Origin of the sequence: Chryseobacterium jejuense (genome assembly GCF_017877355.1) — a bacterium.
GTDB lineage: Bacteria > Bacteroidota > Bacteroidia > Flavobacteriales > Weeksellaceae > Chryseobacterium > Chryseobacterium jejuense_A.
Window position 1 is genome coordinate 634,388 of sequence record NZ_JAGIPR010000001.1, and the last position, 57,671, is coordinate 692,058.

Annotated in this window: 55 protein-coding genes and 1 other RNA gene (1 of these 56 cut by a window edge); 42 read left to right on the forward strand and 14 right to left on the reverse strand. The window is 35.2% G+C overall.

Annotation, left to right across the window (positions count from 1 at the left end; translation table 11 throughout):
* Positions 1-22 precede the first annotated feature (22 nt).
* Positions 23-157, forward strand: a complete 135-nt coding sequence (locus J2772_RS02900) for a bacteriocin-like protein (protein WP_084220996.1) — start codon at positions 23-25, stop codon at positions 155-157.
* A 30-nt stretch (positions 158-187) separates the two neighbouring features.
* Here the strand turns inward: J2772_RS02900 and J2772_RS02905 are convergent, their stop codons facing one another.
* On the reverse strand, positions 188-730 hold the full coding sequence (locus J2772_RS02905) for a DUF3828 domain-containing protein (RefSeq protein WP_209913114.1): 543 nt from the start codon (positions 728-730) through the stop codon (positions 188-190).
* Positions 731-900: 170 nt separating this feature from the next.
* On the opposite strand from J2772_RS02905, the gene J2772_RS02910 reads away from it, so the two are divergent.
* The 7 genes from J2772_RS02910 to J2772_RS02940 are packed head-to-tail and all read left to right on the forward strand — an operon-like array spanning position 901 to position 10,630.
* Complete coding sequence (locus J2772_RS02910; RefSeq protein ID WP_209913116.1) at positions 901-2,853, forward strand: type VI secretion system Vgr family protein; 1,953 nt, start codon at positions 901-903, stop codon at positions 2,851-2,853.
* Between the two features lie 10 nt (positions 2,854-2,863).
* Positions 2,864-4,765 carry a phospholipase effector Tle1 domain-containing protein gene (locus J2772_RS02915; RefSeq protein ID WP_209913118.1) on the forward strand — a complete coding sequence of 634 codons (1,902 nt, stop codon included), beginning with the start codon at positions 2,864-2,866 and terminating at the stop codon, positions 4,763-4,765.
* 10 nt (positions 4,766-4,775) lie between these two features.
* Positions 4,776-5,939, forward strand: a complete 1,164-nt coding sequence (locus J2772_RS02920; protein ID WP_209913120.1) for a DUF2931 family protein — start codon at positions 4,776-4,778, stop codon at positions 5,937-5,939.
* 11 nt (positions 5,940-5,950) lie between these two features.
* Positions 5,951-7,117, forward strand: coding sequence for a DUF2931 family protein (locus J2772_RS02925; RefSeq protein ID WP_209913122.1), 1,167 nt, complete (start codon positions 5,951-5,953; stop codon positions 7,115-7,117).
* A 10-nt stretch (positions 7,118-7,127) separates the two neighbouring features.
* Entirely contained in the window at positions 7,128-8,282 is a 1,155-nt protein-coding gene (locus J2772_RS02930) for a DUF2931 family protein (protein ID WP_209913124.1), read from the forward strand.
* 10 nt (positions 8,283-8,292) lie between these two features.
* Complete coding sequence (locus J2772_RS02935) at positions 8,293-9,450, forward strand: DUF2931 family protein (protein ID WP_209913126.1); 1,158 nt, start codon at positions 8,293-8,295, stop codon at positions 9,448-9,450.
* Between the two features lie 10 nt (positions 9,451-9,460).
* Positions 9,461-10,630 (forward strand): DUF2931 family protein, encoded by a 1,170-nt coding sequence (locus J2772_RS02940; RefSeq protein ID WP_209913128.1) that lies wholly within the window; start codon positions 9,461-9,463, stop codon positions 10,628-10,630.
* Between the two features lie 171 nt (positions 10,631-10,801).
* Here J2772_RS02940 and J2772_RS02945 read toward each other — a convergent pair whose 3' ends face one another.
* Positions 10,802-11,155: a winged helix-turn-helix transcriptional regulator gene (locus J2772_RS02945; protein ID WP_245365076.1), complete on the reverse strand. Its 354-nt coding sequence runs from the start codon at positions 11,153-11,155 to the stop codon at positions 10,802-10,804.
* A 179-nt stretch (positions 11,156-11,334) separates the two neighbouring features.
* On the opposite strand from J2772_RS02945, the gene J2772_RS02950 reads away from it, so the two are divergent.
* The 5 genes from J2772_RS02950 (at position 11,335) to J2772_RS02970 (ending at position 13,491) form a co-directional block, all read left to right on the forward strand.
* Positions 11,335-11,754: a DUF6640 family protein gene (locus tag J2772_RS02950; RefSeq protein ID WP_209913130.1), complete on the forward strand. Its 420-nt coding sequence runs from the start codon at positions 11,335-11,337 to the stop codon at positions 11,752-11,754.
* A gap of 116 nt (positions 11,755-11,870) precedes the next feature.
* The gene (locus tag J2772_RS02955; RefSeq protein WP_209913132.1) at positions 11,871-12,383 is read left to right on the forward strand and encodes a DUF421 domain-containing protein; all 513 of its coding nucleotides are present in this window, start codon (positions 11,871-11,873) and stop codon (positions 12,381-12,383) included.
* 4 nt (positions 12,384-12,387) lie between these two features.
* On the forward strand, positions 12,388-12,879 hold the full coding sequence (locus J2772_RS02960; protein ID WP_209913134.1) for a GNAT family N-acetyltransferase: 492 nt from the start codon (positions 12,388-12,390) through the stop codon (positions 12,877-12,879).
* Positions 12,880-13,012: 133 nt separating this feature from the next.
* A complete protein-coding gene (locus J2772_RS02965; protein ID WP_209913136.1) occupies positions 13,013-13,192 on the forward strand; it encodes a quinol oxidase subunit 4 in 180 nt (59 codons plus the stop codon).
* Between the two features lie 83 nt (positions 13,193-13,275).
* Positions 13,276-13,491 (forward strand): hypothetical protein, encoded by a 216-nt coding sequence (locus tag J2772_RS02970; protein ID WP_209913138.1) that lies wholly within the window; start codon positions 13,276-13,278, stop codon positions 13,489-13,491.
* Positions 13,492-13,535: 44 nt separating this feature from the next.
* On the opposite strand, the gene J2772_RS02975 is transcribed toward J2772_RS02970, so the two are convergent.
* A complete protein-coding gene (locus J2772_RS02975; protein ID WP_068943475.1) occupies positions 13,536-13,850 on the reverse strand; it encodes a DUF4286 family protein in 315 nt (104 codons plus the stop codon).
* Between the two features lie 148 nt (positions 13,851-13,998).
* Between J2772_RS02975 and gyrA the strand changes: the two genes are divergently transcribed.
* The 7 genes from gyrA (at position 13,999) to J2772_RS03010 (ending at position 22,273) form a co-directional block, all read left to right on the forward strand.
* The gene (gyrA, locus tag J2772_RS02980) at positions 13,999-16,599 is read left to right on the forward strand and encodes a DNA gyrase subunit A (protein ID WP_209913139.1); all 2,601 of its coding nucleotides are present in this window, start codon (positions 13,999-14,001) and stop codon (positions 16,597-16,599) included.
* Between the two features lie 27 nt (positions 16,600-16,626).
* Positions 16,627-17,658 (forward strand): hypothetical protein, encoded by a 1,032-nt coding sequence (locus J2772_RS02985; RefSeq protein ID WP_209913141.1) that lies wholly within the window; start codon positions 16,627-16,629, stop codon positions 17,656-17,658.
* Between the two features lie 175 nt (positions 17,659-17,833).
* Entirely contained in the window at positions 17,834-18,670 is an 837-nt protein-coding gene (locus tag J2772_RS02990) for a 1,4-dihydroxy-2-naphthoyl-CoA synthase (protein WP_209913142.1), read from the forward strand.
* A 26-nt stretch (positions 18,671-18,696) separates the two neighbouring features.
* Complete coding sequence (locus J2772_RS02995) at positions 18,697-20,055, forward strand: WG repeat-containing protein (protein ID WP_209913144.1); 1,359 nt, start codon at positions 18,697-18,699, stop codon at positions 20,053-20,055.
* The gene (gene menA / locus J2772_RS03000; RefSeq protein WP_209913146.1) at positions 20,052-20,981 is read left to right on the forward strand and encodes a 1,4-dihydroxy-2-naphthoate octaprenyltransferase; all 930 of its coding nucleotides are present in this window, start codon (positions 20,052-20,054) and stop codon (positions 20,979-20,981) included. Before J2772_RS02995 ends, menA begins: the two co-directional genes overlap by 4 nt.
* Before the next feature lie 17 nt (positions 20,982-20,998).
* Positions 20,999-21,445, forward strand: coding sequence for an SRPBCC family protein (locus tag J2772_RS03005; RefSeq protein ID WP_209913148.1), 447 nt, complete (start codon positions 20,999-21,001; stop codon positions 21,443-21,445).
* A gap of 141 nt (positions 21,446-21,586) precedes the next feature.
* Positions 21,587-22,273, forward strand: coding sequence for a metal-dependent hydrolase (locus J2772_RS03010; RefSeq protein WP_209913150.1), 687 nt, complete (start codon positions 21,587-21,589; stop codon positions 22,271-22,273).
* 116 nt (positions 22,274-22,389) lie between these two features.
* Here J2772_RS03010 and ffs read toward each other — a convergent pair.
* Positions 22,390-22,487, reverse strand: an RNA gene (ffs, locus tag J2772_RS03015) — signal recognition particle sRNA small type.
* Positions 22,488-22,618: 131 nt separating this feature from the next.
* Here ffs and J2772_RS03020 point away from each other — a divergent pair.
* The 12 genes from J2772_RS03020 (at position 22,619) to J2772_RS03075 (ending at position 34,618) form a co-directional block, all read left to right on the forward strand.
* Complete coding sequence (locus J2772_RS03020) at positions 22,619-23,221, forward strand: DUF4199 domain-containing protein (RefSeq protein WP_209913152.1); 603 nt, start codon at positions 22,619-22,621, stop codon at positions 23,219-23,221.
* Positions 23,222-23,237: 16 nt separating this feature from the next.
* Complete coding sequence (locus tag J2772_RS03025) at positions 23,238-24,188, forward strand: glycosyltransferase family 2 protein (protein ID WP_209913154.1); 951 nt, start codon at positions 23,238-23,240, stop codon at positions 24,186-24,188.
* A gap of 400 nt (positions 24,189-24,588) precedes the next feature.
* Complete coding sequence (locus J2772_RS03030; RefSeq protein ID WP_209913155.1) at positions 24,589-25,290, forward strand: GIN domain-containing protein; 702 nt, start codon at positions 24,589-24,591, stop codon at positions 25,288-25,290.
* A gap of 247 nt (positions 25,291-25,537) precedes the next feature.
* The gene (locus J2772_RS03035) at positions 25,538-27,253 is read left to right on the forward strand and encodes a phospho-sugar mutase (RefSeq protein ID WP_209913158.1); all 1,716 of its coding nucleotides are present in this window, start codon (positions 25,538-25,540) and stop codon (positions 27,251-27,253) included.
* Positions 27,254-27,271: 18 nt separating this feature from the next.
* Positions 27,272-28,168, forward strand: a complete 897-nt coding sequence (locus tag J2772_RS03040; RefSeq protein ID WP_209913159.1) for a hypothetical protein — start codon at positions 27,272-27,274, stop codon at positions 28,166-28,168.
* Between the two features lie 27 nt (positions 28,169-28,195).
* The gene (locus J2772_RS03045) at positions 28,196-29,449 is read left to right on the forward strand and encodes a pyridoxal phosphate-dependent aminotransferase (protein ID WP_209913161.1); all 1,254 of its coding nucleotides are present in this window, start codon (positions 28,196-28,198) and stop codon (positions 29,447-29,449) included.
* Positions 29,450-29,800: 351 nt separating this feature from the next.
* Positions 29,801-30,193: a hypothetical protein gene (locus tag J2772_RS03050; RefSeq protein ID WP_209913163.1), complete on the forward strand. Its 393-nt coding sequence runs from the start codon at positions 29,801-29,803 to the stop codon at positions 30,191-30,193.
* A gap of 134 nt (positions 30,194-30,327) precedes the next feature.
* Complete coding sequence (locus J2772_RS03055; protein WP_209913165.1) at positions 30,328-31,317, forward strand: phosphatase PAP2 family protein; 990 nt, start codon at positions 30,328-30,330, stop codon at positions 31,315-31,317.
* Between the two features lie 361 nt (positions 31,318-31,678).
* The gene (kdsB, locus tag J2772_RS03060) at positions 31,679-32,401 is read left to right on the forward strand and encodes a 3-deoxy-manno-octulosonate cytidylyltransferase (RefSeq protein WP_209913167.1); all 723 of its coding nucleotides are present in this window, start codon (positions 31,679-31,681) and stop codon (positions 32,399-32,401) included.
* Positions 32,402-32,750: 349 nt separating this feature from the next.
* Positions 32,751-33,416 carry a histidine kinase gene (locus J2772_RS03065; protein WP_209913169.1) on the forward strand — a complete coding sequence of 222 codons (666 nt, stop codon included), beginning with the start codon at positions 32,751-32,753 and terminating at the stop codon, positions 33,414-33,416.
* 37 nt (positions 33,417-33,453) lie between these two features.
* Entirely contained in the window at positions 33,454-34,029 is a 576-nt protein-coding gene (locus J2772_RS03070) for a glutathione peroxidase (protein ID WP_209913171.1), read from the forward strand.
* Between the two features lie 73 nt (positions 34,030-34,102).
* Entirely contained in the window at positions 34,103-34,618 is a 516-nt protein-coding gene (locus J2772_RS03075) for a VOC family protein (RefSeq protein ID WP_317194477.1), read from the forward strand.
* 31 nt (positions 34,619-34,649) lie between these two features.
* Here the strand turns inward: J2772_RS03075 and J2772_RS03080 are convergent, their stop codons facing one another.
* Positions 34,650-35,306, reverse strand: coding sequence for an NAD(P)H-binding protein (locus tag J2772_RS03080; protein ID WP_209913173.1), 657 nt, complete (start codon positions 35,304-35,306; stop codon positions 34,650-34,652).
* Between the two features lie 184 nt (positions 35,307-35,490).
* Here J2772_RS03080 and J2772_RS03085 point away from each other — a divergent pair, with 184 nt between their 5' ends.
* Positions 35,491-35,844 (forward strand): MmcQ/YjbR family DNA-binding protein, encoded by a 354-nt coding sequence (locus J2772_RS03085; protein WP_209913175.1) that lies wholly within the window; start codon positions 35,491-35,493, stop codon positions 35,842-35,844.
* Between the two features lie 99 nt (positions 35,845-35,943).
* On the forward strand, positions 35,944-36,432 hold the full coding sequence (locus tag J2772_RS03090) for a hypothetical protein (RefSeq protein ID WP_245365078.1): 489 nt from the start codon (positions 35,944-35,946) through the stop codon (positions 36,430-36,432).
* A 153-nt stretch (positions 36,433-36,585) separates the two neighbouring features.
* Here the strand turns inward: J2772_RS03090 and J2772_RS03095 are convergent, their stop codons facing one another.
* Positions 36,586-37,506 carry a bifunctional riboflavin kinase/FAD synthetase gene (locus tag J2772_RS03095; RefSeq protein WP_209913176.1) on the reverse strand — a complete coding sequence of 307 codons (921 nt, stop codon included), beginning with the start codon at positions 37,504-37,506 and terminating at the stop codon, positions 36,586-36,588.
* A 207-nt stretch (positions 37,507-37,713) separates the two neighbouring features.
* Here J2772_RS03095 and atpD point away from each other — a divergent pair, with 207 nt between their 5' ends.
* The 3 genes from atpD (at position 37,714) to J2772_RS03110 (ending at position 40,499) form a co-directional block, all read left to right on the forward strand.
* Entirely contained in the window at positions 37,714-39,222 is a 1,509-nt protein-coding gene (gene atpD / locus J2772_RS03100) for a F0F1 ATP synthase subunit beta (protein ID WP_045497098.1), read from the forward strand.
* Between the two features lie 86 nt (positions 39,223-39,308).
* Positions 39,309-39,590, forward strand: a complete 282-nt coding sequence (locus tag J2772_RS03105; protein ID WP_068943447.1) for a FoF1 ATP synthase subunit delta/epsilon — start codon at positions 39,309-39,311, stop codon at positions 39,588-39,590.
* Between the two features lie 90 nt (positions 39,591-39,680).
* Complete coding sequence (locus tag J2772_RS03110) at positions 39,681-40,499, forward strand: hypothetical protein (protein WP_209913178.1); 819 nt, start codon at positions 39,681-39,683, stop codon at positions 40,497-40,499.
* Positions 40,500-40,778: 279 nt separating this feature from the next.
* Here J2772_RS03110 and J2772_RS03115 read toward each other — a convergent pair whose 3' ends face one another.
* The 5 genes from J2772_RS03115 to J2772_RS03135 all read right to left on the reverse strand — a co-directional run bounded on the left by J2772_RS03115 (position 40,779) and on the right by J2772_RS03135 (position 48,558).
* Positions 40,779-42,974, reverse strand: a complete 2,196-nt coding sequence (locus J2772_RS03115) for a B12-binding domain-containing radical SAM protein (RefSeq protein WP_209913180.1) — start codon at positions 42,972-42,974, stop codon at positions 40,779-40,781.
* 1,633 nt (positions 42,975-44,607) lie between these two features.
* On the reverse strand, positions 44,608-45,348 hold the full coding sequence (locus J2772_RS03120; RefSeq protein WP_209913182.1) for a hypothetical protein: 741 nt from the start codon (positions 45,346-45,348) through the stop codon (positions 44,608-44,610).
* A gap of 72 nt (positions 45,349-45,420) precedes the next feature.
* The gene (locus J2772_RS03125; RefSeq protein ID WP_245365080.1) at positions 45,421-45,795 is read right to left on the reverse strand and encodes a DUF4870 domain-containing protein; all 375 of its coding nucleotides are present in this window, start codon (positions 45,793-45,795) and stop codon (positions 45,421-45,423) included.
* Between the two features lie 75 nt (positions 45,796-45,870).
* The gene (locus J2772_RS03130; RefSeq protein WP_209913184.1) at positions 45,871-46,608 is read right to left on the reverse strand and encodes a LytR/AlgR family response regulator transcription factor; all 738 of its coding nucleotides are present in this window, start codon (positions 46,606-46,608) and stop codon (positions 45,871-45,873) included.
* 3 nt (positions 46,609-46,611) lie between these two features.
* Positions 46,612-48,558 carry a sensor histidine kinase gene (locus J2772_RS03135; RefSeq protein ID WP_245365082.1) on the reverse strand — a complete coding sequence of 649 codons (1,947 nt, stop codon included), beginning with the start codon at positions 48,556-48,558 and terminating at the stop codon, positions 46,612-46,614.
* Between the two features lie 279 nt (positions 48,559-48,837).
* Here J2772_RS03135 and J2772_RS03140 point away from each other — a divergent pair, with 279 nt between their 5' ends.
* The 5 genes from J2772_RS03140 to J2772_RS03160 all read left to right on the forward strand — a co-directional run bounded on the left by J2772_RS03140 (position 48,838) and on the right by J2772_RS03160 (position 54,152).
* Positions 48,838-49,293 (forward strand): hypothetical protein, encoded by a 456-nt coding sequence (locus J2772_RS03140; protein WP_209913187.1) that lies wholly within the window; start codon positions 48,838-48,840, stop codon positions 49,291-49,293.
* Between the two features lie 58 nt (positions 49,294-49,351).
* Entirely contained in the window at positions 49,352-50,905 is a 1,554-nt protein-coding gene (locus tag J2772_RS03145) for a hypothetical protein (RefSeq protein ID WP_209913189.1), read from the forward strand.
* Positions 50,874-52,610, forward strand: a complete 1,737-nt coding sequence (locus J2772_RS03150) for a tetratricopeptide repeat protein (protein ID WP_209913191.1) — start codon at positions 50,874-50,876, stop codon at positions 52,608-52,610. Before J2772_RS03145 ends, J2772_RS03150 begins: the two co-directional genes overlap by 32 nt.
* A gap of 165 nt (positions 52,611-52,775) precedes the next feature.
* Positions 52,776-53,363 (forward strand): Crp/Fnr family transcriptional regulator, encoded by a 588-nt coding sequence (locus tag J2772_RS03155; RefSeq protein ID WP_209913193.1) that lies wholly within the window; start codon positions 52,776-52,778, stop codon positions 53,361-53,363.
* A gap of 138 nt (positions 53,364-53,501) precedes the next feature.
* Positions 53,502-54,152 (forward strand): NADPH-dependent F420 reductase, encoded by a 651-nt coding sequence (locus J2772_RS03160; protein WP_209913194.1) that lies wholly within the window; start codon positions 53,502-53,504, stop codon positions 54,150-54,152.
* A 192-nt stretch (positions 54,153-54,344) separates the two neighbouring features.
* Here the strand turns inward: J2772_RS03160 and J2772_RS03165 are convergent, their stop codons facing one another.
* The 3 genes from J2772_RS03165 to J2772_RS03175 all read right to left on the reverse strand — a co-directional run.
* A complete protein-coding gene (locus J2772_RS03165; protein ID WP_209913196.1) occupies positions 54,345-55,223 on the reverse strand; it encodes a DMT family transporter in 879 nt (292 codons plus the stop codon).
* A 75-nt stretch (positions 55,224-55,298) separates the two neighbouring features.
* Positions 55,299-56,570, reverse strand: a complete 1,272-nt coding sequence (locus J2772_RS03170) for an aminotransferase class I/II-fold pyridoxal phosphate-dependent enzyme (RefSeq protein WP_209913474.1) — start codon at positions 56,568-56,570, stop codon at positions 55,299-55,301.
* A gap of 84 nt (positions 56,571-56,654) precedes the next feature.
* Positions 56,655-57,671, reverse strand: the 3' portion of a protein-coding gene (locus tag J2772_RS03175; protein WP_209913199.1) for a PLP-dependent cysteine synthase family protein. The gene runs 21 nt beyond the window's last position; the window shows 1,017 of its 1,038 coding nt (coding positions 22-1,038); its start codon lies beyond the right edge, outside the window; the stop codon is at positions 56,655-56,657.

Sequence of the window (57,671 nt, forward strand, 5' to 3'; positions counted from 1 at the left end):
AAAACCATAAAATTAAAGCTATATGAAAAATTTAAAGAAACTGACTAAAGTAGATTTGAAGTCAGTGTACGGAGGACAGCCAAAACAATATTGTACGTATTGCGAATGGGCAAACAAAGTATTTTGCAGCGAAATTCCAATCGTTCAGTGTCCATAAAAAATCAAGCCGCTTTTTTAAGCGGCTTTTTCATTGTTTTGTATATTGGATAAAGTCTGTCATACTCTTTTTAAGATCTTTGGAGTTTCCTGTAGAATCAAAAACAATATTATCAATTTTCCATCCTTTATCAGAATCAATAAGTTGTATTCTATCAGTCCATGATACCTTTGGGGTAGTCATATTGTATTCAAATTGTACAAGAGCTTCTGCAGTTTTGTCTCGAACATTGATACGTTTGATAGTGTAACTGGTATATCCTTCATATAAACTTGAAAAGATTGCCCCCTCAAAGATCAAAGGTTTCTCATCCGGATGATCGCTGTTTTTCACTTTCTCAATATCAGCTTTTGAAGCATTGATTGCGGATTCCAATGTTGTTTTCAGTTCCGGAGAAAATAAATCATCCGAAATAGGTTGATTATACACCGCTTCATTCGATTTTCCGTATTGATTATAAAGCTGATTTACTTTTTCTGTAATCAGTTTTTTTTCTGTGGATGGAGGTGTTGTTTTACTGCAGGCAATAAAGCAGAAGATGAAGCTTACATATAGAAAAAGTGGTCGTATCATATTATAGAATATTATTTTTCTGAAAATTCAAAAGATGTACCAAGTCATTAGTTGTTAGGCTATTTTTGAAGCATCCTAATAAAACAATTGTATATCCCTTGGTTTGGATTTAATTTTATTTTTTTTTTATATTTGTAATAATTATATCCTGAATAACACAAATATAAGGCATGAAAAAAAATACGACTTCAGAACGCGTATCCTTTACTGATGGATACCGTGCTCCTGATAATGCTCAGGCAGTAAAAGAAAATAATACAGCAGGAATCAACCGCATTGTCAAACTGTCTGCAGTAATCAGCGGAGAAATCATTTCAAGTTTTAAACATTTTAAGTTAAAACAAAGTGCTGTAACCCATCATGAATTTGAATTAACACTGGCTCACGATGCCTTACCTGAAAAACAGGGACATCAGCTGGAACAGGCTAACGCGTTTTTAGGAAAGCGACTGACCATTAAAATTGCTTACAAAGATTTCGAAACAAAAAATAGCCCTGAGAGAGTTTTTGTAGGGATCATTACCAAAGTAGGTTTCAGTCAGGAAGCTCACAGTTTGGGAAATATTGTTTTAAAAGGCTTCAGTCCTACCATTCTTTTGGATGGCGCTCCCCATACCCAGAGCTTTGGGGGATCCCAGCCTGTGAATACAGGAATTATAGCGGATGAGGTAATCAAACAGGGGATAGATCGGTTCTGGTATGACTTTAGGGTGAATGCCAAAGCCTCGTCGCAAATTGTCTACAGCTCCCAGTACAATGAAACGCATTATAATTATTTATGCAGATTGGCAGAAGCCTATGGAGAACAGTTTTTCTATGACGGAGAAGTCCTGCATTTCGGAAATATGCCGGCTCCGGCAGCTCCCCTTGAATTGATAAGTGGAAGTAATGCTTCAAATATTCATACCGAGCTTAGAGCACTTCATACCCGGCCCGGTTATTATGGATATAACAGCAGTAAAAATGTTATGCTGACTTCAGGAGAAACTCCTTTAAAACATATGGGAAATCTTGCCCAGACCGCTTATACCAATAATGAAAATATTTTCAAGACCCCTTCACTTCAGTCGGCTCCCATTAAAGCAGCTACTGATATGGATGTGGTGAATTCTCAGACAGGGGTATGGGGAAGTAAAGGGGTAGATGTATTTGTAGTATCCGGTGATACCACAATGCCGTTTCTATATCCCGGATGTACAGCAGATCTTTATCTGAGAAAACCCGATTCCAGCAAAACAGGGTATTTCACAAAATTAATGATGACAAAAGTTATCCATGAGATTGATACTTTAGGTCATTACAAAGGAAGCTTTGAAGCCATTGCTTCTGATACGGGATTCATCCCGAAACCTGAATTTACAACTCCTTTTGCAGAAACACAGCCGGCAGTAGTGATCTCCAACGAAGATCCTTTGGGACAAGGACGTGTACAAGTAAAATTTCTGTGGCAGCTTAATGAAACTACAGATTTTATCAGAGTAATGAGTCCGGACGCAGGGGGAACAGATCAGATCACCCAAAACAGAGGCTATGTGGCCATTCCTGAAGTGGGAGACCAGGTCATGGTAGGATTTGTACATAACCATCCGGATCGTCCTTTCGTGATGGGCGGAATGTTTCATGGAGGGGTAGCCCTTGGCGGTGGCGTGAATAATCACTTAAAATCTATTCAGACCAGAAGTGGTATCCGTATTCTGATGAATGATGCTGAAGGCAGTGTAAATATTGTAGATCCAAGTGGTAACAATTATTTCATGGATGGAAAAGGAAACATCACGGTATCCGCACCTAATGACATCAACTTCAATGCAGGTGGAAACCTCAATATCAATGTGGGGCAAAATATGTCTACCAGCGTTGGAATGAATAAAACAGATACCGTAACAATGAATCATAGTGAAAGTGTGGGCATGATAAAAACCTCTTCCGTGATAGGAGATTCCCAGGTTTTCATCACTGGAAAGCTCACAGAGTTGATAGAAGGAGATGTGCACAGCGAAGTAAAACAGGAACGTAATGAAATTTCAAGAAAAGAAATGAATTTCAGTACAGAAGAAAATTTTACAAGCCATACGAAAAGTTCAATCTTTATGAATAGCGGCGAAAAAGGTCATAATCATTAATATTTTTCCTATGAGCAGAACAAGAATTGTCAACGGGAAATATACCAAGGTCACCGAAAAAGGGTATAACCTGTACTCTGAAGGAAATACCAATATTAATGCATCAGGTTTGAATAATCTGAATGCAGATAAAGATATTCATCATGGATCCGCGGTAGAAAAAGCGGCAGCATATCAGCCTAAAGATTCTGTAAATGTTTTTATCGGGATGTTTTTTGATGGCACCGGAAATAACAGGTATAATTCTGATAAAACCTATTACAGTAAGATCAACTCCGGGGAAACCTATTATAAAAATGATACCGTTCCTCAGGAATATTATGAAACCATAAAAGATCCCAAAACCGGAAAACAAAAAAAGATTAAAATCTCAGACCGCGACAGTTACTGGAATCCATATTCCAACGTTGCAAAACTGTTTGATCTTTATAAGAAAAAATTGAATACTAAAAATGATAAGGAGTATCCGGAATATGGGGAGTATGCTATTTTAAAACAATATGTAGAAGGCATAGGAACAAAACAGGATAAAGAAGATGATATTGCAGGTTCCTGTGCAGGAAGAGGAGATTGGGGGGTAATTGGTAGAGTAGAGGAAGGAATTAAAAGCGTTATAGAAAATGAATTTAGTAATATTCCTAAAGATAAGAAGATCAATAAGATTGTATTTGATGTTTTCGGATTCAGCAGGGGAGCTGCAGCGGCAAGGCATTTTTGCAATGAAGTCAAGAAATCGGTAAAATATGATACTGTAATGCGGGATGAAATGGATATTAAAATGGGACGTCCCAAGATCTCTTATGTTTCAGAACATGCAGGTGGCTTCTTTGGAAAAAGACTGCGCAAAGCAGGATATCAACCGGTGGGAGATACCTTTACCATAGAAATCCGTTTTCTGGGTGTATTTGATACGGTAATTTCCGATATGGTGGTGAAAGAAAATATTGGGTATAAAGTTGCGGGCGCTCTCATTACAAATCCTTTAACTGTTCCTTACAGTATTGCGGCATTTCTGGGACAGGCTTCGCTTCAGGACATCAAAACGAAAGTATCCGGATTGGGGATTAAAAAGATTTTTCATATTACCGCCCATAATGAATGGCGGAAAAATTTTGCATTAACTCCCACAGAAGAAGGTTATACTATATCGATGCTGGGCGCCCATTCGGATATAGGAGGCGGCTATGCCCATCTGGATAAATATACCGCTGTTTTGGATTATTTTGATGTGAAAGTGGGAGATGATAAAACGCTTAAGGAAAAAGAAAAAATAAGACAGTTTTATATCAACCAACGCATTTCTACAGAAAAAGAAATTGCATTTAGAAATACTTACGATCATGTAAAAGAAACAACGGTGACCAGTGCAGGAGTGGGGACGCGGGAGATCAAAGCGGAACCGGATTTCCCGGAGAAAGAAAAAACAGTATCCACAAGTCCTTATTTTCAGATATTCCAAACCAAAGAATCAGACCACTATATTCTGGAAGATTCCCGGTATATTTCTAATAAATACAGTTTAGTAGCGATGTATATGATGTTGCAAAAAGCTATTGATAATAAGGTGCCTTTTTATGACGATTATAATAAATCACCAGATGTAAAGAAAAAATTTGAATATGAAATTCCAGATACGGATAAATATAAAGTATTGAAACAGTATATGGATCTGATGTTGGATGAAAGTAAAAAAGAAGGGGTTGGAAATTATACAATATCTTCAGAAATATATCAGCATATCTGTAACCATTATATCCATCTTTCTGCTAACTTTGGAGGACTCGCTGCAATAGGGGTTAAAACCGGGGATCATCATCTTCTGGAAAGTGTAGGTTTTGTCAACCAGCCAATAGCCCCTAAAGTAGATAAAGATGGTAATATTTATTATGAAAGAGAAAAATGGTACCCTTAGATAAGAATGTATGATAAAAATAAATAAAATTAAAAGTATAGTATTATTGTTACCAGCTTTATTGTTAATAATAAGTTGTGAGCCAAAGGATAAATTTGAATGGAATGCGGGAATTTCTGCGCCAAAAAATTATATATCAGGAGGTCCATTTGTAGAATATTTTTATCAAGGAAATGGGGTGGCAGGAACATCTGCTAATGTAGGGATAAATCCTGGTTGGGGAATGACAAGTGGTGGCTATACAGGAGGTGAAATATTTAAACCTGTTCCTGATAGTATTTCTGTTAGCTGGCGCTGTGGCCTTGATTTGATTGAATATAAAGTTGGAGCAAAACTTCCAAGAGAAAAAATGTTGGAACTATTTAGAAGAGGAAAAAAAATTAAAGGGGAAAAAGAAAATTATAGCCAAATTGTTACAGGTATGGCTCCTGGAGGTAATATAACAGTTTGGCTCTCTGGCTCGTTTGGGAATGAAGAAATTACTAAAATAAGAGCCAAGCGCGTAGGAGAGACCAATAAAGATGATTCTAATTCAGTTACTCTTTGGACATCAACAGGAAATGAAGCAAAAGATATTTTGAAATATGCTTATCTTCATGGTATTCCCTATTCAGTATGGGAAAAAGGAGAAAAGAGTTATAGATATGATATAGGTTTTAGCAGTGAAGAGAATCGTGATTTTTATGAATCGGTTACAGCTCTTTCAAAGGACGGTAGCTATATATTTTTAAATGAAAATCAATTTATTGTTCCCTATAAAGATTGGCTATCTAACCATATTAATGCTGGAGTAAAAGAAGGAAAGCTTCCTGTTCATACAACAGTACAATGGATTTCTGACGATAAAAAACAATGGTATGAAGGAGAAATTGTCTTTCCTTCTGACTTTCAGAATACCTTTGAAACATTTTATCAAAAGAATAAAAATGTCCATATTGTGTACGTAATGGATAAGTTGAATCCTTCTGAAAATTACACATTTGGAACAGTTTGGTTGCAAAGTTCCACCTCCAAAGAGCGTATCATGAAATTTCGATTGGCTAAGCTAAATAATGAAACGAGACAGTTTTATGTATCAGCATATACTCTTCCCAAAGGATTTGTAGTTCCCAAATGGGAAGGAAGAATTCCTCTTGAAAAGCCAACTGATTTGGAATATTGGCAGGAAGAATAATGTTTTTTTTAATGATGAAAAAAAGAAAAAACATAGCATTATTCTTATCAAACTTATTGTTAATAATAAGCTGTCACCCCAAGGATAAATTTGAATGGAATGCTGCATGGTCAGCGCCCAAGTTTTATGGAAATGGTGGTCCATTTGTTGAATTTTTTTATCAGGGAAAAAGTATTGCTGGGGCTTCAGCCAGTATTGGTGCAGATCCTGGTTGGGGTAATACTAGTGGCGGCTATGCAGGAGGAGAAATTTTTAAACCTGTTCCGGATAGTGTTTTTGTAAAATGGATTTGTGCTATAGATGGCTATCGCTATGAAGGCGGATATAAACTTCCCAAAGATAAAATGTTGAATTTGTTTAAAAATGGTAGGAATTCTAAGGGAGAAAAAGAAAAATATAGTCAGATTATTACAGGCTTTGCCCCAGGGGGAAATGTAATAGTTTGGATGTCTGGGCAAGGAAGTAATAAAGAAATAATAAACTTTAAAGCCAAAAATAAAGGAATTTGGAAAGAAAGTGAAGAGGCTGAAAAGATTGAAAAAGAGATTCTTTCTTCAGAAAAATTTATTAATTCAGAAGTTAACATATATCGTTATCTGCATGGAGTACCTTATTCTGTTTGGGAAAAAGGCGAAAAAACGTACAAATATGATATAGGATTTAGCAGTGAAGAGAATCGCGATTTTTATGAATCGGTTACAGCTCTTTCAAAGGACGGTAGCTATATATTTTTAAATGAAAATCAATTTATTGTTCCCTATAAAGATTGGCTATCTAACCATATTAATGCTGGAGTAAAAGAAGGAAAGCTTCCTGTTCATACAACAGTACAATGGATTTCTGACGATAAAAAACAATGGTATGAAGGAGAAATTGTCTTTCCTTCTGACTTTCAGAATACCTTTGAAACATTTTATCAAAAGAATAAAAATGTCCATATTGTGTACGTAATGGATAAGTTGAATCCTTCTGAAAATTATACGTTTGGAACAATCTGGCTACAAAGTTCAACTTCAAAAGAACGTATTATGAAGTTTCGCTTAGCTAAACTCAATAATGAAACTAGAAAATATGATGTTTCAAAATACACTCTTCCCAAAGGATTTGTAGTACCGAAATGGGAAGGAAGAATCCCTATCCAAAAACCAACTGATTTGGAATATTGGCAGGAAGAATAATGTTTTTTTAATGATGAAAAAAATAAAAAGTATAGCATTATTCTTACCAAACTTATTGTTAATAATAAGCTGTGAGCCTAAGGATAAATTTGAATGGAATGTAGGAATTTCTGCACCTATATATTATGGAGCATCAGGCCCGTTTGTAGAATATTTTTATAAAGGAAAAAGTATTGTTGGGGCTTCTGCTGGGGGAATAGAACCCGGTTGGGGTTTAACGAGTGGAGGTTATACAGGTGGTTATATTTACAAATCTGTTCCGGATAGTATATCAGTAAGTTGGATTTGTGATGCAGATGGAATTCAATATAAAGTTGGTCATAAATTACCAAGAGAAAAAATGCTCAACTTGTTTAAAAATAAAATAGTAGATTCTTATGGTGAAAAATTAGCTTATAGCCAAATAGTTGCAGGTTTTGCACCGGGAGGTAATATAACAGTTTGGATGAGAAGAGGAGGTTCAGGTACTGAGGTTACTCATTTTAAGGCAAAGAATATGGGAATATGGAAAGAAAACGATAAGAGTTATAAGAAATATGTTGAAGAACATGAAAAGGTATCTGAGGGATTTAAAATTGCTAATATATATCGGTATTTTCATGGTATTCCCTATTCAGTTTGGGAAAAAGGGGATAAACAATATAAGTATGATCTAGGTTTTAGCAGTGAAGAAGATTATAAATATTCAATCACTTATTATTCAAAAGATGGAAGTGTCTATTTCCTAGATTCTACGCCTTACTTTCTGAAATGGGCTAAGCGTTTTGCCAGTTATCCCAAAAACCCTAATCCATCACATCAGTTAAAACTCCCTGTGCAAATGGATTTGATTTGGCATTCTTATGATAATGAATCCCGATGGTTTGAAGGAAGTGTGGTTTTACCACAAAATCTTCAGGCAACATTTGAAAAAGGGCATTATGATCGTATGATTGTGACAATCCCTAAGGATACAGGAGGAGATTTTGTTGAAGGAGTTATCTATTTTGTAAGTAAGCAGAAGCAGGATCAGGTGATGCGTTTTCGATTAGGAAGATTTAATGATGAACAGAAAAAACTGATGTCACCGAAATACACTCTTCCCAAAGGATTTGTAGTTCCCAAATGGGAGGGCCGAATTCCTCTTCAAAAGCCAACAGATTTAGAATATTGGCAGGAAGAATAATGTTTTTTTAATGATGAAAAAAATAAAAAACATAGCATTATTCTTATCAAACTTATTGTTAATAATAAGCTGTCACCCCAAGGATAAATTTGAATGGAATGTAGCTTGGTCAGCACCCAAGTTCTATTCAGCTGCTCCGATGCCTATTGAGTTTTTTTATAAAGGAAGAAGTGTTGCAGGTACTTCCGCGACAATAGGATCTGCTCCTGGCTGGGGAATAACAAGCGGAGGGTATACAGGTGGTGATATTTATAAAGCTGTTCCTGATAGTATCTATATGAAATGGGGTGATGAAGCAGATGGGAACTATTATGAAGGAGGAGCTAAGCTTCCCAGAGAAAAGATGTTGGAATTATTTAGAAAAGGAAAAGTAGTTAATGGAAAAAAAGAAAATTATACTCAGATCATAGCAGGAATGGCGCCTGGAGGAAATGCTACGATATGGATGGGTGGCCAAACTGGGAATACAGAAATTACAAAATTTAAAATTTCCAATAAAGGAGTTTGGAGAGGAAATGACAATGCTTATATGGAATCAGAAGCAAAATTGAGAGTTTCTGATAAATACATTAATACTGAAACAAGTAAATTTCGTTATCTCCATGGTATTCCTTATTCAACATGGGAAAAAGGAGATAAGCAATATAAATATGATCTGGGCTTTAGCAGTGAAGAAGATTATAAATATTCGATCATTTATTATTCAAAAGATGGAAGTGTCTATTTTTTAGATTCTACACCTTACTTTTTAAAATGGTCTAATCGTTTTATTGGCTATCCCAAAAATCCTAATCCATCGCATCTACTAAAACTCCCTGTGCAGATGGATTTGATCTGGCATTCTTATGACAAAGAATCCCGATGGTTTGAAGGCTCTGTTGTTTTACCACAAAATCTTCAGGCAAGATTTGAAAAAGGTCACTATGATCGAATGATTGTGACAATCCCTAAAGATACAGGAGGTGACTTTGTTGAAGGGGTTATCTATTTTGTAAATAAGCAGAAGCAGGATCAAGCGATGCGTTTTCGATTAGGAAGATTTAATGATGAACAGAAAAAACTGATGTCACCGAAATACACTCTTCCCAAAGGTTTTGTAGTTCCCAAATGGGAAGGCCGAATCCCTCTTCAAAAGCCAGCTGATTTGGAATATTGGCAGGAAGAATAATGTTTTTTTAATGATGAAAAAAATAAAAAGTATAGCATTATTCTTACCAAACTTATTGTTAATAATAAGCTGTGAGCCTAAGGATAAATTCGAATGGAATGTAGCTTGGTCAGCACCCAAGTTCTATTCAGCTGCTCCGATGCCTATTGAGTTTTTTTATAAAGGAAGAAGTGTTGCAGGTACTTCTGCCACCATTGGTGCTGATCCAGGTTGGGGATTGTCAAGTGGGGGATATGTAGGGGGAGATATTTATAAACAAGTTCCTGATAGCATTTATATGAAATGGGGAGACGAAGCAGATGGAAACTATTATGAAGGAGGAGCAAAACTTCCCAGAGAAAAGATGCTTGAATTGTTTAAGAAAGGGAAAATAGTTAATGGAAAAAAAGAAAACTATACTCAGATCATAGCAGGGATAGCACCTGGAGGGAATGCTACAATCTGGATGAGCGGCCAAACTGGTAATACAGAAATTATAAGGCTTAAAATTCCCAATAAAGGGGTTTGGAGAGGAGATGACAAAGCTTATATGGAATCCCAAGCAAAATTAAGAGTTTCTCACAAGTATATTAATTCTGAAGCAAGTAAGTATCAATATCTACATGGTATTCCCTATTCAGCTTGGGAAAAAGGTGAAAAAACTTATAAATATGATATAGGTTTTAGCAGTGAGGAGGATCGTGATTTTTATGAATCGGTTACAGCTTTTTCAAAAGACGGTAGTTATATATTTCTAAATGAGAATCAATTTATTATTACTTACAAGGATTGGTTATCTAATCATATTACGGACGGTGTGAAAGAAGGGAAATTGCCTGTTCATACAGTCGTTCAATGGATTTCACAAGATAATAAGCAATGGTACAAAGGAGAGATTGTTTTCCCTGTTGATTTTCAAAATACTTTTGAATCATTTTATCAAAAAAATAAAAATGTCCATATTGTGTACGTAATGGATAAGTTGAATCCTTCTGGAAATTATACATTTGGAACAATCTGGCTACAAAGTTCAACTTCAAAAGAACGTATTATGAAGTTTCGATTAGCTAAACTCAATAATGAAACTAGAAAATATGAAGTTTCAAAATATACACTTCCCAAAGGATTTGTAGTACCTAAATGGGAAGGAAGAATTCCTCTTGAAAAGCCAACTGATTTGGAATATTGGCAGGAAGAATAATGTTTTTTTAATGATAAAAAAAATAACACATACAGGTCAAAAATAACTATTTGAAAAGTACCTGAATCAGGCACTGATAGAAGTAGATGTTGAAACCTATTCTTTAGACTTATCTTCAGACACTAATCAAAGATATAGAGTAGCTCAGCAGGATAAAAAGATAAAGAAAGACTACCAATCTTCAATGATTTTCTTTCTGTGAACTTTTCCCCAATCGATCATAGATATAAATACAGATCTTAAAGTGGTGGTATGCTGGGTAGGAGTGTACTCAATGATCGTAAGGGAATCATCCTGAATAGTTCTGTTAATAAGTTTATTTTGCTCCAGGTCTCTTAATTCCTTCGCTAAAACTTTTCCACTAATCTTAGGAATACTATTCTTTATTTCTTTGAAACGTTTATTACCATTCATGATAGAAAATAAAACCAAGGTTTTCCATTTTCCATGGATCGCTTCCAGCGTATCCTGTAAATAAAGCATTCCTGCTTCACAATCCTTATGTGTTTCTTTTTTACTGTTCATCGCTCCACGAATTTTGTAGTTGAGTTCTCATTTAGATTACCTTTTGGTAACCAGCTCATAAAGCATATACAAAAGTAAGTAACTTTATCATATGAAAAGCTGAAGTGTAGTTATCAAACAGACCTTTTCCCAAATTAAAAGATCTTATAACTTAACCCTAACAAAATAATTTACTAAAAATGAAATCAATAACAACAGGGAAATTACTTGTAACACTCGTTGCTCTAATCACTCTTTTTGGGGCATATATTGCTGATTGGAATCATACCCATATCTTCAATCCCCGCTGGCCTCCACATGCAAAATTTCATAATGCGCAGACTATGCTCTTCGGTGCAGTACTGGGACTCTTGTCATTGTGGTTTATTTGGGTTCAGAAAGGTGATAAATGGGATGTTTTTAGACTTTCAATCATCTTTGCCAGTCTTTATTGGATAACGCAGGCAATGTCTATTTTATTTCCGGGAACAGCCTTGTTTGATCCGGAGTTTTCCTACCCTGGTCAGTGGCCTATACAGTTCATATTAGATGGTGCTATGTTTTTACTACTTATAATAGCCTACTTTTTAGAATCAAAACATTCAGATAGATTAAAATAATTCATTATTAAAAAAATAGAAATCTGATTATTATTTCTTTAAGGATTAGCAAAAAATCAACTCAACTATAAGTAATGAATGATAAAAATCAATACATTTGAGTAGATAAAAAAATTGTGGATCCTATTCTTAATGTTGCGGTTCGTTCCCTTTGCGTCTACCTTTTTATGGTAATCGCGATCCGTTTATTTGGTAAAAACCAACTTTCACAGCTCAATGCCGGAGATGTTGTTCTGCTGTTATTGATCTCGAATGCTGTTCAGAATGCAATGGTAGGACCGGATACTTCATTACAGGGCGGTATTGTGGCAGCATTGGTTTTATTTGCCGCTAACTTCCTTTTGAAGAGACTCATGTTTTCCAATCGTTCCTTTGAATCCTTTATGCAGGATGAACCTGTTATTTTAATAAGAGATGGAGTTGCAGATCAGACAGCTTTAAATCGGGTGAAAATTACTGAGAACGAACTGGAGGAAGCGATAAGAGAACATGGTATAGAAAATATCAAAGATGTCAAATTATCTGTATTAGAAGTAGATGGGAATATCAGTGTGGTCTCTCAGGATGAGAAAAGCAAGCAAACCCATTATGCAAGAATAAAAAGAAAGAACAAAAGAAAATATCATTAATCCTATGAATTACGAATTAAGAGAAATGCTTCCCAATGATGAAGCAAGAATACTGGAAATCTTCAGACAGGGAGTAGAAGGTGGTATTGCTACTTTGGAAACAGAAGTTCCTACAGCAGAAGCCTGGAGTATGGAATATTTCAATGACTGCCGTTGGGTATTGGAAAACGAAAATAATGAAGTGGTAGGATGGTGTGCCTTAAAACCTGTAAGTAAAAGAGAGGCGTTTAAAGGAGTAGCAGAAGTAAGCATTTATTTCGATAATGAATACCAAGGCAAAGGATTGGGTTCGGTGCTGCTTAAAAAGATAATTTTGGATAGCGAAAACCATGGATTCTGGACATTGCAGACCAATATCTTCTCCGAAAATGAAATGGCCATCAAATCTCATCAGAAAAATGGCTTCAGGGTGGTAGGTGTTCGCAAAAAATTAGGAAAACTCAACGGAGAATGGAAAGACCTTGTCATGATGGAGAAGAGAAGTGAAATTATCTAAGGGTAATGAGTAATGAGGTTAAGAAAGCAGTTCACCGTAGAAAATCAACATTAAATATTGAACTTTAAAACTTAAAACAATTTGGCCTAAACATTGTTATAGGAGATGTATTAAGATAGAAAAAGTAGAAATAATGAAAAGTATAATTAAAATTACAGGAGCTCTTATCGTAATGTTGATGATGACCTCATGTGTAGTCCATGCCCACGGTAATGGGCCTAAAAAGGTTCCACCGGGACAAGCTAAAAAAATATATGGCGGAAGTGCAAAAGACTATGCTCCCGGACAGGTAAAAAAGAGAGGTGGGTATTAAAAAGGGGGTAAAACGGAAATTAGATAATTTTTTTTGGCACTAACCTTGATACATTTCGCTTCTAAGTTTGAAAAAGTGAAATAATGAAAAGTATGTTGAAAATTGTAGCGGCAGGCGTGATAGCCATAGCGCTATCATCTTGTGTTGTTCATGAGAGAAGAGGAATGCCTCCCGGTCATGCAAAAAGAGTGTATGGTGGAAGTGCAAGATATTATGCACCTGGGCACGCCAAAAAAGTATATATCTATGACAATCGCGGTCATCATCACAGAGGCCATGGTCATGGACATCACAGATAAAAATAAAAAAAGCACTGAAAATTTCAGTGCTTTTACTTTTATCATTACAGCCTCGATTTTTTCGGATTCAGAAGCGTATCGAAGATCAGAACTTCCTGTCCGAATTGAGTTTCAATTCGTTCTGCTATATTTTTCAATTCGCTTTCAAGAAAATCATTTCTCAGCTCATCATTATCAAAGATCAGAAGAAGATTGTAATTCTTTCCTTCATCAATATAATCGCTGTGAACTTCAGATAAGATGTACTGATTAACATCCATCAGATTTTCAGTCATTAAAATCAGGGTTTCATCAATATAATTTTCCCATTCTTCCAGATTATTTTTTGTACAGTGGAAAGTTATACTTAATACACTCATATTTTAAGAATTTTTAAGATTTTGTGGATAAATTCTAGGGCAAAAATCGGCATTTTTTTCGTAAATTAGCCCGTTAATAAAAATTCAAAATAAATAATTTTCAGACTTCCAGCTAAGGGTCTGACTATCATTATAATAAAATTTGTTTATGCAAAAAGAAGGAGAAAGACTAATTCCTATCAACATTGTTGATGAAATGAAGTCGTCTTATATCGATTATTCGATGTCTGTTATCGTTTCAAGAGCGCTACCGGATGTAAGAGACGGCTTGAAACCCGTTCATAGAAGAGTACTTTACGGTATGTATGGACTAGGGGTTTTTTCGAATAGAAAATATTTAAAATCTGCGAGAATTGTTGGGGACGTTTTGGGTAAATATCACCCGCACGGAGACTCTTCTGTATATGACGCGATGGTGAGAATGGCTCAGGAATGGAGTTTACGTTATCCTCAGGTAGACGGACAAGGTAACTTCGGTTCCATGGATGGTGACCCACCGGCAGCAATGCGTTACACCGAAGCAAGACTGAAAAAAATCTCTGATGAGGTTCTTTCTGATCTTGACAAAGAAACTGTTGACTTCCAGAACAACTTCGATGATAGCATGCAGGAGCCAACTGTAATGCCTACTAAGGTGCCTAACCTTTTGGTAAATGGAGCTTCAGGTATTGCTGTAGGGATGGCAACAAACATGGCACCACACAATCTGTCTGAAGCTATAAATGCTATCTGTGCTTATATTGATAATAGAGAAATTACAATCGATGAGCTGATGCAGCATATTATTGCTCCGGATTTCCCTACAGGAGGTATTATTTATGGATACGACGGAGTAAGAGATGCATTCCATACCGGAAGAGGTAGAGTAGTTCTTAGAGCAAAAGTTAACTTCGAAGAAATCGGAAACAGAAATGCTATTATCGTAACAGAAGTTCCTTATCAGGTAAACAAGGCGGAAATGATCGCCAGAACTGCGGAACTTGTTAAGGATGAGAAAATTCCTGGTATCTACGAGATCAGAGACGAATCAGACAGAAACGGACTTCGTGTTGTTTATGAATTGAAAAACGATGCGATTCCAAATGTCGTTCTGAATCTTTTATATAAATATACAGCACTTCAGACTTCTTTCAGTGTTAATAATATTGCGCTGGTACACGGAAGACCGGAACAGTTGAATCTTAAGGATATCATTCATCATTTTGTTGAGCACAGACATGAAGTAATCGTAAGAAGAACTCAGTTTGAGCTTAAAAAAGCAAAAGAAAGAGCGCACATCCTTGAAGGATTCATGAAGGTAATTGGAACTCAGGATTCTTTAGATAAAGCAATTTCAATTATCCGTCATAGTGCTAACCCTCAGGCAGCGAAAGAAGGCTTGATCGAAGCATTCGAACTTTCAGAAATTCAGGCTCAGGCAATTCTGGATCTTAGATTGGCTCGTTTAACAGGAATGGAGCTTGATAAGATCCGTGATGAGTACGATGCTATTATGAAAGAGATCGCTAATTTGGAAGATATCTTAGCCAATGAGCCGAGAAGATTCCAGATCATTAAAGATGAATTGATCGAAATCAAAGAAAAATACGGTGACGAAAGAAGAACTGAAATTGATTACTCAGGAGGAGAAATGTCTATTGAAGATATCATCCCTAACGAATCTGTTGTTCTTACTATTTCTCACGCAGGATATGTGAAGAGAACTTCGCTTTCTGAATACAAAATTCAAAGTAGAGGTGGTGTAGGAAACAAAGCAGCTACAACAAGGGATTCCGACTTCCTTGAATATATTGTATCAGCAACCAACCACCAATATATGTTGTTCTTTACAGAAAAAGGAAGATGTTACTGGTTAAGAGTATTTGAAATTCCTGAAGGCTCGAAAACAGCAAAAGGAAGAGCCGTACAAAACCTTATCAACATTGAACCTGATGATAAGATTAAAGCATATATCAGAACTAACAACCTGAAAGACTCTGAATATGTAAACCAAATGAGCGTAGTGATGGTAACTAAAAACGGTACTATCAAGAAAACATCATTGGAAGCATATTCAAGACCAAGAGTAAATGGGGTAAATGCTATTGAAATTAGAGATAATGACCAATTATTAGGAGCTTACCTAACTAATGGTACTTCTCAGATCATGATTGCTACTAAAAACGGTAAATGTATCCGTTTCCCTGAAGAAAAAGTAAGAGAAGTAGGTAGAGGGTCTATCGGAGTTCGTGGTATTGCCATGGAAGACAATGATGAAGCTATTGGTATGATTGTTGTGAATGATGTGGAGAACGAAACGGTTCTTGTAGTATCTGAAAAAGGATATGGTAAGAGAACTGCAGTAGAAGATTACAGAATTACGAACAGAGGAGGAAAAGGAGTTATCACCCTAAACATTACCGAAAAAACAGGAAATCTGATTGCTATTCAAAACGTAACAGACGAAGATGGATTGATGATTATCAATAAATCCGGTGTTGCCATCAGAATGGGAATGGATGAAATGAGAGTGATGGGTAGAAATACACAAGGGGTAAAACTGATTAATCTTAAGAAGAATGACGAAATTGCAGCCATTGCAAAAGTAGAAATGGATAAAGATGTAGAAGAAGATTCTGAAGAGATTGAAGGAATGGAAGACGCTGAAGGAGAAGTTCAGGAAGGAATGGAGTCTTTATTTGATAACCTTGAAAACGATAATGTAACACCTCAGGCTGAGGAAAATGAGAATTCTGATTCTGAAGAATAAATGTACAATTAATATAAAATAGTTATTATGAAGAAACTAATTTTAGGTATGGCTATCGTAGCATCTGCTTTTGCATTTGGACAGAAAGGAGATGTAAATGCTCAGCTTCAGACTGCTAACAAAGCAGCTATGGATGCATATAACGCAAAAAATTATGCAGTTGCAGCACCTAAGTTTGTAGAAATTTACGACTTATTGAAAGCGAATGGCCAGGATAACAAGATATATATGTATTATGCAGGACTTAGTCATGCATTAGCCAACAATAGCGATCCGGCTATTAAAATATATACAGATCTTGTAAATTCTGGATTTACAGGAGTGGAAACTACTTATACTGCTAAAGAAAAAAAGAGCGGGCAGGTAGTAAATTTAGATAAAGCGACTTGGGAGCTGATGAAAAAAAATTCTGAGTATTCAGATTTCAAAACAGAACAGTCTGCAGGAGTAGAAGTAGATCTATACGAAACTTTATCTTTATTACTTCTTAATGCTAAAAAAGCAAATGAGGCTCTTGTAATCATCGAAAAAGGGTTAGCTAAATATCCGAACAATGCTAAATTGAAGGAAAGCCAAACTACGGCGTATCTTCAGTCTGGAAATATGGATAAATTTGTTACCAATTTGAAAGAGCAGTTAGCAAAGAATCCTAATGACGCAACCAACTGGTACAACCTTGGGGTAATGCAGGCCAAAACGCCGGCAACTGTTAATGACGCTTTAGAATCATTCAAAAAAGCAATTGAGCTTAAGCCTGATTTTGCCAATGCTTATCAGAACCTTGTATACACTACCATTGGAGATGACTCTAAAATTGTAGCTGATATCAATGCGTTGAGAAAAGACAAGCCGGATGAAGCTACTAAATTAATTGATGCAAGAAGAGAAAGATTTGCAAAAGCTTTACCATTTGCAGAAAGCTGGTATAAAGTAGATCCTAAAAATATTGATGCAGTAAGCACATTGAAGGAGATTTACGTGGTAACTAAAAATCTGGACAAAGTGAAAGAAATGAAAGCTAAAGAAGCTGAGTTAAGTGCAGCTGCGCCAGCAAAATAATCATTTTATAACTTAATTATAAAAAGCCGAGACAGTAATGTTTCGGCTTTTGTTTTTTTAGTAAAAATATCATTTATTATGTATTACCCATTGCACATTATTTATCATTTACTGTCTAAATTTCATCCCTAGAAATTCTCTGTAATTCCGTATCTTTGAGAAAAATTTTACCAAAATGATCGAGTGGAAAACCGCTAAGGAATATGAAGATATTACCTATAAAAAATGCAATGGTGTAGCAAGAATCGCTTTCAACAGACCGGAAGTGCGTAATGCTTTCAGACCAAAGACAACTTCAGAATTATACGATGCTTTTTATGATGCCTCTGAAGACCCTTCAATAGGGGTTGTTTTACTTTCAGGAGAAGGACCAAGCCCGAAAGACGGAGGTTGGGCTTTCTGCAGTGGAGGAGACCAAAGAGCAAGAGGTGATCAGGGGTATGTAGGAGAAGATGGAAGACACCGTTTAAATATTCTGGAAGTTCAGCGTCTGATCCGTTTTATGCCTAAAGTGGTAATTGCGGTAGTTCCGGGTTGGGCTGTAGGTGGTGGACACTCACTTCATGTAGTGTGTGACTTGACTTTAGCGAGTGAAGAGCATGCAATTTTCAAACAAACTGATGCCGATGTGACAAGTTTTGACGGTGGTTACGGATCTGCTTACCTTGCAAAAATGGTAGGACAGAAAAAAGCTCGTGAAATCTTCTTTTTAGGAAGAAACTATTCTGCTCAGGAAGCTTTTGAAATGGGAATGGTAAACAAAGTAGTTCCTCATGCAGAATTAGAAGATACAGCCTATGAATGGGCTCAGGAAATCTTAGGAAAATCTCCAATGTCCATCAGAATGCTGAAGTTTGCAATGAACCTTACAGACGACGGAATGGTTGGTCAGCAGGTATTTGCAGGAGAAGCAACCCGTTTAGCGTATATGACAGAAGAAGCTAAAGAAGGAAGAAATGCATTTCTTGAAAAAAGAAAGCCAAACTTCGGAGACGATCAATGGATATCATAAATTCCAGTAAACTATTTTTGTAGGCCATGGGAATCAGTAGGGAAGATCTTGAAAAAAATAGAGCAAGTAAAGAAAGAAGGAAGGAAAGTGAATTTCTTCTCTCTGTCGACTTTGAACAGTATTTGTCAGATCGCTATTTCTATGATAATCTTGATAAAGATTTCTCTTTGAAAGATTTTTGTCCACTGAATCCATTAAAACCCGAACACGAATGGTATCGTTTCAATATAAATGATCAGGAGTTTGAAGTAGGTAAAATGTCTTCCGAAGGTTACGATTCCGGATTTAGAAGCATTTATCTGACGGATACGAAGGCGATTTATCCTTGGAAATATAAAACCTGTTATGGGATTTGTTCCGAAGAGAATAATAATATACTCATAATGCCTTATTTTGATTCGATACAGTTTTACGGTCTATTTAATATTTTTGCCTGTAAAAATTCTTTTCAAGATCCTGTAAACTCGGAATCCTTATTAGGGCAGGTATATTATTTTGATACAAAAGGAAGGTTTATCAGGCAGGAAAAAGAACGTTATCTTAATTTATTTCCTCATGTTGCGGTTATTGATAATGAAGTAAAAGAAATAAAGCTGGATGGTTTCAATGTAGATGAGGTATATCGATATGATCTGTTTGTTGTGTATATTAAAGACTCTGGTGAAGCTGTAAAAAAACAGGCAGTGGATAATCATGGAAATTTTATTTTAGATAAAGCTTATCTTGATGTAGTAGTTCGCTCTGCTGAAGAAACCATTTTTGCTGTAGATGAAAATGAAATAATCTGTTTTGATACCAAAGGTGATAAGAAAAGAACCTATCCCGGTTTCAATCATATTGATGAAATTGGAGAGAATTGTCTCAGAGTTTGTAATAAGTCAACAGATGAAGTAGGCTTTAGTCTTATCAATTTTGATGGAGAACAACCCTTGATGCAGACTTATGATTTTATTGAAAAATGTTCAATGAGTCAAAAATATAAGTTTTTTCAGGGAAGCTGGTATCATTTTACAGGATATGAAAAAGAAGATCCTGAAATTGAAATTGTTCAAACTAAATTGGATGAAATCCGATCAGATATATTGGTTTACAGTTTTCATCCCAATGGTAAATGGGGAATCATCAATGAAAATGAAGAAATTTTCATTCCATGCGTATACGACTGGATTGAGGAAATAAGCGAAAATGTTTTTCTTTTAAATGAAGGTGGAAGACTATTACGTTGTTCAAGATGTACCGATGAATGGGATGGTGATACTGTTGATGAATTGATTGTTCATGGTGGCAAGTGGTTTAATTACAGTTTATTGGGTATGAATCTTGAACCTGCAGAAATAGAATATGATTCAAATAATTTTATAAATTCAGTATATAAAATAGAATGACAGATTGGATAAAAGCCGCAAGGCTCAGAACTTTACCGCTATCATTAAGCGGAATTATTATGGGAGCTTTCATTGCAAAATGGAGACTTTACAGAGAAGGAGGAATTTGGGATTGGAAGATTTTTGCACTGGCACTTTTGGTAACGCTTTTGTATCAGATTTTATCAAACTATGCCAATGATTATGGCGATGGAGTAAAAGGAACAGATGCAAAAAGAATCAATGAAGCAGAAGCAAGAGCGGTAGCCTCAGGAAAAATTACAGCCAAACAGATGAAAAATGCTGTCATTCTTTTTTCAGCATTATCTTTTGTTGCCACTATTGCGCTGTTATATGTAGCTTTCATTCCAAATTATATGAATGAATTCTATATTTTCATAGGTTTGGGAGTAGCAAGTATTTTGGCTGCAATTGGATATACAGTAGGGAAGAAGCCTTACGGGTATATGGGATTGGGAGATATCTTTGTGTTTATTTTCTTCGGATTGGTTTCTGTATGCGGAAGTTATTTCCTGTTTACAAAAACATTCAGCTGGGATATGCTGTTGCCGGGAACTGCAGTAGGAATGATGAGTATGGCTGTTTTGAACCTGAACAATATGAGAGATATTGAAAGTGATAAGCTATCAGGAAAAAACAGTTTTGCATTAAGAATCGGATTCAAAAATGCAATGATCTATGAAATGATCCTGTTGCAACTTCCTTTGATATTGATCCTTGCTTTCTTGGGAATCAATGGATTCTTTCAGGAGCAAAACTATTATGTTTTTATTGTAATGATCCTTCTGTTTCCTTTGATGAAATTGAGAAGAAGCATCATGTCAGTAAAAGAACCGAAAGAATTAGACCAGTATTTAAAGCAGGTTGGAATAATGACGTTTATTATGGCTGTTCTTACGGCAGCCGGACTTAATTTATTTAATTAAATCTAACAGTATTATATATGAGTTCCAATGTCTATGTTGAAGCGCAAATGCTTATCAGAAAGCCGATTGATGATGTTTTTGAAGCATTTATCAATCCTGAAGTAACCATTAATTTCTGGTTTACAAAATCTACCGGAAAATTAGAAGAAGGGAAAACAGTAACCTGGGAATGGGAAATGTATGGCGTGAAAAACATTGTAAACGTTCATCAGATTATTCCGAACCAACTGATTAAAACAGAATGGGGAGAACCTTCACTCAACGTAGACTATGAGTTTAAAACTATGGAAAACGGAACTCTTGTTGTGATTAAGAGCTATGGATTCACTCAAACGGGTGAAGAGCTCCTAAGACAGGTTAATGATAATACAGGCGGTTTTACAACGGTTTTAGACGGTTGTAAGGCTTATTTGGAACATGGGATCAATCTGAAACTTATTGAAGATAAATTCCCGTCGAAATAATTAAAGTAAATAAACAACGCTTAGCGTTTTAAAAAAACACAGATGGCACGAATGCTTTCACTGATGTCACTACCTTTATCGTGCTATTTGTGAAACTGTTTGAGTCATTTGTGTTTAATCATAATTGAAATTAAATTTACAATGAAAATACAATTTTTAGGGCAAAATTGTTTTCTGTTCACGTACAGGGACAAAACAATTTTAAGTGACCCTTTCTACAACTACAAAAAAGCGGAATCAGGTTTTGATATTACCGCTCAAAAAATTGATTACATCCTGTTGACCCATGCCCATGGAGATCATATTGCAGATGTAGCAGAAGTATTGCAGCATTACCCGGAGGCAACCGTGATTGGAGTACCGGAAGTATGCGGATACTTTACCCAAGCTAAAAATAAAGACGATGTGAACTTAGGAGGGTCGGCAAAAATCGACGATCTTAAAATTTCCATGGTTCCGGCTCATCATACAAGTTCTTTCCCGGATGGGAGCTATGGAGGCGTTCCTGTAGGGTATATTTTCAGACTTCCTGAAGGTAAAAACATCTATTTGGCTGGAGATACAGGAGTAATGGCAGATATGGAGCTCTTCCCAAGATTATATGGGAATATTGACCTTTCTATCCTTCCCATCGGAAGTCACTACACAATGTGCCCAAGAAAAGCGTCTTTCGCAGCAGCAGAATTATTAAAAACTCCAAAAGTAATCGGATGTCACTTTGATACGTTCCCTGCCATAGAGATCAATCATGAAAGTGCATTAAAGCATTTCGCTGATAAAAATGTAGAACTTGTTTTACCAAAATTAGGGGAGACCTTCGAATTTTAATCAATAACAAGAAAGAGAGAAACCGAAAATTAGAAAAATGGAAATGATGCGTAAGGTATTAAAAACAAAAAAAGATAATTATCAAATTACCTCTCTCTTCACTTTAAACCAAAAAAAAATGGCAAGCTACCTAAATCACACCGCTACGACCAATTACCTTTGCTGCGTTCCCACCCTGGAGGATTCTCAGGAGCTGGTTGTTTAGGACTTGCCGTTGCAAAGGTAGGAAATATTTGTAAACTTCAAAACTTTATTAAAGAAAATTTGTCGAAAAAATGCAGTAGTAGAGCTAATCAGCTGACATTTAGAGGGATAATTTTTCAACTTTTTTCTAAAAATTTTAACATGACGAAAAGTCCATCAACATTAGGAATTATACTTTTTATTGCTACAATGATCGTTTTCTTTGTAGTATATACTTTTTTCTCAGGAATCAATTATTTTGACATCTCACTGAAAGCCAATGCTTTTGCGTTGCCTCTTCTATATGCGGGAGCAGCATTCTGGTCTGTGAAAATCTATTGGAACAACCATAGAGTGGTCACTTTTAAAGAAGCTTTCAAAAGAGCATTCGTTCCAATGTTTATTGGAGGAATTCTTTCGATTTTCAGTATTTATGCTTTTTTAAACTTTGCAGATATGGATGCAAAAAAGCTTTTGAACTATCAATATGTTCAAAGACAGAAGTCGGAATTGGATACAGAATATACTTCTGCGAGAAAAATTTTAAAGCATCAAAAAGATATTGACGAGCTGGATCAGAAGTATAATGAAAGGGTTCAAAGCTTTAGCCCGGAGGCTGTAAAAGGAAAAGATATGCTTACTGCAAGTCATTTTTCAGGATATTTTGCAGCAATTCTTATATTTTACGTAGTTTTGTCGGTGTTTTTCGGAGCATTTTTCAGAACAAGAAGTGTCTATCAACCCGAAGAAACAAATCAAGACTAATTTTTATTAAAATTAAATGAACTTATCTATAGTTATTCCGTTACTGAACGAAGAAGACTCTCTGGAAGAGCTTTTTTCAAGAATTGACAACGTCTGCCAAACCAGTAATTTATCTTATGAAATCTGGTTTGTAGATGATGGAAGTACGGATTTGTCGTGGAGCATTATTGAGAACTTAAAAGTACAGTATCCTCAGATCCACGCTATTAAATTTTCCCGGAATTATGGGAAATCTCAGGCGCTTCATGCGGCTTTTGAAAGAACAAACGGAGATGTGGTTATTACCATGGATGCCGACTTACAGGATTTTCCGGAAGAAATCCCGGAACTGTATAATATGGTAATCCATGACAATTACGATATTGTTTCCGGTTGGAAGAAGAAGCGTTTTGATAATGTAATGACCAAAAATATTCCGTCAAAACTGTTCAATGCAGCAGCAAGAAAGGTTTCCGGAGTTTATCTTCATGACTTCAACTGCGGTTTGAAAGCATACAAAAGACAGGTGGTAAAATCTGTAGATGTGTACGGAGATATGCACCGTTATATTCCGGTATTGGCTGCCAATGCAGGTTTTAGAAGAATTACAGAAAAAGAAGTACAGCATCAGGCAAGACCTTATGGAACTTCTAAATTCGGAACAGAAAGATTTGTAAGAGGATTTTTGGATCTGGTAACCCTTTGGTTTGTAAGTCGTTTTGGAGGAAGGCCAATGCATTTCTTTGGAGCGGTAGGAACTTTAATGTTTATCTTCGGTTTCCTTTCAGCGCTTTGGCTGGGAATATCAAAACTGATTGATGTAGCCAGAGGAATTTACGGTCATTTAATCACCAATAATCCGTGGTTCTATATTGCTTTAACCATGATGATTATGGGAACTTTGTTATTTGTAGCTGGATTCCTGGGTGAAATGATTATCAGAACAAACCGTGAGCATAAGAATTATAATATTGATGAAGTGATATAATTTTAATCAATACACTTTAATCAATTGTAAATAAATATAAATATCTCAGGAAGCCTAGAACTTTCTGAGATATTTTTTTATATATTAAATTTTTTCATCTTAGAAGATAATTACAATGGAAGTATGGTTGAATATTTATAACATGATAATTTAAGAATCAGGAATCTTGATGATTTTAGTTGATATTTTAATATTTGATCTGATAAAAAGTTTAGGAAAATATAAAAAACTCTTTTTCCCAAAAAGCAAAAAATTGAAAATTATCAGGTATTTTATTGCCAAAAGACAAAGATTTTTAGAAATTTTAATCCTATTTTTGTTAAAAGATATTCTTGAAAGCCCGGAAAACTTTCAGGAAAGCAGATCATAATGATCGTCAGTAGAATATTTAAAATTAAATATGAAAAAAGTACTTTACACATTAATGTTGGTTGGAGTAGTTTCCTGCGGGAAAGTTTCCCCAAAAGGAAATATTGAAAAGAAAGATGTGGACGTCCCGGAGTTTGTTAATCTGGATCTGAACGGAAAATTCCGTGTATTTTATGCCAGAGGAGAAAAGAACTTTGTGGAAATAGAAACCTATCCTAACGTAGCCAGTAATCTGGACGTAGATGTAAAAGATAAAACCCTTTTCATCAAGGAAAAAAGAGGGACTAAAGGCGTAGATTTTTACAATGTAACTATTTATTCAAAATATAACCTTGAAAAAGTAGCCGTTTCAGACTCTGTTGAAGTAAATATTTCCAGCGAAATTAAAACGGATAATTTCAGACTTAATATGAAAAACAATGCAAGTTTCATGGGGTCTGTCAACACAAGAAGGGCAGAAGTGGAAATGCATAACAGAAGCCGTGCTAACTTTTTAGGGTTATCAAAAGATGCAGTAATTAAGATTTCCGATACTGCAAGTCTTATTGCTCCTTACTGGAAAATCACCAATCTGAATATCGATTCCAAAAATGGAAACTATGCAGAAGTGAATGTAAAAGACTCTCTAAAAGGAAATATTCAGAACACCGCAAAATTCATCTACTATAATGACCCAATCAGAGCGTTTAAAGTAGAGAAAACAACGAAAGTTGAGAATAAGAAATTAGAGTAAGAGAGTGGGAAGCTGGAAGCTGGAGGTAATTCTAGTTTACCCAATTCCTTTTTCACTTTTTAATTAATAAAATATAGAAAAATAAGATAAATGGCAGAAGTCTGAACTTGGGAATGTAATATCTTCCATCTCCCAGCTTCCCTCTTCCAGCCTAAAAAAACAAAATAATAAATCAAAAGCTGAACGGCTAAACTGGGACAACAACAACCTCCCTCTTCCAGCCTCCAGCTTCCAAACTAAACTAAATATGAACACATTAGAAAAAGCGAAACTTTGGTTAAGTGAGACCTTCGATGAAGAAACGAGAAAGGCAGTACAGGCATTAATCGACAGCAATTCCCCGGATCTGGAAGATTCTTTCTACAGAGAACTGGAATTCGGAACAGGAGGGATGCGTGGAATTATGGGAGTAGGAACCAACCGCTTAAATAAATATACATTAGGACAGGCAACTCAGGGATTGGCTAACTATATGCTTGAGCAGTTTAAAGGAGAGGAGATCAAGGTGGCAATTGCCTATGATGTTCGTCATAACTCTAAAGAATTCGGAAAACTGGTAGCAGATGTTTTAACAGCAAACGGAATTAAAGTATTGCTTTTCAAAGATCACAGACCAACTCCTGAACTTTCTTTCACGGTTCGTGATAAAAAATGTAACGGAGGAATCGTATTAACGGCTTCTCACAATCCACCTGAATATAACGGTTACAAAGTATACTGGAATGACGGAGCACAGATTGTTCCGCCAAATGATGAAGCCATTATCAAAGAAGTATACTCTGTGAAATTTGAAGAAATTAAATTCAACGGGAACGATGACCTTATCGAATGGGTAGGAGAAGAGCAGGATGATGTTTACATTGATGCATGTATTGAAAACTCTACTTACCAGAACGAAGGAAAAGAAAACTTAAATATTGTTTTCACTTCTATTCACGGTACCACTTATACTACGGTTCCTAAAGCTTTAGCAAAAGCAGGCTTTAAAAAAGTAGACCTTGTTAGAGAACAGATGATTCCAAGTGGAAATTTCCCTACTGTAGATTCTCCCAATCCGGAAGAACCGGCAGCATTGGAAATGGCCATGGATCTTGCAAAAATTACCAATGCAGACATCGTTATCGGAACAGACCCGGATGGTGACAGATTAGGAATTGCAGTAAGAAACCTTGATGGTGAAATGCAGTTACTGAACGGTAACCAAACCAACACAATCCTTACTTACTACATCTTAAACGAATGGAGAAAGCAGGGAAGAATTACAGGAAAAGAATTCATCGGTTCTACCATCGTTACTTCCGATATTTTCTATGATATAGCACAGAAATTCGGTGTTGAATGCAAAGTAGGTCTTACAGGATTCAAATGGATCGGAAAAATGATCCGTGAAGCAGAAGGAACTCAGAAATTCGTATGTGGTGGGGAAGAAAGTTTCGGCTTCATGACCGGAGATTTTGTACGTGACAAAGACTCTTGTGGAAGTATCCTTGTAGCTTGCGAAATTGCTGCCTGGTGTAAAGCTAACGGTAAAACAATGTATCAGTACATGATCGAGATTTATGAAGACCTAGGAATGTATTATGAAGGATTGGTAAACATCGTAAGAAAAGGAAAAGAAGGTGCTGAAGAAATTCAGAATATGATGAAAAACTTCCGTGAAAATCCGCCAAAAGAATTGGCAGGTTCATTAGTGGAAGAAGTAAAAGACTTTAAAGAACAGACAAGCCTTACCATTTCATCAGGAGAGAAAAAAGTAATGAACGAAATTCCACAGTCTAACGTATTGATTTACTATACGCAGGATGGAACTAAAGTTTGTGTAAGACCTTCAGGAACAGAACCAAAAATTAAATTCTATGTTTCAGTAAAAGACTCTATCTCTTCTGAGGCAGATTTTAAAGATAAATTAAAATCATTAGAAGCTAAAATTCAGGCCGTTAAAACAGATCTAAAGCTGGATTAATCATCTGATAAAGCAACCATGATAAAAAAAATTATAGCAGTTTGCATACTGTCTGTGGCTGTAGTTTCCTGTAAAAAGGAAACTGCGGTTTCTGATGTAAAGCCTGCAAACGACTCAATCGCTAAAAACGAAACCAAAGAGGATCAGTACAAACCTATTGATACAGCATGTTCTTCAGAAAATAAGACAGAGGATTATATTACAGCTTTACAATGGTATCGTACTAAAATAGACAAAGAGATTGCAGCAAATAGTCCGGAGCAGAACAATAAAGTGTATGAAGATTATGTGAAAATCAGAGACAAATACACAGATTGTTTTAATGATTCTCAAACGGAGATACTCGACAAGTATGTTGATTATCATACAGGACCGGATACCTATAACCTGCCGGATAACATAAAGAAAATGGCTGCCGAACTGAATAAAGCAGGTCTTGAATTCCGTGTAATGGGAGAAGGGCTTACGGAAATTCATTCATTGCCGGGATATTATGAGTCTGTTTTCAAGAATAAAGTAACTCCTGATTATGCTGCCTATATCTCACAGATGGCAAAAGATAATAAGGAAAATTATGCTGTCAATGGGGGACTTTTAATTACCTGGGAAGAATTGGGTGACCGATTGATCGAGTGGGAGAATTTTATAAATAAATATCCTAAAAGCCCACTGATAAAGAAAGCAAAAGATAATTATCACAACTACTTGCTGGATTATCTTCTGGGAATGGACAGTGATCGGATTTATGACAGTGAGGAAGGAAAAATTTATGATGATAAAAGAGAAGCATATAACAAACTCATCAAAAAATATCCAAACTCTACTACCGCAAAAAAAACTAAAGAACTAATAGCCGCTTATGATGCCCACATACCTGTGGATCAAATAGAAGACAAAATTAATCTGAGAAGATAGTATTAGTAAATTTTAAATAAGAATAAAGTGAAAGTTTCAAAATTAGCAGCGAACCTGATCGGTTCTGAAATTGTAAAAATTGGTAACGAAGTAAATGATCTAAAAGCAAAAGGTGCAGAAATTGCCAATCTTACTATTGGTGACCTGAATTCTAATATTTATCCTATCCCAGCATTGCTGAAGGAAGAAATTCAGAAAGCCTATCAGAATAACCTGACAAATTATCCACCTGCCAACGGACTTTTATCTTTAAGAAAAGAAGTTTCCAAAGACCTGAAAAACAGATGGAATCTGGATTATTCTCCAAACGATATTTTGATTACAGCAGGATCAAGACCATTAATCTATGCTGTATACAAAACCATTGTAGACGAAGGAGATAAAATAGTATATCCAACACCATCATGGAATAACAACCACTATGCTTACCTTACTTCTGCCAATGCCGTAGAAGTTAAAACAAAGCCTGAAACCAACTTTCTTCCAACTGCAGACGATTTAAGACCTCATTTGGATGGTGCTGTTTTATTAGCACTTTGTTCACCATTGAACCCAACAGGAACAATGTTCACAAGAGAACAGCTTTCTGAAATCTGTGAATTGGTGATCGCTGAAAACAAAAAAAGAGGAGCAGATGAAAAACCGTTATATTTAATGTATGACCAAATTTACTCTAACCTTACTTTTGGAGCAGAACACGTAGATCCGGTTTCTCTTTTCCCTGAAATGAAAGAATATACAGTGTATATTGATGGTATTTCAAAATGCTTAGCTGCAACAGGAGTACGTGTAGGATGGGGATTTGGTCCGGCTCATATCATTGATAAAATGAAAGCACTTCTTACTCACGTAGGAGCTTGGGCACCAAAGCCAGAGCAGGAAGCCACTGCTAAATTCTATGAAAACCCTGAAAATGTAAACGTATTCGTAGAAGATTTTAAAGGTAAATTAGAGGAAAGTTTAAAAGTTCTTCACGGCGGAGTTCAGGATCTGAAAGCAAAGGGTTTAGCAGTAGACAGTATTGAACCGATGGGAGCACTTTACCTTACGATCAAATTAGATTATATTGGAAAAACAAAGCCTGACGGAGCTGTTATTGAAAACTCTTCAGACCTTGTATTCTATTTAATCAATGAAGCAGGTGTTGCTTTAGTTCCGTTTTCAGCATTCGGAGAAGACAAATCTGAACCTTGGTTCCGTGCTTCCGTTGGAGGATTAGCTGTTGATGAGATCAAAGTAATGCTTCCAAAATTGGAAAGTGCTTTGAACAATCTGAAATAATTAAGCTTACTTAATTGATAAATGTACCAGTGTAACAGTTTACCAATTTTCATATTGGTGAATATGGTTATACTGGTATATTGTTATATTGATACATTATAAAAATGTCACGCTGAGCGGAGTCGAAGCGTTTTTCAATACCCTATAAACCATGAAGCTTCCCAGAAAATACCTCCTTGAAACAAAAGTATTGAGCTATTCCACCTTGGTTATTATCATTTTGGTCATTGTAAGTGTTTGGCTTTCGGGGAAGGGAGATCATAGGTCTTTATTTCAAAACTCTCTCTTATCAACATCTATTTTAACGATAGTCTTTTTCTTGTTTATCAGCTTAGGGTTGTATTATAAGGATTGAAACTAAAAGATAACGTCGGAAACATTTTAAATAAAGAAAGAATAAAAAAATACTCTGATAAAGTACCTGTAACGAATGGCTTTGATTTTGATCCACCAGCTGTAGGAGATGGAATAGGAGGTGCCATACTTTCTGTTGTTGTATGGTTTATATTTTCTATTCTTCTGGTATTTCTTTCTTACTTTTTAGGCCTTTTCTTTTGGTCTTCCATATTATTTCTGGCTGCGATGTTATACTGGATTTTCTTTCGGGCATTGCGTCATGTCTTTAAAAACTCAGGGAAATGCAAAGGAGATATAGTAAAAAGCTTTGGATTTGGCTTTCTATACTCATTTCTCTATATTTTATGGATCTACGGAATCATTTTTCTGATTAATTATATAAACTAAACCCTGGTTGTTATTTTATAAAAAAATTAAATAAAAATTAAAAATTAAATAAACATTTTGTAGTACAGTCAACAAGGAATTATCTTTGGGACTTTTATAAGCTAAGAATAAACAGGGTTGAGAAAACAACAACGATGAAAAAATTGAGATTTTTGCTACTGCCAATGTCTATATTGGTATGTTCACAGGAGGTGGATACATTGCAGGTAAAAGAATTATCACCTGTAGCACCGGATTTACCCAAAGTGCAGACGTACACTTTAAAAGACGGTTCTGTGCGAACATATCCAAAACCTAAACTGCTGGATTTTGTCACCAAACTTCCCCGAAATTTTATTGATACCAATAAAGATTTTGTAGCAAAAGATCATGCCTACTATTTAGGAGGTGCTGTTGCTTCAACATTGATCCTTCTGCCTTTTGACCAGAAATTAATTGATAACTCAAGAGAACTGGGAGAAAGATGGGGAATGGATAAAGATAACAATTATACCAAACTTGGAGGGGTTTTCAAAATCCCTAAAGATATCGGATCTACATTATATCTTATTGGAAATGGATCTACACTAGTGTTACTGGGAATAGGTTTCGGAACCTATGGTTTAATTAAAAATGATTACAGAGCACAGGCCACAGCCAGCGGATTAATGGAAAGCTTAATTCTTTCAGGAGTTTTCACCCAAACAATTAAAAGAATCACCGGAAGAGAAAGCCCGTTTATAGCAGAAGAAAATGGCAATAAAGGCGGTGCATGGAACCCCTTTCCAAGTTTTTCAGCATTTGCAAAAAATACCTCAAACTATGATGCCATGCCATCCGGCCACTTAACAACGTTTATGGCAGGGATCACCGTTATTGCGGACAATTATCCTGATGTACGATGGATAAAGCCTGTAGGATATACATTAGCCGGAGCTTTATGTTTTCAAATGATGCAAAGTAAAGTTCATTGGGCTTCAGATTATCCGTTAGCCTTATTAATGGGGTATTTTATAGGAAAAACAATCTCAAAAAGCAGATATACATCCTCAGAAGGCGCCATAGGAAAAACAAAATATAAGTTTGATCTTATGGCATCCCGCCAATGGGAATACAATATGATAGGGGTGAAGCTATCTTTTTAAGAATCCTTGTTATTGACTACGTCGAAATAATATTCATCGACTGAAAGGAGATAATCGTCGATTTCCGACGAAGGAGGAAGTTCATCCATTGCTTTAGATTCTTCATTTCACTTCTGAACTTATTTTAAATTATTGACTCATTTAAAAATCTATACCCGATTCTCACATTTTCATTGAAGATGTGGGAATTTTGTTTTTTTGAAGACTGTTAAAATCGAAGGATTTAATACTAAAATTGGATAGAATACCTTATTTTATGGGGTAAACTAAAATAGTTTTCACTATTTTTGATCTGAATAAGGCATATCATTCACCTTTTTGGAAATGATGGCTTGAAAAGACTTAATTAATATTGTACTGAATGAAAATAATCGCTGTTATCCCTGCACGCTATGAAGCAAGCCGTTTTCCCGGAAAACTGATGCAGATATTGGGAGAAAAAACCGTTATTACCACCACCTACAAGAATGTAGTGGAAACCGGACTGTTTGATGAAGTATTTGTAGCAACAGATTCTGAAATCATCTTGGATGAAATCGTTAAGAATGGTGGGAAAGCTGTAATGACAGGGCAACATGAAACAGGAAGCGACCGTATTGCTGAAGCGGTACAGAACATAGATTGTGACATTGTTATTAATGTTCAGGGTGATGAACCATTCCTTAAGCTTGAACCTTTGAAGCAATTAATCGAAGTTTTTAAACAGGATGATCAACAGCAAATTTCTCTGGCTTCTTTAAAAATAAAACTCTCGGAAAAAGAAGAAATAGAAAACCCGAATAACGTAAAAGTAATTACGGATAATAACGGCTTTGCCCTTTACTTCAGCCGTTCTGCAATACCTTTCCATAGAGAAGTTTCCTATGATGTAACCTACTTTAAACATATCGGAGTATATGCATTCAGAAAAGAAGCTTTACTGCAGTTTTCAAAACTGGAAATGAAACCATTGGAAATATCCGAAAAGATCGAATGCATTCGCTATCTGGAATACGGAATGAAAATCAAAATGATAGAAACCAATTTCGTTGGTGTAGGCATTGATACACCGGAAGACCTGGAAAAAGCAAGGAAGTTAATTTAATTTGAAAATTTAAAATGAGATCATTTGAGAATAGAATAATTTCATTTTTACTTTCTCAGCCTTTTTGCTTTTTATCCCAATTCCCCTTATATTTGGATTGATAAATAAGTTATTTTGGTAAAGATCTTATTTTTAATAGCATTATTTTATAGGTTAGTTTTGAAATACAAGAACTCTACTCTATAAATTTGAAAATAAAATATTATATCTTACAAAAGCGTTAGGTTGTAAAGAAGATCCGGGACTGATTTTTAAATATGTAAATGGAAATCTGGTTCCACAGAATAAAAAAAAACAGGGCAGACCTGGTTTTTAAACCTTCTTTAAATAACTATTTTAATAAAATTAAATGAAAAAAATAATATACTTAGTCCTTTTTACTGTTACTAGCTCATTGTATTATGGCCAAACTGCAAAGGAAATTATAGATAAAAATATTGAATTATCAGGAGGATTAACCAACTGGAAATTGTTGAACTCCGTATTGCTGCAAGGGAAAGTTGTATTGGGAATCAAAGACGAATATCCTATAAAAATTTACCAGCAGCGCCCTAACCTTACCAAAACAATCATTGTAGTCGGTGGAAAAGAAACGGCAATTGAAGGTTTTGACGGAAACAAAGGATACGCAATGAATTATGCGGCCAATAAACTTCAGGTATATCCTGAATATGTACCGGAAAGTTTTGATAACGATTTTATCGATTGGGAGAACAAAGGTTTTGATGCCAAATATCTTGGAAAAGAAAAAGTAGGAGATATCTATTGTCATAAAGTGGAGCTAACCAAAAACGTGAATAAGAATATGTATTATTTTGATACAACAACTTATATGCTTTTAAAGGAAGTTAAGAAAGAAGAAACCTTGGTATATTCCAATTATAAAAAAGTTGGAAACCTTACCATGCCTTTCAGAATAGAATCTTCAAGCCCTAAAAAAGATGGTGAATATGTAATGCTGCTTAACAGAGTAGACATTAACAAGGTTTTTCCGGCTAATATTTTTAAGTTTTAATTCATCTGCAGTTCAGACTGCATAAAATTTATAAGAAATGAAAAATATTTTTTTAATGCTGCTTTCTTTTATTGCATTTCTGCAAAGCTGCACCAATCAAAAAACTAAGATTTCTCAAGCTAAAACCAAAGAACTTATGGGAAAAACAATATATGACTTTAAAGTAGAAAGCCTTGACGGAAAGGAAATTAACTTTGCAGATTTCAAAGGGAAAAAGATTCTGATCGTCAATACAGCTTCAGAATGCGGGTTTACCCCTCAGTATGCTGATCTTGAAAAAGTATATGAAGAATACAAAGACAAATTGGTGATTGTGGGTTTCCCAGCCAATAACTTTGGAGGACAGGAGCCGGGAACTAATACTGAAATCGGAAAATTCTGCCAGAAAAATTACGGAGTAACATTCCCAATGGCAGCTAAAGTATCTGTAAAAGGAGATGATACGGCGCCCATTTTTAAATACTTAACAGAACAGGAGCTAAACGGAGTAAAAAATACGACAATCCTTTGGAACTTTACCAAATTCCTGATTGATGAAAACGGAAAACTCATTGATAGTTTTGTAAGTACAACAAAACCTACAAGTGAGTCAATCACAAAATATTTGAAATAAGAAATAAAAAAGAATATTTTTACAAAGTGGATGATTGCATCCACTTTTTTTATTTTAAAATAATTTGGAACTCATGAAAAAAATATTTTTTGCAGTTTGTTTTCTGGCCGCTTTTTTATCAGGATTTGCTTTTAAAGCGGTTACAGAAAAAGAATCTGATGATCTGAAAAGAGTAACAGGCATTGGTGGAATCTTTTTCAAATCTAAAGATCCCAAAAAAATGAGAGAATGGTATAAAGAACATTTAGGGTTTGAGGTCAATGAATACGGATCTGTTTTTGAGTGGTATCAAGGAGCAGATAATTCTAAGAAAGGCTTCAGTCAATGGAGTCCTTTCAGTGAAAAAACAAAATATTTTCAGCCTTCCGAAAAAGATTTTATGATTAATTATCGGGTCCAGGATCTTGAAAAATTAATTGCACAGTTAAAAAAAGAAAACGTAACCATAGTGGATAAAATGGAGACTTATGAATATGGAAAGTTCATCCACATCATGGATATTGAAGGAAATAAAATAGAACTTTGGGAGCCTAATGATATCGAATATGAAAAATTAGGACAAAGCATGGGGAGCAAGACTACAAAATAAATTCCGCTACTCTTATTCCCAATGATTTAATCTAATTATTTACTTTTTCTGCAAAACAAAAAATATTTCCCAGCTTAATACTGGAGTAACCGTTACTTTTAATTTTTGAAGAATTAATCATAGCTTTGGCCAGAATATCCGTAGGTAAAGGCCTTTGACTCTCCAATAGCCCAAATTTATTGGCAAATTTTATAATCCTGCTGCCCAGAACTTCACCTGTTCTTTCAGAATTTTTCCTTTCAAGCATTCCGGGTTTGAAAATGGTAATCTTGTTGAAATGTAATTGTCTTACAGCTTCTTCCAGTTCTCCTTTCATTTTAGAATAAAAAATTTTTGACTTTGGATTGGCTCCATAGGCCGAAACCAGAATATAATCTTCCACATCATTCTCTTTGGCTGCTTTCGCAAACTCGTATTGATAATCAAAATCTACTTTTTTCTGGGCGTCTTTGCTTCCGGCATCCTTCAAAGTAGTCCCCAGACAGGAAAATGCAACATCTCCTTTCACCATTCCTTTCCATTCTTCAGGCTTTTCAAAATTTACAACATGAACTTTAAGCCTCTCGTTCTTAATATCAACAGGTTTTCTTACAAAAATATCGACTTCCTCAAAAGCCTTATCATTGAGTAACTGATTGACTAAATCCTTTCCTGTAGCGCCTGTAGCACCTATTACTAAAGCTTTCATAATAATGGGGTTTGATGTGATGATGATTTCTTTCTTAAATTTACTAAATTTGGATAAAAGATAAAAGATAAAAGATAAAAGATAAAAGATAAAAGATAAAAGATCTTGTCATTAAATATCTCTTATATCCACCATTATTAATCATATTACTAATTACCTATTACTCATTACTCATAAAAAAACTATGGACGCCAACGAAATATTAGACTATTGCCTTGCTAAAAAAGCTGTTACGGAAAGTTTTCCTTTTGACAATGAAACCCTTGTATTGAAGGTTGATACCAAAATGTTTCTCCTGATGGGGCTTGAAAAACAACCTTTGTCCATCAATGTAAAGACAGATCCGGAATGGAGCGCCGAACTTCGGGAACAATATCCTCAGATCACAGGAGCCTACCATATGAACAAAACCCATTGGAACTCAGTAGCTGTGGATGGCATAAAAAGAGATCTGATTTTGAAACTAATAGATCACTCTTATGATCTGGTATTTAAATCACTTACCAAAAAAGTTCAGAATACTATCAATAATTCCTAATATTATCAATTTCTCGCTTTAAGCCGTATTCATTCGGGTATAAATTTTGTTATCGGATATCTGTGAAATATTAAACTGATTTAATTAAAATAAGAACCAATGAAAAATCACCTTTTATTATTCATGGCAGCAGGTGCCTTAGCATTATCAGGCTGCAATAAAGCAAAAAATAAAACAATCCCTGAAACTGCTGTATCTGAAAAAACGATGGAAAATTTTTCTGATAATTTGAAGATAGAATTTGTGGGAACCGATAATTTTACCATTAAAAGTGCCAGACTGAAAGTAAGTTTGTATGGGATAGACGGAAACTTAGCAGATGCACCAGCTACATTACTGGAAGAAAAAGAATATGAACAGAAATCAGTACCTTTTGCCATTAATTTCCCCGTATCTAAGGATGCTGTAAGTAAAATCAACCCCAAACCTGCAGGACCTGTTAAATATTATATTGGTCTGAGCTGGGACTCTGACGGAAACGGAAAGGCTGACAGTAAAGGAGATATCGCGATAGACTACGATAAAGGGTTTCCTAATGTAACAATGAATAATGAAGTTCAGAAAATTAATCTCAAGATACTGAAATAAAAAACTAAAAAGAGGCTGTCTCAAAAGTGTTATTCTGAATGAAATACAATGTAATGAAGAATCTCAAACGATTGATTCTAAATAAGATTCTTCCTGCGTCAGAATGACAAAAGTCCAATTATATGACTTTTGAGACAACCTCTTTTGTATATCTTAGAATTTAAATTCTTCTGTTAATCGTTTATCTTCATCAAGTCGCTCAATCAGCTTTTCCAATCCTTCAAACTTGATTTCATCGTGAAGAAAGTCCCTGAATCTTACGGTGATTTTTTCGTCGTAAATATCATTGTCAAAATCAAGGATATACACTTCAACTGTTAATTTCTCTCCATTTACTGTAGGGTTTGTTCCGATGCTCAGCATTCCTTTATATTGCTGGCCTTTTACTTCCACTTCTACAATATAAGCCCCTTTTTTAGGCAAAAGTTTAATAGATTCCGTATCAATATTAGCGGTTGGGTAGCCGATTGTTCTTCCGATCTTTTTTCCGTGAACTACCGTTCCGGAAACAGGGTAGGAGTAGCCCAACATTTCATTGGCTTCTTTAATATTCCCTGTTAAAAGAGCATTACGAACCTTGGTAGAACTGATATTATTCTCATGAATATTAATGGCTTCCATCTGTTCAACCTCAAAATCAAGTTCTTTAGAGAGTTTCTGAAGAAGTTCAAAATTTCCGCTTTTATTTTTCCCGAAAGAATGATCGTATCCTATAATAAGGTATTTTACGTTGAGTTTATCAATCAGGATCTGACGTACAAATTCCTCTCCGGTAAGATTTCTGAATTCTTCATCAAATTCTTTAAGAAACAGAGTATCAATATTATATTTTTCAATACGCTGTTGCTTTTCCTCTATCGTATTCAGCAGTTTTAAATCTTCATTAGGATTAAAAACAAACCTCGGATGTGGCCAGAAAGTAAGGATAGCAGTTTCCAGATTGTTTTCTGTTCCTACTTTAATGAGCTCATCAATAATACTTTTATGTCCAAGATGTACCCCATCAAACATTCCTAAAGACAGAGCTAAAGGCTTTTGAGAGGAATAATCTTTAAAATTCTTGAAAACTTTCAAAACGGAAAAAATTTGACTGCAAATATAGATATAATGTAACAATCTATCAATATAACAATGGATCAATATTTTCTTCAGGGAAATAGGGCTGTGAGATTGGTAAACTGCTGCATGGGTCAATTTGTAAAAAGCATGATAAAAATCTTTTTTTTACCAATTGCGGGTTTACGAAGAATCACTATATTTGCACCAAGAAAAAATTTAGCAATGGCAAACCAAATTAAAGGTAAAATTTCTCAAATTATTGGTCCGGTAATCGACGTTGTCTTTAATGATGTGGAAGCAATTCCGGCAATCTATGACGCGTTAGAAATTACAAAAGAAAACGGTGAAAAAGTAGTTTTAGAGGTAGAACAACATATTGGCGAAGATACAGTAAGATGTATTGCAATGGACGCTACTGATGGTCTTAAGAGAGGTCAAGATGTAATCGGATACGGAAATCCTATTACTATGCCAATCGGAGAGGCTGTAAACGGAAGACTATTCAACGTAGTTGGTGATGCTATCGACGGACTTCAAGATATTTCTAAGGAAGGTGGTCTTCCAATTCACAGACCAGCTCCAAAATTTGATCAATTATCAACTTCAGCAGAAGTTTTATTTACAGGTATTAAAGTAATCGACTTAGTTGAGCCTTACGCAAAAGGAGGTAAAATTGGATTGTTCGGTGGTGCTGGTGTAGGTAAAACAGTATTGATTCAGGAGTTGATTAACAATATTGCAAAAGGGCACGGAGGTCTTTCTGTATTCGCCGGAGTAGGTGAAAGAACGAGAGAAGGGAATGACCTTTTGAGAGAGATGTTAGAATCAGGTATTATCAAGTATGGTGATGATTTCATGCACTCTATGGAAAATGGAGGTTGGGATCTTTCTAAAGTAGACCTTGAGGTTATGAAAGATTCTAAAGCAGCATTCGTTTTCGGACAGATGAACGAGCCGCCAGGTGCAAGAGCAAGAGTAGCCCTTTCTGGTCTTACTTTAGCTGAGTACTATAGAGATGGTGGAGAAAGCGGACAAGGTAGAGACGTACTTTTCTTCGTAGATAACATCTTCCGTTTTACACAGGCTGGTTCTGAGGTATCTGCACTTCTTGGTCGTATGCCATCTGCGGTAGGTTACCAACCAACTCTTGCTTCTGAAATGGGTGCGATGCAGGAAAGAATTACTTCAACTAAAAATGGTTCAATTACTTCAGTACAGGCGGTATACGTACCTGCGGATGACTTAACTGACCCGGCTCCTGCAACTACGTTTGCTCACTTGGATGCAACTACGGTACTTGACAGAAAGATTGCTTCATTAGGTATTTACCCAGCAGTAGATCCATTGGCTTCTACTTCAAGAATCCTTTCTCCAGAAGTTATCGGTCACGATCACTATAACTGTGCTCAAAGAGTAAAAGAAATTCTTCAAAGATATAAATCACTTCAGGATATCATCGCAATCCTTGGTATGGAAGAACTTTCTGAAGAAGATAAATCAGTTGTTTACCGTGCAAGAAAAGTTCAGAGATTCTTATCTCAGCCTTTCCACGTAGCAGAACAGTTTACAGGTATTCCAGGATCTTTAGTAGATATCAAAGATACCATCAAAGGATTCAACATGATTATGGATGGTGAATTAGATCACTTACCAGAAGCTGCTTTCAACTTGAAAGGAACGATCGAGGAAGCTATCGAAGCTGGACAAAAAATGTTAGCTGAAAACGCTTAATAATTAGACATAAAGATATCAGATACTAGACATGAGACTTTAAGTGTCTGAAATCTGAAATCTGAAATCTTCAAATCTAAATTAAAATGAATATAAAAATTTTAACACCAGAATACGTAGTTTTTGAAGGAGAAGTAAGCTCAGTATTATTGCCTGGAAAAAATGGTGAATTTCACATCATGAAAAACCACGCAGGAATCGTTTCTTCTTTAGTTGGTGGGAAAGTAAAGCTTTTTACAAACTCTGTAGATGAAGCTTTCGCAAAAAACCTAACCAAAGAAAATGATAAAGACTCTATCTTTTCATATTCTATCAAAAGCGGTGTTGTGGAATTTAATCATAACAAAGGAATTATCCTTTGCGAATAATTAAATGAAAAGCTAAATATATTTTCAAAAAAGTGTAACTTTGGTTACACTTTTTTTATTTTATTTCAATTCATGTAAAAATCTGATTCTATGAAGAAAAATATAATCATATTCTTTACAATTTTGGGTACTTTCCTCAACGCCCAGAATATTAAAACCAAAAGAGGAATTATCAATTTAGACGGGATCCCGGTGGCCAAAATCTCCAATAAGTCCAATGAGTACACTTTCATGGACTTAAAAGAAACACCATTATACACTATAAAATTTATTGATAAAAGTATTGTAGACTCTGTTAGAGACAGCTATATTCAGATCAATAGAGTGTATAACAGAGATAAAACCATCGAGGTAGATTATTCTTCACCTTCTGCATTTTCCGGAGAAGAAAAATCAGCAGTCTATACTTCTGTGAAAGATTTTAAAATCATTGATAATAAAGGAATCAATGTAAAGACTCTGGACGAACTGTTTTCAAATGTTCCCAAAAGGAAACTGGATAGTAAAACCAAGGATGCCTATACCATCAGAAAAAAGATCGATAAAATGAATCTTGAAGTCAATAAAGTAGGAGAGATTCTCAGCAATGGAGTCCCTGTGGGATATTTTACCAATTTACCGGTAAGCTTTGGTTCAGATGATAAAATCATGGAAAAAAGTTTTTTGGATATTGAAATCTATGATGCAAAAAGCAAACTCATAGGTAAATATATTACGACCACAAAGCAGCTGAAAACAGCTGGAGGAAAGTCTTTCACCCTTTTCAAAGAAATGTCCGGAAGAGCATCAATTTTAAAATATCCAACCTATAAGGCTCTTGCAGAACGTATGGCGATAATGGATCCGAATTTTATTAAAATTCAGGAAAAGGTAACTGTAGGCCCTGTTACAAAAGATATTCCTAATTGAATCTATTAAAAATATATAAAACAAAAAACCTCAGAGATACTTTCTGAGGTTTTTGCTTTTATCCACTTAGTTTTATATAATCATCTGAGATCTGTGGGAGCTTTTTATCCTGTATTTTATCATTCTGAAAGAATCCAAACATTCTACATTAAAGTATGAGGTTAGATTCCTGCGGAATGACAAATACGATGCTTGAAAAATCAATTTATATAATCCTAGAAAATCTGTGAGAGTAAAAATTCTTAATTTTTAAAATCCCTGAGAAAAAACGGATCAATTTTATAAACTCAAAATCACTCCATTTTCTTTCAATTGCTGCATTGGTTTTGAGAACCAGAATAATTCAAAATCATCAAAATTTTCTTCAAATTGATTCTTAAGTTGCTGAATTGTAGGTTTTTTCTGATTGTCTATAGAATGTTCTTCCAAAATATCCATCAGCCATTCTGCTTTATCTTGCTCCATTTCAACCTTTACAATATTGGTTTTTAAGTGGAATGTAAGAAGCGTATATGTACCAGAATATTTCTTTTTATTTTTTATGCGATTCTCAGCAATTACATTTTTAGTTAAAAAGACAACTTTTGAATTTCCTTTAAATTTAAAATCTTCATCTTCCAATAAACTGTCGTGAATATAATCGGGATGGATAGTTGTTCTTGGAATTTTAAAATCAAACCACTCCTGAAGGGGAAGTTCAAAATTAATTCCATGCATATAGTTGAATAAGGATTTTTTTAGACCTGAACTAAATTTATCATGATTGATCCCGGTCTTGTCTGTAAAATCAATATCATTATTAGCAAATAGAATTTCCTGTTTGATTGGCGTAACTCCAAATTCTTCCGGGTTTAATCCAACGGGTGAGTGAGCCGTCATAGCAAACTGGTGCCAAAAGCCACTTTGTAAAATTCCCATTTCAAATAACTGACGAATCATTTCCATAGAATCAATTGTTTCCTGAATGGTTTGCGTTGGATAGCCATACATCAGATAAGCATGGATCATAACTCCGGCTTCTGTAAAATTTCTTGTCACTTTTGCAACTTGTTCCACAGAAATTCCTTTGTCAATTAATTTTAATAACCGATCACTGGCCACTTCCAATCCACCGGAAACTGCGACACAACCTGAAAGCTTTAATAAATAACATAAATCACGGGTAAAGCTTTTTTCAAAACGAATATTAGTCCACCAGGTAACCACAAGATTTCTTCGAAGAATTTCAAGGGCAACCTCTCTCATCAAAGCAGGTGGTGCAGCTTCGTCTACAAAATGGAATCCGGTTTCGCCTGTAGTTTTAATAAGTTCCTCCATTCTGTCTACCAGAATTTTGGCGGAGATAGGTTCATAGATTTTAATGTAATCTAAAGAAATATCACAGAATGTACATTTTCCCCAATAGCATCCGTGAGCCATGGTTAACTTATTCCATCTTCCGTCACTCCACAAACTGTGCATAGGATTGGCAATTTCAATCACTGAAATATATTGATCCAGTCTTAAATCCGTATAGTCCGGAGTCCCTATGTCTGCTTGCTTAAAATCGTGTCTTTTTGAATTGTTCTTATAAACAACTTCTTGATTTTCAAGTAAAAAAGTTCTTTTGTATTGAGATTCTCCGTTTGGCTCAGGATGAAGAATATTCTCACATAGAAGTTCGAGAGGAAGTTCGCCATCATCCAATGTTATAAAATCAAAAAACTCAAAGACTCTCTGATCCTTGATCTCTCTTAACTCAGTATTGGGAAAACCCCCACCCATTGCAATTTTAATGCTTGGGAAATTTTTCTTTATAAACTGAGCACATCTGAAAGCAGAATATAAATTCCCTGGAAAAGGAATCGAAAAACAAACCAATTTAGGTTGTACAGATTCTATTTTTTCTTGAAGAATTGTTAAGGTGAAATCATCAATAAATGTTTCTTCATCGGATAATTTTGAATACAGTTCATCAAACGAATTGGCACTTTTCCCCAAACGTTCGGCATATCTGCTAAAACCAAAGTCGACATCAATATTTTCAACAATATAATCTGAAATATCCTCCAGATATAAAGTAACCAAATGCTTGGCCTTATCCTGTAAACCCATGTTTCCGAAAGCAAATTCCATATCATCCAATTGGTTGAATCGGGATGCTTCCGGAAGAAAGTTCATACTGCAAATCTGCCTTGCCAGCGTAGGGCTTTTTCCTTGTAAAAAAGGGATAACCTGATCGATGGTTTTTACATATTCTTCTCGTAAAGCATAAATTCTCTGAGTATTTTCAGAGGCATTCTGAAGGTCAATTTCTTTACTGAAAACCTTTTGTAATCCACCTTTTGAAAATAACTCCAAAATAACATCTATTCCCAAATCTATTTGATAACTGGAAATATTTTTAGTATTTAAAAATCCTTTAATATAAGCTGTTGCCGGGTAAGGAGTATTAAGTTGGGTAAAAGGCGGGGTAATAAGAAGCAGGTCTTTCAACAGAAATTTTTTGCAAAGTTATTCTAAAGTTTTTTCAGAAAAAAATTTTTTGCTCTGATTATAGACAGGTCTAAATAATGTTATTTGTACTTACTTAGAATAATTTCTCTCGCAGATCTCATAGATTTTGCAGATAAAATGTAGCTGATCCAATACAAAAGATTAAAGAATAGGGTGGTGATATTTTTAGACGCAAAGTTTTATGATGCATACCGTTTATGTTTTAAGGCAGCAAAGTATGGAATCAATTTCATTGATTCTTTCTAAGCGAACGCATATCCATACAGCTTCTTCAGCGACAAAGTCGCCATTCTTTGCTTTCTAAAGTAGAACATTAGAATCATTAGAACTTTGCGTTTAAAAATACATTTCTAAGTTTTTTTCTCGCAGATCTTAGAATACGCAGATAGAATGTAGTTGATCCAATACAAAAGATTAAAGAATAGGGTGGTGATATTTTTAGACACAAAGTTTTATGATGCATACCGTTTATGTTTTAAGGCAGCAAAGTATGGAATCAATTTCATTGATTCTTTCTAAGCGAACGCATATCCATACAGCTTCTTCAGCGACGAAGTCGCTCTTCTTTGTTTTCTAAAATAAAGCATTAGAATCATTAGAACTTTGCGTTTAAAAATACATTTCTAAGTTCTTTTTTCCGTAGATCTCACAGAGAATACGCAGATAGAATGTAGCTGATCCAATACAAAAGATTAAAGAATAGGATGGTGATATTTTTAGACGCAAAGTTTTATGATGCATACCGTTTATGTTTTAAGGCAGCAAAGTATGGAGGCTATCTCTTTTGAGACAGCCTCTTTCTAAGCGAGTGCATATCCATACAGCTTCTTCAGCGACGAAGTCGCCATTCTTTGCTTTCTAAAGTAGAGCATTAGAATCATTAGAACTTTGCGTTTAAAAATACATTTCTAAGTTTTTTTCTCCCACAGATCTCCAGATAAAATGTGGCCGAGATGTCATGTAAGATTGAAGAAGGGAATGAATATAGATTATTTTTTAGACGCAAAGTTTTATGATGCATACCGTTTATGTTTTAAGGCAGCAAAGCATGGAATCAATTTCATTGATTCTTTCTAAGCGAGTGCATATCCATACAGCTTCTTCAGCGACGAAGTCGCCATTCTTTGCTTTCTAAAATAAAGCATTAGAATCATTAGAACTTTGCGTTTAAAAATACATTTCTAAGTTTTTTTCTCCTACAGATCTCCAGATAAAATGTGGCCGAGATGTCATGTAAGATTGAAGAAGGGAATGAATATAGATTATTTTTTAGACGCAAAGTTTTATGATGCATACCGTTTATGTTTTAAGGCAGCAAAGTATGGAATCAATTTCATTGATTCTTTCTAAGCGAGTGCATATCCATACAGCTTCTTCAGCGACGAAGTCGCCATTCTTTGCTTTCTAAAATAAAGCATTAGAATCCATTAGAACTTTGCGTTTAAAATAATTAGGTAAGCATATATGATTTTATATTACGTTATTATTTTCTGTCATTCCGAATTGAAGGTTTGCGCATGTAGTCCAGAAGTGAAATGAAGAATCTAAACTATATAAGATTCTTCCTTTGTCAGAATGAGAATGGGGTAAAATTGTATATAAGTATCAAAAATTATTTAAATATCATATCAGGAGGATTATTACTAATGAAATTAAGAAAAGACTCTTCATCAAAATATCCATTTTCATCTAAAATTTCAGAGTTTAAAACTTCTGCTTCATTGGAGCCATCCAAGATTGTTTTTCCAATATTTCGTCCTGATTTTCCTTCAATTTCATTATGGAGACTTATTAGGTATTGGGAATAGATATTTCCTTCAGCAACAGTGTAATGCCCATTTTCAGCAATAAGAATTGAAGATGTATTTCCCTCAAAATAGGTTTCATTATCGTTACCTGAAGCTCCAAACAATACATCACAGGAAAGGTTACCGGTACAGTATAATGAACCATAGACAATTATATTTTTTGCTTTTATATTTCCAATAACAATAAGGACAACATACTCTTCAACAAATAGGTTTCCGGAAAGGTTAATATCTTTATCAAACAGAATTACTTTGTATCCTTCACCATCCTCAGTGACTAAATCAAGAGAGGTTGAGTCTTCATTTTCTACAAGAATAATTGTAGGAACTTCATCCTCATATGGTTGCAAAGATGCAGCTTTTATTTTTGCTGCAGTTTCCTGATCCAGCATTTCAAGAAATTCCGATAGGTCGTCTTCATCTAAAGTCTGATCTTTGAACAGAGTAAAGTTTAAAGCTGAAGTAATTGTAGAATAAAAATTTTCTGATTGATTTTTAAGATAAATATATAATTGATCCTTTGTGAGTGGTTGTAATTCTTTCATGAAATTTAGCGATATTGCACCTACTTATTCCTTATAGAAATAGATAGATGCAATATAAGAAGATAAGTTTTGTTATGCCAGAAAACCGAATTTATTCTCAAACATTTTTCCTATTACCGGAATGGGTTTTTTCTGTTCATTAGCCGCATTGATGATTCCAAATACCCATAAAACTAATAGGATCAATCCTATATAATTCAGAAAAGACAGCACAGGAAGAATAGGAATTAGGACAGAAAGAATAATATTCACAACAACGGTTAACAGAAAGAAGCCTAACCCTTGTTCAAGATGATAATTGGCCAGATCATTTTTAACGGTTAAATCTTTACTTTTAACATAGGCGATAATCCAGCCAATAATCGTTACATAGCTTAAAATAGAAATGGTTTTACTGTTCATATTGAAATATTTTCCGTCAAAAGTAGAACGCTGAACTGCATCCATCAACAGTCGATTGGCCAATTGCCACTTTGAATTGGTATTCAGTAGATACTGGCAGAAAATTATATATCTATGAGTTTATTCTTCCTTCATTAATTTGAAAAAAACTTCTTTTTTAGCCCGGGATATCGGAATACTGGCTCCGTTTTCCATTTCAATCATTCCTTCTCTGGAATAACTTACGATATAATTGGTATTGATCAGGTAAGATTGATGTACCCGAAAGAAATCAGGAGGAAGAAGAATACTTTCGTAATTTTTAAGGGGTTTGGAAATCATGATTTTCTTTCCATCATTCAGATAGAATGTAGTATAGGAGCCGGATGTTTCACAATGCATGATCTGGTTGATCTTCACCACATGCATCGCTTCCTGAGTAGGAAGAATGATCCTTTGTGGGGTTTTGTGCATATTATGACTGAGCTCGTTTATCTGTTGTTCTTCGAGGAATCGTTCCTTTAGTCCTGAAATTCTGTCGATAGCGATTTTGAGTTCTTCAGCATCAATAGGTTTTAATAAATAATCCAAAGCACTGAACTTAAACGCCCGGATAGCATATTCTTGATAAGCGGTTGTAAAAATCAAATGAAATTTTCGGTATGAAATCTGATGGAGAACATCAAAACCAGTCCCATTTTTTAACATGATATCCATGAATACAAGATCGGGCTGAAGTCTGTCAATAAGCTTTGCTGCTTCGTCTGCACTTTCGGCATAGCCAATGATTTGTACTTTATCCGGAGCAATCATCTCCAGCATAATGGATAATGCTTCCCGCAAGTGATATTCGTCTTCTATGATTATTGCTTTATACATACTTTATAATATTGGAATATATAATGTGACCATACACCCTTGCTGCCCATCTTTATCAATAGTCAGTTCTCTTACTTCAAGTTTTGCTCTGGAATTATCCTTAAGCATAAGAACGAGTCGTTCATCTGTAATTTTGGTAGACAATGAACGATGGGAATCATCTGTTTTCTGTTTTCTGGAAGCTGTAAGTCCGATTCCATTATCTTTAATGCTACAGATAAGGAGATTGTCATCAGATTTTTCTTCAAAAGTAATGAATAATAATCCTTTTTGGAATGCTTCCAAAGGTTTAATTCCATGTTCAATCGCGTTTTCAACGAATGGCTGTATTAAAAGAGGCGGAATATGTAGCTGCTGATCCACGGATTCATCACGTTGTATCCGGTAATCAAAACTTTGATTTAAACGCAGTTGCTGAAGTTCAATATAATTTTCAAGAGTTTGTATTTCCTCTTCCAAAGTGACGGTTTCCATACGGGATTGTTCCAATACACGGCGGCTGAGCTTCGCAAATTTTCCAAGATAGAGTACAGCAAGATCCGTATCTTTTCTAAGGATCATTCCCTGGATATTCCCTAATGCATTGAATATGAAATGAGGATCCATCTGTGATTGAAGCAACCGCCTTTCAAGAGATAGTTTCTCTGCTAAATTTTCTAGCGTTTCTTTTTCAAGAAGCTCCATTTTAAGCTCATTATTGGTTTGCTGCTGTTGAAGAAAATCTTCTCTTTTTTGATGATAACGCTGGCGGAAATAATAAGACCGATACATAAAGACAAGTCCAATAAGTAAAACAGCAGAAATTCCATATCCTAATAACTGATTCTTTTTCTGAAGTTTATTTTCCTGTTCCAGTTGTTGAATACGAGCCAGTTTCTTTTCCGATTCATATTTGGCATCAGCATTCTGAAGAATCTGTTGAGTAGATTCGTCGTACTTTAATTTATTATACCTGATAAAAAATGTATCATACTCATGATAGGCTTTATAGTCTTTTTCTTCCGAAGCAATATTTTTCAGACAGTCATAAAATGCTGCCAAAAGATAATTGTCTTTATAGGGAAGGTTCTGCTGGTAGGAAATTCCTTCTTTAAAAAGATTTTCGGCAGTTCTGTATTCTCCTTTTGCTACATAATACTGCCCGCGTAGTCCCATAGAACTTCGGTATACGCTTTTTATACCATATTGTTTTCCAATGATTAATGCTTTCTCCAAGGCTGATAAAAATGCTTTCTCATCTATAGGCTTTGGTCCATTCATATATAAAGCTGCGAGATTGATATAGGCAACGCCGATGTTACTTTTACTGTCTATTTTTGCTTCGCTTTTTTCTATAAAAGTGATCGTTTGATTAAAAAAAGAAACAGCCTCCTGCCATCGGTCTGTTTCTCCTGCAGCAACAAGGTCAGAAAGGTAACTCCCTACCGCAAGCCTCGCATGAAGAATGCTTTCAGGATTACCGGATTTTTCAGCAAATGAAAGTCCTTCATCAGCATATTTTTTTACTTTTTCAGGAGAATCCGGAGAGAAAAGATAAGAAATATCTGCTCCAAGTTTTGCCGATTGATCATAGCTCTGCATTGTATTGAAAAGAGTATAAGCTTTAAGAAAGAAAGTTAAGGCTTGTGACTTATCATCTGTATATGATTTAAGGTAGCCCATCACAGTATTGGCAAAAGCTTTTGCACGGTTACTTTTTATGGAGTTGGCGATATCATAAGATGTTTCCGCATATTTCATGAATTCCTTGAGATGAAGAAGGCGTTTATGGGTTAAGGCAAGATAGGCGTTACAAATGGTTTCATCCTCTTTATTTCCTGATTTTTGGGAAGCCTGAAGAGCAGCCATCTGCATTTTGAGACTTGCTGATGAATCCGTAAACCTCTTGGAATAAGCTACACTGGCTTCATGTTCTATAGGAGAAATTTGTTGTGCTTTTACAAGACTCAATGATATCCAGCAAAATAGAAAGCAAAATAGAAGTTTGGTTATATTGTTTTTTTTCTTGATCATGTCAATGGATACGTCGGGCTAATTTATAAATTGTGTAAGGATTGACAAAATAGAAATAGGTTTAAAATGCTGATTTTAAGGGGATATTTAAACCCAATAAGGCAAATTACAGCATGTTTTTTACAGAATACCAATTCAAAATGTATAAATACCAATTGATGCTGGCAGAAATACATCCGAATATTTAATCTTGCAGAGAATATCAATGCAATAGCCATGAAAACTATATATAAATTTCTGACCTGTATTCTTTTATTTCTTCCTGTTAAAATGCTGTTTTCTCAGCAGACAGATGAAAAACGATTGAAAATTGAAGTAACTGTAAATGATGGAAAAAACCAGATTGTTTCTGTTATCAAATCTTATACAATTTCTTATAATAAAACATTGTTAACTCCTGATAATAAATCTAATAATGTAAAGGCATTTTATTTATCATTGGATTTTGAAAAGCAGGATATTCCACTTTTAAGAGCATTTATCCAAAATAAAAATGGGTTGGATGGTCAGATTACAATAACAGATACCTATGGAAAATTGCCATTCCGAAAAATTGAATTCAAATCAGCAGTAATGGAGGTAATGACTGAGCAGACGACAGGGGATTATAATGGTATGTATATGAATTTAAGCAGTAACGTACTTAGTATTGATGGGTTAAAAATCGAATAGTAAGCTTCACAAATGATGAAAAAAACGATTATATATTGGATGCATTAAAATTTCTGACATGAGATATGTACAGTTTAAAGATATCAGGCATAAATTCCCTAAAGACAGCTGGCTGTATTGGCGCAATGAAAAACATGCCGGTGAATTTGATGAAGATTGGGTGATCTATATCCATCATGATATGGAGGTGCAAAATTTAAATCTGGATGATCCTTTTACAGTTTTTAATACTATAGAAAACCAGTCTGAAATTAAGAAGGAAGATTGTTTAGTTGTCTTTATTGAGGGAAACCTTACAGTAAAAAATATTTACAATCACGAATCTGACGGGTCTACCTGTTTGTGTGTGCTGGGAAATCTTGAAGCTGATAATATCATTGTAGGCGGACAGGAATTATACATTACCGGAAATTTAACTGTAAGAGAATGTTTTTGGGGAAATTATAATCACGGAGATCTTATTGTACAAGGCGAAACTAAAGCTAAAGTTTTTGTCGCTACTGAAGGTTATCATTATGATTATAAAAAAGAAAGAATAACCGCAGACTTTTTCCTTTGTGATGAAGAGGAAGAAGACTTTGATTGTACATTGCCAGCAGGTCTTTTTTCTGAGGGAATGTTACATGCCGAAGATGAATTAGATACAGAAGATCTTTTTACCTGGAATGACTGGCTTTCCCGTTCCACAGCTATTAAAATGCTGGATGAAAATTGCTCAATCATCAAGAAAGATATTCAACTTCTTTCAAAAGAAGAAAAAGAAGCTCTTGAATTGGCATCTATTCCAACGTATTTCGAAAATACAGGATTTGAAGATTTTCAATCCTTTCTCTCACAGTTGGAAAATTTTCACAAACTAATGGCTGTTGTGAAACTGCATAAGGAAGGATATCAACATTATACTTTTAAAGATTATGAAATACAATTACATCCAGATACAGAAGATGGACAGGCCCATGTAATGTTTACCCATTCATCGGGTTTTATCTTTTTCATTTGTATAATAGAGGATGAAAACGATAAGGAAGTACTCTCTGCAGTGTATCGTGAAAACGAAGAAGCTTCTTTTGTAAATGTTTTTCAACAAAGAACATCCATACACTATACTACTCAGCTCAATATTCTATGGAAAGATGTTCTTACAAGGGCCGAGCGTGGTGCTTATTTCTATAAAAAGTTTTTGGATACGGTTAAGGCTGTTGAAGTTATCGGTTATTTGAATCTGCCAATGGTACAGGAAAAATATAATGATTATCAGGATGCAGATAAAAACAACTTCTGGTATGATGGATATTGCTTTCTGATGCGTAGACATGGCGAAAGAGGATTGGTGGGAAGCCTTGACATCGGAAAGGAAAGAGATGCTGAAATATTTGATATGAGAACGTATTGTTTCCGTCCTGATCAGCTTGAAAACCCGGAAAAATGCAACTTATTTTATGCTTCAAGCCAGGAAGAACTTACCAATGACCCATATTCAGGAAACGGAAAGGTGTTTAAAGTATTTCTTTACGATTGGGAGCTGTTTAGAGAATCCATAGAATGGTATCCTAAAATAGGAAAAGCTTTTACAGCAATGAATGAAGAATATCTGGAAGAAAAGAATATATAAATCTATAGACAAAACCGTGAATACATTACATCAGGAAGCCCTTGAAGCATTCCGTCAGAAAAACTATGCCGTTGCCGCTAAAAACTGGATAAAAGGACACGCTCTTCCAGATGATAGGGAAGAACTTAAGGAAATCTATCTTTGGGTCAATGCTATAAATGAAACTTCCCCAGATGCTGATCTTTGTGCGATATTAGGACTTATTGCGCTGGATCATCATGAAGTTTTTACTAATGACCATGAGAAAGCGCTTCTTCAGTGTGTAGAATGGAGCAGGCAGGGAATCAGTCTCAGTCCCAATCACCCTTGGTGTCATCGTCACGCAGGTTCTGCTTTCTATTGGATGAGCCAATGGGAAGAAGTAGTTCCTTATTATGAAAAAGCAATATCTCTGGTACCTTCACCCACTTTACAGATCAGGCTATTTATGATCTCCAACAGAGAGAATCCTAATCCTGATTTTCTGCTATTGGACATTAACCCTGAAACTTCTGAAGGAATGGAAGCCTATAATGCCGGTGTAGAGATTAATAGAATTCTCAACCAATATCCTCAGATGTCTGAATTTGAAAAGGAAAGGCTCACTCAACTGAAAAGAGATTGTTACACCACAGCCTACCATCTTTATTATAAGACTCTGGTGACGAAAAACGGCGATCCATACAATGATGATTCCCATACCTTTGCTATGTGCTGTAATAATCTGGCGATAGAGCTTACCAACCAGAAAAAATATGACGAGGCAATTGCTGTGACTACAGAAGGAATGCAGTACAGTTATTTTATGTACATCCTTCAAAACAGATGGAGTGCCCGCTTGGAAGCCGGATATTTTGAGGAAGCTGTGGCAGATGGAGAAAAGCTTATGGAGGATTTTATAGATGAAATGGATTCTATAACCTATTTTAATATTGCCGATCATCTTTGCAATAGCTATATGGAATTAAAAGACTATGAGGCAGCAATGGAGTGGATTAATGTCGGATTGGAAAGTTATTATTCCTTAGATGCAACAGATCCTTTACTGAGCAACCCAGAAATTGTCCGATGTTTTACTAATTTTTATATCTATAAAGCAAAAATTGAAGAACAGACAGGTATAAAACCGGATGCAGGTACAGCATCAAAAGAAGCCGATCGTATTTTGGAAGAAATGCCGGACAATCCAAGTATATTAATCAGCCGCTCTAATATTTTTTTAGAAGAAGAAAATTATGAAAAAGCTCTTGAATGCCTGCAATATGCTATACATTTTGCTTCCGAACAGAATAAAGTAAGATCTGTACAAGTAGCTTTATACAATATGGGGTATATTCAGGTTGCAAAACTGAAGGACGAAGCTGCTGCATTTGAAAGTTTTGAACAGAGTATTGCCTTGGGAAATGAAGATTTCTGGTGTTATTATTGGGCTGTTCATTGCGGATATCACCTGCAGGAAAATGAAAAGACTTTAGAGTATGCTTTGTTGGCACTTCAGGTTTTACCACAACAGGAGGGAGTTACCGAAGATATCACAGCAGAAATTTATGAACATTTAGGAACGGCACAATTAGATTTAGGTCAGTATGCAGATGCTGCAGAGAATTTTAAGGTGTCATTACAATATAATCCATCAAAAATAGCAAAAGATAATCTGAGAATAGCTGAAACAGAGAATAAACGTAACGGATCAGGCGGTTTCTTCAGAAAGGTGTTTGGAAGGTAAAAAGTAACGTAACTTCAAAAGTAGAAAACAGGTAGGGAGTTCATACAAATAGTAATATGGATTTTACCATTATACTTATTCAGTTTTTTTTGATATATTGTATTATCTATTTTTCAGGGGATTTTTTCAAAATTTGAAACCAGATAAAAATACATCTTATTTGCAATGTCAAAAGAAACGGCTTCACTTATCAGTTATTTTAAAAGTTTCATTCCGCTTTCAAAAGAAGAAATTGAAGTATTGGATGAGCGCATCACAGAAAGGAGGATCAGACGAAAACAATTTATTTTGCAGGAGAATGAAATATGCCAGTATTATACATTTGTAGTGTCCGGATGTTTCAAAATGTACAGTACAGATCATAATGGAGAAGAACATAATCTTCAGTTTGCATCAGAAAATGACTGGATTGTAGATATAGATAGTTTTCATAATAAAAATCCCAGCAAGCTGCATATTATTGCTCTGGAAAACTCAATTGTACTGCAGATTGAAAAAAATGATCTCTGGTATCTGTATACCTATTATCCAAAGTTTGACAGAAATTTTAGAGTGATTATTGAACATAAATTTATAGAGCTTCAGAATAGAGTATTACAGAATATAAGTGCAACAGGAGAAGAGAAATATGAATTTTTTCTCAGACAATATCCTCAGTTGGCCAATCGTATTTCTAATGTAGAAATTGCGTCCTATCTTGGAATAACCCCACAATTCCTTAGCAAAATCCGACAAAGAAGAATAAAGAACTAATTGTAGTTCTTATCCATATGAAACTAGTTTAAGAATTGATCTTACCAAATATCAAGATAATTTCTTAAACTAGTTTGCTGTTTTTTCATCGCCTTTCCTAGTAATTTTGACATACACAAAACATTAAAATTAAAAGAAATGGAAACATTGAAAAAAGTAGCTGTAATTGGCTTAGGAAATATTGGAAAAGCAATTGCTAATGATCTGATAAAAAATAATCATAAAGTAATTGTTGCTTCAAGAAACAGTGAAGAGGCCAGTAATTTTGCTGAACAATCCGGAGGACTTGCCCAAAGTATGAGTATTAAAGAAGCAATCAATACCGTTGATCTTATTATCCCTGCAATATGGTTTGGTTCCTTTAAGGATTTCTTTAATGATTATGGTGATCTTTTGAAGGATAAGACCATTATTGATGTGTCTAATCCTATTGCTCCTGATGGCAATGGCGGATTCAAAAAAATTATTGGGGAAAGAGAATCAGCTGGAGAACTTAATAAAGCTATTCTTCCTAAAGGGGCTAAACTGGTGAAGGCATTCGGAACTCTTGGTGCGGAAACCCTTGCAGGAGCAACAAATGGAAGTCCTGAGAAATCAGTATTATTTTACGCATCAGATGATCTGGAAGTGAATCATGATGTGGAAGAAGTGATTAAGAATGCAGGATTTGATCCTTTAAGAGTTGGAGGAATTGACCAGTCTATCCGTATCGAAGTTTTTGGAGATTTACATGAATTCGGAGCATTGGGAAAAACGGTTAATCTTACAGAAGCAAAGTCAAAACTTTAAAATAAAGTAATTATATAGTTACCTAAAATAAAACAGATAAAAAAATCATTCTGGTTCAGGTTTTTGCTATACTGCAAAAAAAGATACTAATGGGCAGATATATGTTTTATGATAAAATAGTAAAGCCGGACTAAGGAATTCCGGCTTTATTAATATTAATATTAATATTAATATAGTGAAAGAATAACCTTTTTAAATAGGGCTTACTTTCTTTCGATCTGAAATAACATTCAAGATAACGCCCAGAAGAATCAGCGTAATCCCAATCAATAAGTTATTCGTAAACTTTTCATTAAACATAAATACACTTACCATAACAGCAACTACAGGTTCCAGTGCCCCTAAAATAGCAACCGGAGTAGAACCAATGCTCTTAATGGCATACACCAGGCATAAACTGGAAATAACTGTAGTAAGGAAAGCAAAAATAAGGAAATTAATAAAAATAGTTATGGAAGGGATCTCAAATGACTGATGCCCTATAACTGATTTTGTCATAAAAAATAAAGAAGTAAAAAACATAGAGTAGAAGGTAAGCTTAAACCCTGAGACTTTGAGGTTGGATTTGTTGACAATCACCATGTAAAGCGCATAAAACAATGAACTGAGCATCACGATCCCTAATCCTGCAAAATTAATTTCAAAACCACTTCCTTTCAGGCATAAAACAATAACCCCTGCAAAAGCAAGAAATAATGAAACAATAGACAATTTAGTGAGCTTCTCTTTATAAAAGAAAAACATAATCAACGCTACAATTACCGGATAGATGAATAGAACTGTAGAAGCAATTCCCGGGGTGAGAAAATCATATCCTATAAACAGAAATTCGGAGGAAAGAGCATAGCATACTCCCAAAATGGCTAATATTAAAGCTTCCTTTTTATTGATTCTGAAATTTTGTTTGGAATAGATAAGATAGGCTGCCACCATTAGAGTAGAAAAGAAAAATCTGTAAAACAGTGTAATATCCATTGAAAAATGGGCCTGCTTGATCGGCAGGATGAAAATTGGAATCAATCCGTATGAAACCGCTGACAAAACACCCAATAAATAACCCCTAAGTTTCATTTGCTTTTTATAGTTTATAGTTTTAAAACAAAAAACCACTGAATCAATCAGTGGTTTTTGTTATTTTGTTAAAGATTAGATCGGTTTAAAACTTAATCCTTGTTCCTGCAGTAATATTTGTTCCTGCTCTTTATAGTAACCACTTACTAGTTTATCGTGAATCGCTTCAAACGCTGCCAGAGTTTCATTAATCTCTGCATCTGTGTGAGAAGCGGTAGGAATCAGTCTTAAAAGAATCATTCCCTTCGGAATTACCGGATATACTACTACTGAAGTAAAGATTCTGTAATTTTCTCTAAGGTCTTTTACCAATAAAGTAGCTTCTACAGGAGTTCCCTGCATCATTACCGGAGTTACACAAGTGTTGGTATCACCAATGTTGAATCCTCTTTCTTTTAATCCGTTTTGTAGTTTAGCTACATTTTCCCAAAGTTTAGCCTTGATTTCAGGTCTTGATCTCAATAGCTCCAATCTTTTTAATCCTCCGATTACCATTGGCATTGTAAGGGATTTAGCAAAGATTTGTGATCTTAAATTGAACTTCAGGTATCTGATAATTTCTTTGTCACCCGCAAGGAATGCTCCGAAACCAGCCATTGATTTTGCAAAAGTAGAAAAATATACGTCAATCTGATCATTACAATCCTGTTCTTCACCAACTCCGGCACCCGTTTTACCTAATGTTCCGAAACCATGAGCATCATCCACTAAAAGTCTGAACTGATATTTTGATTTAAGTTCGCAGATTTCTTTAATTTTTCCCTGCTGCCCTCTCATTCCGAAAACCCCTTCAGTAATCACAAGGATTCCTCCTCCTGTTTCTTCTGCCACTTTAGTAGCTCTCTGAAGGTTTTTTTCAAGACTCTCCATATCGTTGTGCTTGTAGGTAAATCTTTTACCTGCATGAAGTCTTACTCCATCTACGATGCAGGCATGAGAATCCATATCGTAAACGATAACGTCATTTCTGCTTACCAAAGCATCAATAGTAGACACCATTCCCTGGTAACCGAAATTCAATAAATATGCTGATTCTTTTTGTACAAAGTCTGCCAATTCTCTTTCCAACTGAAGGTGCTGATCTGTTTCTCCAGACATTGCCCTTGCTCCCATTGGATAGAACATTCCATATTCTGCAGCAGCCTTTGCATCTGCTTCTATTACTTCAGGATGATTACATAATCCTAAATAATCATTAGCACTCCAGAAAATTACTTCTCTACCCTGAAATTGCATTCTCGGGCCGATAGGTCCCTCTAGTCTTGGGAAAATAAAATATCCTTCTCCATAATCTGCAAATTGTCCCAGAGGTCCTGGATTTTCTTTTATTCTTTCAAAAATATCCAACATTGTATCGTAATTTTTAAGTAAAAAAGCCTTTTTTGTAGAACACGTAAAAGGCTTTATTTGTATCGTGATTTTATTTTGTTCCTATTTAATAAACTCTGTCTTGAAGACTTCGTCATAATTGTGGACACAGTTGTTAACAAACCCCTGTTCGGCCATCCATTTATCACTGTATACCTTAGTGATATATCTTGAACCGTGGTCAGGATATATTAAAACAACCACATCATTTTCAGTTAATTCGTGAGAATTAGCATATTGTATCAGTCCCTGCGTGACAGCTCCAGTAGTATAACCTCCCATAATAGCTTCCTTCAAAGCAATCTCACGGGTTCTGTAGGCAGCCATTTCATCATTTACCCTTACAAATTCATCTACCTTATCAAAAAGAAGAGCGGAAGGGATTAAATTTTTTCCCATTCCCTCAATCTGATAAGGGTGTACATCTTCCTTGTGAATCTCACCTGTCTCGTGATAGCTTTTTAATATAGAACCATCTGCATCCACCCCGATAATTTTAATATTCGGGTTTTTCTCCTTCAAAAACTTAGCTGAACCAGATAACGTACCTCCTGTTCCGGTGCAGGCAAAAAGGTGAGTGATCTTACCTTTTGTCTGTTCCCAGATTTCAGGACCGGTGGTCTGGTAGTGGGCATCAATATTCAGTTCATTAAAGTACTGATTGATGTAAATAGAATTGGGAGTTTCCAAAGCGATTCTTTTCGCTACTTCATAATAAGATCTTGGATCATCCGCCGCTACATTGGCAGGACATATATAAACAGTAGCTCCTAAAGCCTTTAGATAAGCGATCTTTTCAGGCTTCGTTTTGTCGCTTACTGCGAGAATACATTTATATCCCTTAATGATACATACCATTGCAATAGAAAACCCAGTGTTTCCAGAAGTAGTTTCTACAACTACGGAATCTTCTTTCAATAAGCCTCTCTCCTCTGCGTTCTCTATAATATGAAGTGCGATTCGGTCTTTGGTGGAATGTCCAGGATTATATGATTCTAACTTGGCATAAACGGTTGCTGGAATATCTTTTGTAACAGTATTTAGCTTCACCATAGGAGTATGTCCTATTAGGCCAAGAAT

Bases quoted from the DNA above. Each gene is read 5' to 3' on its own strand.
- J2772_RS02900 (WP_084220996.1), top strand. From the start codon at position 23: ATGAAAAATTTAAAGAAACTGACTAAAGTAGATTTGAAGTCAGTGTAC.
- J2772_RS02905 (WP_209913114.1), bottom strand. From the start codon at position 730: ATGATACGACCACTTTTTCTATATGTAAGCTTCATCTTCTGCTTTATT.
- J2772_RS02910 (WP_209913116.1), top strand. From the start codon at position 901: ATGAAAAAAAATACGACTTCAGAACGCGTATCCTTTACTGATGGATAC.
- J2772_RS02915 (WP_209913118.1), top strand. From the start codon at position 2,864: ATGAGCAGAACAAGAATTGTCAACGGGAAATATACCAAGGTCACCGAA.
- J2772_RS02920 (WP_209913120.1), top strand. From the start codon at position 4,776: ATGATAAAAATAAATAAAATTAAAAGTATAGTATTATTGTTACCAGCT.
- J2772_RS02925 (WP_209913122.1), top strand. From the start codon at position 5,951: ATGATGAAAAAAAGAAAAAACATAGCATTATTCTTATCAAACTTATTG.
- J2772_RS02930 (WP_209913124.1), top strand. From the start codon at position 7,128: ATGATGAAAAAAATAAAAAGTATAGCATTATTCTTACCAAACTTATTG.
- J2772_RS02935 (WP_209913126.1), top strand. From the start codon at position 8,293: ATGATGAAAAAAATAAAAAACATAGCATTATTCTTATCAAACTTATTG.
- J2772_RS02940 (WP_209913128.1), top strand. From the start codon at position 9,461: ATGATGAAAAAAATAAAAAGTATAGCATTATTCTTACCAAACTTATTG.
- J2772_RS02945 (WP_245365076.1), bottom strand. From the start codon at position 11,155: ATGAACAGTAAAAAAGAAACACATAAGGATTGTGAAGCAGGAATGCTT.
- J2772_RS02950 (WP_209913130.1), top strand. From the start codon at position 11,335: ATGAAATCAATAACAACAGGGAAATTACTTGTAACACTCGTTGCTCTA.
- J2772_RS02960 (WP_209913134.1), top strand. From the start codon at position 12,388: ATGAATTACGAATTAAGAGAAATGCTTCCCAATGATGAAGCAAGAATA.
- J2772_RS02965 (WP_209913136.1), top strand. From the start codon at position 13,013: ATGAAAAGTATAATTAAAATTACAGGAGCTCTTATCGTAATGTTGATG.
- J2772_RS02970 (WP_209913138.1), top strand. From the start codon at position 13,276: ATGAAAAGTATGTTGAAAATTGTAGCGGCAGGCGTGATAGCCATAGCG.
- J2772_RS02975 (WP_068943475.1), bottom strand. From the start codon at position 13,850: ATGAGTGTATTAAGTATAACTTTCCACTGTACAAAAAATAATCTGGAA.
- gyrA (WP_209913139.1), top strand. From the start codon at position 13,999: ATGCAAAAAGAAGGAGAAAGACTAATTCCTATCAACATTGTTGATGAA.
- J2772_RS02985 (WP_209913141.1), top strand. From the start codon at position 16,627: ATGAAGAAACTAATTTTAGGTATGGCTATCGTAGCATCTGCTTTTGCA.
- J2772_RS02990 (WP_209913142.1), top strand. From the start codon at position 17,834: ATGATCGAGTGGAAAACCGCTAAGGAATATGAAGATATTACCTATAAA.
- J2772_RS02995 (WP_209913144.1), top strand. From the start codon at position 18,697: ATGGGAATCAGTAGGGAAGATCTTGAAAAAAATAGAGCAAGTAAAGAA.
- menA (WP_209913146.1), top strand. From the start codon at position 20,052: ATGACAGATTGGATAAAAGCCGCAAGGCTCAGAACTTTACCGCTATCA.
- J2772_RS03005 (WP_209913148.1), top strand. From the start codon at position 20,999: ATGAGTTCCAATGTCTATGTTGAAGCGCAAATGCTTATCAGAAAGCCG.
- J2772_RS03010 (WP_209913150.1), top strand. From the start codon at position 21,587: ATGAAAATACAATTTTTAGGGCAAAATTGTTTTCTGTTCACGTACAGG.
- J2772_RS03020 (WP_209913152.1), top strand. From the start codon at position 22,619: ATGACGAAAAGTCCATCAACATTAGGAATTATACTTTTTATTGCTACA.
- J2772_RS03025 (WP_209913154.1), top strand. From the start codon at position 23,238: ATGAACTTATCTATAGTTATTCCGTTACTGAACGAAGAAGACTCTCTG.
- J2772_RS03030 (WP_209913155.1), top strand. From the start codon at position 24,589: ATGAAAAAAGTACTTTACACATTAATGTTGGTTGGAGTAGTTTCCTGC.
- J2772_RS03035 (WP_209913158.1), top strand. From the start codon at position 25,538: ATGAACACATTAGAAAAAGCGAAACTTTGGTTAAGTGAGACCTTCGAT.
- J2772_RS03040 (WP_209913159.1), top strand. From the start codon at position 27,272: ATGATAAAAAAAATTATAGCAGTTTGCATACTGTCTGTGGCTGTAGTT.
- J2772_RS03055 (WP_209913165.1), top strand. From the start codon at position 30,328: ATGAAAAAATTGAGATTTTTGCTACTGCCAATGTCTATATTGGTATGT.
- kdsB (WP_209913167.1), top strand. From the start codon at position 31,679: ATGAAAATAATCGCTGTTATCCCTGCACGCTATGAAGCAAGCCGTTTT.
- J2772_RS03065 (WP_209913169.1), top strand. From the start codon at position 32,751: ATGAAAAAAATAATATACTTAGTCCTTTTTACTGTTACTAGCTCATTG.
- J2772_RS03070 (WP_209913171.1), top strand. From the start codon at position 33,454: ATGAAAAATATTTTTTTAATGCTGCTTTCTTTTATTGCATTTCTGCAA.
- J2772_RS03075 (WP_317194477.1), top strand. From the start codon at position 34,103: ATGAAAAAAATATTTTTTGCAGTTTGTTTTCTGGCCGCTTTTTTATCA.
- J2772_RS03080 (WP_209913173.1), bottom strand. From the start codon at position 35,306: ATGAAAGCTTTAGTAATAGGTGCTACAGGCGCTACAGGAAAGGATTTA.
- J2772_RS03085 (WP_209913175.1), top strand. From the start codon at position 35,491: ATGGACGCCAACGAAATATTAGACTATTGCCTTGCTAAAAAAGCTGTT.
- J2772_RS03090 (WP_245365078.1), top strand. From the start codon at position 35,944: ATGAAAAATCACCTTTTATTATTCATGGCAGCAGGTGCCTTAGCATTA.
- atpD (WP_045497098.1), top strand. From the start codon at position 37,714: ATGGCAAACCAAATTAAAGGTAAAATTTCTCAAATTATTGGTCCGGTA.
- J2772_RS03105 (WP_068943447.1), top strand. From the start codon at position 39,309: ATGAATATAAAAATTTTAACACCAGAATACGTAGTTTTTGAAGGAGAA.
- J2772_RS03110 (WP_209913178.1), top strand. From the start codon at position 39,681: ATGAAGAAAAATATAATCATATTCTTTACAATTTTGGGTACTTTCCTC.
- J2772_RS03120 (WP_209913182.1), bottom strand. From the start codon at position 45,348: ATGAAAGAATTACAACCACTCACAAAGGATCAATTATATATTTATCTT.
- J2772_RS03125 (WP_245365080.1), bottom strand. From the start codon at position 45,795: ATGGATGCAGTTCAGCGTTCTACTTTTGACGGAAAATATTTCAATATG.
- J2772_RS03130 (WP_209913184.1), bottom strand. From the start codon at position 46,608: ATGTATAAAGCAATAATCATAGAAGACGAATATCACTTGCGGGAAGCA.
- J2772_RS03140 (WP_209913187.1), top strand. From the start codon at position 48,838: ATGAAAACTATATATAAATTTCTGACCTGTATTCTTTTATTTCTTCCT.
- J2772_RS03145 (WP_209913189.1), top strand. From the start codon at position 49,352: ATGAGATATGTACAGTTTAAAGATATCAGGCATAAATTCCCTAAAGAC.
- J2772_RS03150 (WP_209913191.1), top strand. From the start codon at position 50,874: ATGAAGAATATCTGGAAGAAAAGAATATATAAATCTATAGACAAAACC.
- J2772_RS03155 (WP_209913193.1), top strand. From the start codon at position 52,776: ATGTCAAAAGAAACGGCTTCACTTATCAGTTATTTTAAAAGTTTCATT.
- J2772_RS03160 (WP_209913194.1), top strand. From the start codon at position 53,502: ATGGAAACATTGAAAAAAGTAGCTGTAATTGGCTTAGGAAATATTGGA.
- J2772_RS03165 (WP_209913196.1), bottom strand. From the start codon at position 55,223: ATGAAACTTAGGGGTTATTTATTGGGTGTTTTGTCAGCGGTTTCATAC.